Source organism: Campylobacter sp. RM12640 (assembly GCF_020137595.1).
Taxonomy (GTDB): Bacteria; Campylobacterota; Campylobacteria; order Campylobacterales; family Campylobacteraceae; genus Campylobacter_E.
On the sequence record NZ_JACGAU010000007.1, the window covers coordinates 57672 to 100623 of the forward strand.

General features: G+C 28.7%; 30 protein-coding genes and 1 pseudogene (1 of these 31 running past the window's edge). 7 read left to right on the forward strand and 24 right to left on the reverse strand.

Annotation, left to right across the window (positions count from 1 at the left end; all coding sequences use genetic code 11):
- Positions 1–2283, reverse strand: the 5' portion of a protein-coding gene (locus tag AVBRAN12640_RS03935; RefSeq protein WP_336608434.1) for a molybdopterin-dependent oxidoreductase. It extends 111 nt beyond the left edge of the window; only the first 2283 of its 2394 coding nucleotides appear in the window; its start codon is at positions 2281–2283; its stop codon lies off the left edge, out of view.
- A 436-nt stretch (positions 2284–2719) separates the two neighbouring features.
- On the opposite strand from AVBRAN12640_RS03935, the gene AVBRAN12640_RS03940 reads away from it, so the two are divergent.
- Positions 2720–10798 (forward strand): hypothetical protein, encoded by an 8079-nt coding sequence (locus AVBRAN12640_RS03940; protein ID WP_336608435.1) that lies wholly within the window; start codon positions 2720–2722, stop codon positions 10796–10798.
- A 271-nt stretch (positions 10799–11069) separates the two neighbouring features.
- Here AVBRAN12640_RS03940 and ychF read toward each other — a convergent pair whose 3' ends face one another.
- Genes ychF through AVBRAN12640_RS03980 form a run of 8 tightly spaced genes read right to left on the reverse strand, consistent with a single transcriptional unit; the run spans position 11070 to position 16918 of the window.
- Entirely contained in the window at positions 11070–12173 is a 1104-nt protein-coding gene (gene ychF, locus AVBRAN12640_RS03945) for a redox-regulated ATPase YchF (RefSeq protein ID WP_214119875.1), read from the reverse strand.
- Entirely contained in the window at positions 12170–13582 is a 1413-nt protein-coding gene (locus AVBRAN12640_RS03950) for a leucyl aminopeptidase (protein ID WP_214115784.1), read from the reverse strand. The genes ychF and AVBRAN12640_RS03950 overlap by 4 nt, the downstream gene beginning before the upstream one ends.
- Complete coding sequence (locus tag AVBRAN12640_RS03955; protein ID WP_250325095.1) at positions 13566–14216, reverse strand: DedA family protein; 651 nt, start codon at positions 14214–14216, stop codon at positions 13566–13568. The genes AVBRAN12640_RS03950 and AVBRAN12640_RS03955 overlap by 17 nt, the downstream gene beginning before the upstream one ends.
- A gap of 2 nt (positions 14217–14218) precedes the next feature.
- A complete protein-coding gene (gene apt, locus AVBRAN12640_RS03960) occupies positions 14219–14752 on the reverse strand; it encodes an adenine phosphoribosyltransferase (protein WP_336608436.1) in 534 nt (177 codons plus the stop codon).
- Between the two features lie 8 nt (positions 14753–14760).
- Positions 14761–15093: a hypothetical protein gene (locus AVBRAN12640_RS03965; protein WP_214115786.1), complete on the reverse strand. Its 333-nt coding sequence runs from the start codon at positions 15091–15093 to the stop codon at positions 14761–14763.
- Positions 15094–15534 (reverse strand): RpiB/LacA/LacB family sugar-phosphate isomerase, encoded by a 441-nt coding sequence (locus tag AVBRAN12640_RS03970; protein WP_214119885.1) that lies wholly within the window; start codon positions 15532–15534, stop codon positions 15094–15096.
- 32 nt (positions 15535–15566) lie between these two features.
- Positions 15567–16004, reverse strand: coding sequence for an SsrA-binding protein SmpB (gene smpB, locus AVBRAN12640_RS03975; RefSeq protein WP_214115787.1), 438 nt, complete (start codon positions 16002–16004; stop codon positions 15567–15569).
- 8 nt (positions 16005–16012) lie between these two features.
- Positions 16013–16918, reverse strand: coding sequence for a lipoprotein N-acyltransferase Lnb domain-containing protein (locus AVBRAN12640_RS03980; protein WP_214149759.1), 906 nt, complete (start codon positions 16916–16918; stop codon positions 16013–16015).
- A gap of 50 nt (positions 16919–16968) precedes the next feature.
- Here AVBRAN12640_RS03980 and AVBRAN12640_RS03985 point away from each other — a divergent pair, with 50 nt between their 5' ends.
- Entirely contained in the window at positions 16969–18048 is a 1080-nt protein-coding gene (locus AVBRAN12640_RS03985) for an Mrp/NBP35 family ATP-binding protein (protein ID WP_214149760.1), read from the forward strand.
- 32 nt (positions 18049–18080) lie between these two features.
- Here the strand turns inward: AVBRAN12640_RS03985 and AVBRAN12640_RS03990 are convergent, their stop codons facing one another.
- Positions 18081–22226, reverse strand: coding sequence for a hypothetical protein (locus AVBRAN12640_RS03990; protein WP_336608437.1), 4146 nt, complete (start codon positions 22224–22226; stop codon positions 18081–18083).
- A 95-nt stretch (positions 22227–22321) separates the two neighbouring features.
- Between AVBRAN12640_RS03990 and AVBRAN12640_RS03995 the strand changes: the two genes are divergently transcribed.
- A complete protein-coding gene (locus tag AVBRAN12640_RS03995) occupies positions 22322–23092 on the forward strand; it encodes a DUF5718 family protein (RefSeq protein ID WP_214115791.1) in 771 nt (256 codons plus the stop codon).
- A gap of 4 nt (positions 23093–23096) precedes the next feature.
- Here AVBRAN12640_RS03995 and AVBRAN12640_RS04000 read toward each other — a convergent pair whose 3' ends face one another.
- The 14 genes and pseudogenes from AVBRAN12640_RS04000 to aspA form a co-directional block, all read right to left on the reverse strand.
- Positions 23097–23471 carry a hypothetical protein gene (locus AVBRAN12640_RS04000; protein ID WP_239803468.1) on the reverse strand — a complete coding sequence of 125 codons (375 nt, stop codon included), beginning with the start codon at positions 23469–23471 and terminating at the stop codon, positions 23097–23099.
- Positions 23471–24328: a helix-turn-helix transcriptional regulator gene (locus tag AVBRAN12640_RS04005; protein WP_214115793.1), complete on the reverse strand. Its 858-nt coding sequence runs from the start codon at positions 24326–24328 to the stop codon at positions 23471–23473. The genes AVBRAN12640_RS04000 and AVBRAN12640_RS04005 overlap by 1 nt, the downstream gene beginning before the upstream one ends.
- Positions 24309–25373, reverse strand: a complete 1065-nt coding sequence (rlmN, locus tag AVBRAN12640_RS04010; protein WP_214115794.1) for a 23S rRNA (adenine(2503)-C(2))-methyltransferase RlmN — start codon at positions 25371–25373, stop codon at positions 24309–24311. Before rlmN ends, AVBRAN12640_RS04005 begins: the two co-directional genes overlap by 20 nt.
- On the reverse strand, positions 25370–25879 hold the full coding sequence (locus tag AVBRAN12640_RS04015; protein ID WP_214115795.1) for a phosphorylase family protein: 510 nt from the start codon (positions 25877–25879) through the stop codon (positions 25370–25372). The genes rlmN and AVBRAN12640_RS04015 overlap by 4 nt, the downstream gene beginning before the upstream one ends.
- Positions 25876–27681: a 1-deoxy-D-xylulose-5-phosphate synthase gene (gene dxs / locus AVBRAN12640_RS04020; RefSeq protein ID WP_214119881.1), complete on the reverse strand. Its 1806-nt coding sequence runs from the start codon at positions 27679–27681 to the stop codon at positions 25876–25878. Before dxs ends, AVBRAN12640_RS04015 begins: the two co-directional genes overlap by 4 nt.
- Positions 27671–28456: a FliH/SctL family protein gene (locus AVBRAN12640_RS04025; RefSeq protein WP_214115797.1), complete on the reverse strand. Its 786-nt coding sequence runs from the start codon at positions 28454–28456 to the stop codon at positions 27671–27673. The genes dxs and AVBRAN12640_RS04025 overlap by 11 nt, the downstream gene beginning before the upstream one ends.
- Positions 28453–29481, reverse strand: coding sequence for a flagellar motor switch protein FliG (gene fliG, locus AVBRAN12640_RS04030; RefSeq protein ID WP_214115798.1), 1029 nt, complete (start codon positions 29479–29481; stop codon positions 28453–28455). The genes AVBRAN12640_RS04025 and fliG overlap by 4 nt, the downstream gene beginning before the upstream one ends.
- The gene (gene fliF, locus AVBRAN12640_RS04035) at positions 29481–31169 is read right to left on the reverse strand and encodes a flagellar basal-body MS-ring/collar protein FliF (protein WP_214115799.1); all 1689 of its coding nucleotides are present in this window, start codon (positions 31167–31169) and stop codon (positions 29481–29483) included. Before fliF ends, fliG begins: the two co-directional genes overlap by 1 nt.
- Complete coding sequence (gene pheA / locus AVBRAN12640_RS04040; RefSeq protein ID WP_214116008.1) at positions 31166–32230, reverse strand: prephenate dehydratase; 1065 nt, start codon at positions 32228–32230, stop codon at positions 31166–31168. Before pheA ends, fliF begins: the two co-directional genes overlap by 4 nt.
- 4 nt (positions 32231–32234) lie before the next feature.
- Positions 32235–33446, reverse strand: coding sequence for a diaminopimelate decarboxylase (lysA, locus tag AVBRAN12640_RS04045; protein WP_214115800.1), 1212 nt, complete (start codon positions 33444–33446; stop codon positions 32235–32237).
- Positions 33447–33464: 18 nt separating this feature from the next.
- On the reverse strand, positions 33465–34508 hold the full coding sequence (locus tag AVBRAN12640_RS04050; RefSeq protein WP_336608438.1) for an LptF/LptG family permease: 1044 nt from the start codon (positions 34506–34508) through the stop codon (positions 33465–33467).
- A complete protein-coding gene (locus AVBRAN12640_RS04055) occupies positions 34509–34949 on the reverse strand; it encodes a hypothetical protein (RefSeq protein WP_214115802.1) in 441 nt (146 codons plus the stop codon). It abuts the gene before it with no gap.
- Positions 34946–36994, reverse strand: a pseudogene (gene ccsA / locus AVBRAN12640_RS04060) (cytochrome c biogenesis protein CcsA); the annotation flags it as partial. The gene AVBRAN12640_RS04055 and the pseudogene ccsA, both read right to left, overlap by 4 nt.
- A 1087-nt stretch (positions 36995–38081) precedes the next feature.
- Positions 38082–39482: an aspartate ammonia-lyase gene (gene aspA, locus AVBRAN12640_RS04065; RefSeq protein WP_214115804.1), complete on the reverse strand. Its 1401-nt coding sequence runs from the start codon at positions 39480–39482 to the stop codon at positions 38082–38084.
- Between the two features lie 61 nt (positions 39483–39543).
- On the opposite strand from aspA, the gene AVBRAN12640_RS04070 reads away from it, so the two are divergent.
- The 4 genes from AVBRAN12640_RS04070 (at position 39544) to trxB (ending at position 42908) form a co-directional block, all read left to right on the forward strand.
- Positions 39544–40263 carry a TerC family protein gene (locus tag AVBRAN12640_RS04070; RefSeq protein ID WP_214120322.1) on the forward strand — a complete coding sequence of 240 codons (720 nt, stop codon included), beginning with the start codon at positions 39544–39546 and terminating at the stop codon, positions 40261–40263.
- A complete protein-coding gene (locus tag AVBRAN12640_RS04075) occupies positions 40253–40489 on the forward strand; it encodes a hypothetical protein (protein WP_336612951.1) in 237 nt (78 codons plus the stop codon). Before AVBRAN12640_RS04070 ends, AVBRAN12640_RS04075 begins: the two co-directional genes overlap by 11 nt.
- Before the next feature lie 110 nt (positions 40490–40599).
- Positions 40600–41925 carry a phosphoethanolamine transferase gene (locus AVBRAN12640_RS04080; protein ID WP_336612952.1) on the forward strand — a complete coding sequence of 442 codons (1326 nt, stop codon included), beginning with the start codon at positions 40600–40602 and terminating at the stop codon, positions 41923–41925.
- 50 nt (positions 41926–41975) lie between these two features.
- Positions 41976–42908 (forward strand): thioredoxin-disulfide reductase, encoded by a 933-nt coding sequence (trxB, locus tag AVBRAN12640_RS04085; RefSeq protein ID WP_336608440.1) that lies wholly within the window; start codon positions 41976–41978, stop codon positions 42906–42908.
- The last annotated feature ends 44 nt before the right edge of the window (positions 42909–42952 follow it).

Sequence of the window (42952 nt, forward strand, 5' to 3'; positions counted from 1 at the left end):
CATTTGAGAAGTTGGGCGAGATGAAGTAAGCACATTTACATGACCTTGATTGCATCTTGAATTATCTTTATCATCTTCAGGGTCATACCAAGCACCCTCTTGAATAGCTACAACGCCACTTCTAATATCATCACTTACAAATGCACCAGCTAATAATCTACCACGATTATTATATACTTCTACCACTTCGCCGTGTTTAATACCAAGCTTTTTAGCATCTTCTGTATTAATTACTACAGGCTCACGACCTTGGATTTTGTAAAGCTCTCTTACCCAAGTATTATCAAGTTGAGAATGAATTCTATATCTTGGGTGTGGGCTTAATAAATGGAATGGATATTTTTTGCTTAATTCTTGATTTCCTAAATATTCAGCCGGTTCAAACCAAGTTATATGACCTTTAAAATCAGGTAAATCATAATCAGCAAATTTTTGTGAATAGATTTGGAATTTTCCACTTTCTGTTGCTAATTTATTATTCACTGGGTCTTTTCTAAAATCAGCGTGGCGAACGAATTCATAAGCTTCTTTTGGAATTTCAAAATGAAGTGAGCCTTTCTCCCAAAACTCATCAAATTCCATTTCATTTATACAATCACTCTTCTCATAAAAACTTCTTATCCATTCTAAATGGTCTTTCTTGCCACCACTAAACTTAGCCAATTCTCTTTCGCCAAATCTCTTTGCTAATTCATAGAATACATCGTAATCATTGCGGCTTTCATACACAGGCTCGATTACTTTTTTCATAGCATACACCCAATCTTGCGAATATGAACCACCAAAGCTTATATCATCACGCTCAAGTGTTGTTGTAGCTGGGATTACTATATCAGCCATTTTTGCCATCGGCGTCCACCAAGGCTCATGAACAACTATTGTTTCAAGTTGTCTTAAAGCATGAATTAATTCATTAGTATTTGGATGATGACCTAAAACACTAGCACCTGCTACATAAAACATTTTAATCTCTGGATATGTAAAGGTTTTGCCTTTAAAATTGATAGTTTTATTTGGATTTAGGATAGCTTCGCTAACACGACTTGCAGGGATATTTATATTTACGCTATTTTTTCCTTGTGGCAATCCAACAGGAAGTAATGCTCCACTAAACGCTCCACCAGCCGAGCAATAATGCATAGAAAAGCCAAATCCACCACCAGGCAGTCCTACTTGACCAATCATACAAGCTAAAGTTATGATAGCCCAGTCAGCTTGTTCGCCGTGATGCGCTCTTTGATTTGCCCAGTTACCTGCTAAAAATGTTCTTTTACTAACGAATAAATCGCATAATTCTTTAATCTTAGTCGCATCAATTCCACAAATCTTAGCCGCCCATTCAGGAGTTTTTTCTACTCCATCAGTTTTACCTAGTAAATATGGTAAAAATTTATCAAATCCATCTGTGTATTTAGCTATAAATTCTTTATCGTATTTTCCACTTGTATATAAATAATGGCACATTCCAAGTATCATTGCAACATCGGTATTTGGGACGATTTTTATCCATTCAGCCTTTGTAATTTGCGCTGCTTTTGTGTATTGTGGGTCAATGTTAATAAACTTTATATTACTAGCTGCGTATTTTTTAAGCCAACTATCATTCTCACGATTAGCTACCTTAAAATCTATTTGATTATCCTTGTAAATATCACAACCCCACATTACATAAACTTCGCAGTTTTTAATCATTTGCTCGTAATTTGTTTGCAAACTATAAACTTCTAAATCCCCTGCTATAGCAGTATTTACTTTACCCGCTGCTCCGTTACTATACTCTCCATCAGTGCCTATTGCTCCACATAAAACGGTGTTAAAAAATCTACCTGCAACTGCGTTACAATTATGAAGTAAGCCAACATGACCCCATCCACCATAACTTGCGTTAAAGATATTTTCAGGTTTTGTAGCTTTAAGCTTTTTGTATAATAAATCAAGCACTACATCCCAACTAACACGAACGAAAGGCTCACGACCCCTTAAATCAGGGCGATTTTTACCTTCTAAAAAACTTTTTCTAACACTTGGATATTTTACCCTTGTATCTGAATATGTTCTATCTATGATAGCTTTAGTGATTACGCTTGGGTTTTTATCGCTTTCGTGTGGGATAAGATTGATTATTTTTCCTTCGCTATTTACTTCGGCTGTAAATGCACCAAAATGTGTAGCATGTGGGATTTGCTTGATATCATAAAAATTTGTATCAGCACTCAAAGGACAAGTAATCGCACTAGCTGTAATTGCTGAACCTTTAAGGAATGTTCTTCTTGAAATTGCCATAATTTCTCCTTTTTAAAATATAAAAGAACATTTTATATAGTAAGTATTATCATAAAGTTATAAGGTATTTTTAGTCTTCTTTGAATAATTAGAATTTGAAAATGAAATTCTTAAGAAAAATTATAAAATATATATTTTTATATTTACTAATAAAAATTAATTTATATTTAAGATTTTAAATATTTAATAATAAATATTAAATTTTTATAAATTAATATTTTATCTACTACAACAATATATAAAGCATTATAAATACAACTAAATTACTATTAGAAAACTTGTAATATTTAAGTATTTTATTGCGAAAAATTTAGCAAAAATTGTTGCAAAATTATCATTTTTTAAGCTTTGTTTTTTCAATTTATAAATATAATACCTTGATTTATATCAATTTTTTAGCATTAATAAAAATCAAGCAACTTTTTAAGGATTTCATATGAATAAGACCATAAGAATGTCATTACTAGCATTTACGATAATTAGTTCAGTTCAAGCAGCGACTGTTGATGGTAGTAAAGTTTTAACTATTGTCAATACTAATGATACATATACAAATTTAGGTCAAACAGATGTTTCAAGTATCAAATTTACTAACGGAGCAAGTGCTGAAAATACTAGTTTTACTATGAGTGGTGGTGGAGATTTTCACCCTTTAGATAGTTTTAATGGGACTTTTTTAAATTTCATAATTAATAGCCAAGGTGGTCAATATGCTAGTGGTAGAGAGCAAAGAAGCACCTTATGGATGGATAAAAAAAGCTCTATGACAATTAAGAATGATTTAACTGTTAATGGAGATTTAAATGACTCAGCAAATATGACAGATGATGAGCTTAAAAGCAAAGATGGAATTTATATAGAAAATGCTAATGCTTCATTGTTAGTAGAAGGTGATTTGATAGGCAATAAAACCTACTTAGTAAATGATAAAAATTCTAAATTTACTGTAAAAGGTAATACAAAACTAGAAAACACATTTTTACAAAATAAATCAGGTACAATGACATTAAATACCTTAGAAGGTAATGGCTCTTCTACTTCTAAGTTAGAAAATAAAGCCGGTAATCTAAACGCTGAAACTATTTCATCTACAACTATTAATAGCAAAGGCGGAACTCTAACTTCTAAAAATATCAATAATAATTCCATCATCAATAGCGAAACTGGTGGAACTATTAATGTTACAAATGAAATTAATGGCTCAACAATCAATGGTAATGGTGGGAATTTAACTGCGGGAAATATCACAAATAAATCTACTATCAATAGTAAAGGTGCGACTATTAAAGTAAATAGCAATATTGACAATTCAACAATTGAAGGCGATAGTGGAACTTTAACTGCGGGAAATATCACAAATAAATCTACAATTAATAGTAAAGGTGCAAATATAACTGCTGATAATATTACTGCTAATTCAATTATAAATAGTGAAAGTGGTGGGAATTTAAGTGTTACAAATAATATTGACAATTCAACTATTAAAAATAATGGTGGGACTATTAATGTTACAAATAATATAGTAGGTTCTACAATTGATGGAACTAGCGGGACTTTAAAGGTAACAAACAATATAGATAGCTCAACTATCAATAGCAATGGTGCTAAAATTGAAGTTACTAAAAATGTTACAAATAACTCAATTATTAATAGTAATACAGATGGTAATTTAACTATATCAGGCGATGTTCTAGGCTCAACTATTAATAGTAATGCTAATGGAAAATTAAGCGTTAATAATGTTAAAGATAAATCAACCATAAATAGCAAAGGTGGGACTTTAACTGCAAATGAAGTTAGTAATTCAACTATTACAAGTGATAGTGGGACTTTAAATATTAATGGCAATACAAGTGGCAATACTATTACTCATAATGGTGGGAGTGTAATATTAGGCGACGCAACTAATGCAACTACCGGCACTAATAATACGATTAATATCAATTCAGCTGGCTTTAATATAAATTCTAATTTACTAAATGGCACGATAAATACAAAAGATAATAATGCTGCTACTTTTACTAAAGATAATACAACCATAACAGGCACTACAATCGTTGGAACTAGCAAAAACGCTGTTAATATAATAGGCGGTCAAAATAAAACTCTAAACCTTGTAAATGTTACTGCGAGTAATTCTGATATAGGACAAGAAAAAGGTAGCACAACAGGTGGGATTAATATCAAAGGTGGTAAATATACTGATGTTAATATAGGAACAACTGGTGGCACTTCAACACACGCTATACAAAAACTAACTATCACAGATAATGCAAATATAAATGGGGATAGAATAAACGCTGATAATCTTACAATAAATAATAGTTCTGTAAGCACTACCGGAAATATTAGCACAAATAAAGATATTAAAATTGATGGTTCAAATGTTGATTTTAAACACATAGTTGTGGGTAAGCCAAATTCAACTATTGATATTACTAATTCAAATATTACTTCAAACAACACTACAGATGGTGGTATTTGGTCTACTCAAAGTGGAAATAAAATAAATATAACCAATTCTAAGCTAGATTTAGTAACCTTAAAAAGTGGTAGCGATATAACAATTAAGGATAATAAAACCGATAAAGCCTTAATGTCAAAAACAGAAGTAACATCAACTCAAGGCGGTGTAACTTTAGATAATACAGATAGTAATGCAAAGAACATAAATGGTAAAAATATCAATATTACTAACAATTCAAATATACTTTCTGGAACACTTAAAGCTAATGAAAATGTAAATATTAACAATAACTCAAATATCCAATCGGGTAAAATAACAGCTGAAGGTGGAGATATTACGCTAGATAATTCAAACACAAGCGAAAACGCTAATTTAGAAAGTAAGTTTAATAATGTTACTTATAAAGGCAAGTCTAATATACAAGGCAATACCATAGCAGGAGCTGATATTATCATTGAAGATGGTGCAAATGTAAGCAAAGGAACTCACACAGCTACTAATATTAAATTAAATAAAGATGGAAATATAAGTGGCTCATCAGAGCTAAATGCTACAAATCAAGCCGACATTGGTGGCAATGTAAGTGGTGGTAAAATCACTGCAAATAACACTATAAACATTAATTCTGGTGGTAATGTAAGTAGCGGAGAATTAAATGCAAATGATATATATGTTAAATCAGGTAGCAATGTAAATGGTGGAGTATTTACTGGCACAAATTCTATTAATATTGGAGAATTAGGTAAAGACAAAACTAATGTTAGTGGTGGAGAATTTACAAGTAATTATTTTAAATCTACTAATGCAAGTGTTAGTGGTGCAAATATCAATACAGACGGAGCTTATTTTCAAAACTCAACTTATAATGGAAATAGTTTCAAATCAACTGGCAATGTAATTATAGATAACAATAGCGAAATTAATTCAGCTCTTGATATAGGTGGCAATGCAACAATATCTTATGGAAGTAAGCTTAATGCAGATATTACAAATGTTAAAGACATTACTATTAGCGACAAAGATACAACAATCAATGCCAATATAAATGCAAGTGGATTTGTAGATATATCAAATTATGCTACCTTGAATGCAGATAAAACAATCAAAGCAAATGGTGCAAGAATAGCAACTGCAAATATAAAAGGTATTTTAGATATAGATGATAGCGTGGATTTATTAAATGCAAATGTAGAAAAAACTGCAAAAATTAAGGCAAATAATAAAATCCAAGCATATTGGGGGACTATAAACGGAGAATTAGAATCTAAAAATAGTGATATTGTATTAGGATACGGAGCTAAATCAGATGAAAATGCTAAGTTTATAACAAATAGTGGAAGTGTTATTTTAAGTAATAAAATACTAGATAGCAAATACCCTGCACCTGGCACTCAAGAAACCGATATAAAAGGGACAATTAATGCTAATAAATTGCTTGTAAAAGATGGTGCTACATTAAATGCTAATTCTACAATAACTACTACAGCAGAATTTGAAAGCAAAGCTATTTTAGGAGAAAGTGGTGTTGTAAATGCTAATAGCGTCACTTTAAATGATAGTAGCACTAAAACAAACTCACAAATTAATGCTACTGATATAAAAGTAAATAATGGCTCAACTATACAAGGTGGCTTACAAGCTAAAGATATAACGATTGATAATTCAACAACAGAAAATGCTACCATAAATGCTAATACAATAACCTTACAAAACAAAAGCGTAATCAACGAAGGCACAAAGCTTAGCACAAATACTAATGGTGGTAAAATCATAATAGATGGAAAAGATACAAAAGTATTAGCGTCAATTGAAAATACTGATAATTTAGAAGTAAGAAATCAAGCTACACTTAGTGGTAATGTAAATATCAAAAGCACTACTACTATAAAAGACGCTAATTTATCGGGAAATCTAACTTCTAATGAAGTTAATTTCATTAATTCTAAATTAGACAATTCAAAAGAAACTACAATCAAAGCTAATAAAACATTATTACAATTAGCTCAAGATATGCTTTTAGAAAAATTAAACATTCAAAATAAAGATGCTAATAAAAATAATGATGTTAGAATTGATGGGAATTTAAAAATTGCTAATTCTACGATTAGTAATTCTAATATAAATGCAGCAAGTATAGATGATACATTAAATCTTAAAAATGTAGATTTAACTAATGCAAATATAGGTAATGATACTAGCAAACGCTTAAATGATTTAACTTTAGATGATGTTAAATTTACTGGAGATACTATCAGTGCTAAAAATACTAATATCTTAAATACACAAGAAGCTAAAGGAATTAAAGCTGATTTAATTAAAGCTGATGAGAAATTAAGCATTACAAATTCTAAAAATATAAAAACAAATACTCTAAATGCAAAAAATACTGATATAAGTTCATCTAGCGTAACTTTAAATAATGGTAATTCTAGTGATTTTTCAGCTACTAAACAATCAGTTGTAAATGTTTTAGGAGAATTATTTACAAATAAAGCCTTAATAGATTGCTCTACTACTAATAATGGTTTAATTAAAGGAACTAATTTAGTTACCGTGCAAAATGGTTCTATTGTTAATTCAAATATTAATAGTAGCGGTAGAGTAGATATAATAGGTGGTGGCTCTTGTGCTAATAACACAACTACTACAATTAATAAAGCAATAGAAACTAATGAATTAGTAGCTAGAAGAGGTGCAGTGATTAATGCAGATAGTAATTTTAACAATGCTACAATTGATAATGCTACTATAAAAGGAGATTTAACTAGCAAAAATCCTAGTGGAACGCTACTAATTGCAAATGGGGCTGAAGTTGCTGGCGGAAATATTAATGTAGCAGGTAATATAATCTTAAGTAATGACGCTCAAAATCTAGGGGTGCATGATGGAATTAGTCCAGAACCACCTGCAGCTAATAAAAAAACTACCATTAACTCTACTATAAAAAATGCTAATGATATTACTTTAGGAAAAGATACAACGATAAATGCAGATATTAATAAAGCTAATAATATTACAGCTACAAATGCTACATTGAACTCAAGCAATGTAAATGCTAATAATCTTAATGCTAATAATTCTCAAATAGGTAAAGATGATAAGAGTTCTAATATTATCTTGCAAGGAATGGCAAATATAGCAAATAGCGTAATTGATGCGACAATTAATGCTATAAAAGATATTATTGTAACTTCAGATGATAAGAATAATCCAAGCAAGATTAATTCTAAACTAACTTCAAAAGAAAATATCACAATCAAAGGAAGCGAGCCTACGCAAGTTAATGCTGATTTAAAAGCAGATAAAAATATCAATGTAACTAATGCAACTATAAAAGATAATACGAATTTAAATGCAAATAATGATATTAATTTAAACAACACTAAATCAAATAATATTAAAGCTACTTCAAATTCTGGGAATATTACTATTAGTGGTGGGGAGTTTAAAGGAAAAGACGCAATAATCACTGCAAATAATGGAAAAACCACATTAACTAATAATGCTAAAGTTTGCTCTAGCATTGATACTAAGGATTTGGATTTAAATAACAAAGCTAGTATTTGTAGCGATGATACAACTCCTGTTACAATCACTAGCACAGGTTTAAGCAATATTGATGGTAAAAATGGTGTTAATATAGGCGAAAATGTTACATTTAATGCGAATAATTTGGATATTAAAAATATTGATGATAAGTCTAAATTAGACGCTAAATTAAATGCTAGTGGGGAATTTAAAGTAAGTAATTCAACTTTAAAAAATGATATAAGCGTTAAAGGAAATAAAGCTTGTTTTAAACCAGATAGCACGACAACTCTTAAAGGAAAAGTAGAAGTAGATTGCCTAGATTCTAATCAAACTACATTTGATGGCAAAGTTATAGCTAAGAATGTAAAAGATAATGGCTCACAATTTAACAATAAAACTACAATAGATGGTGGGACAAATAATTTAAATAATTCAACATTTAATGATGATTTAACACTAAAAGGCGAAGGCAATACTAAATTAAGCAATGCTTCTATGAAAGATTTAGTAAATGAAGCTATTAAAGTGGTATTAGATAATATTAAATCATTTAATAATATTACAAATCAAAATGGCGGAGATTTAAGCATTAATAATACTGATAAAATCGCTGGAACAAGTATTAAAAATAATGGGGATAAATCTAAATTAGACTTTAATAATATAGGCGAATTAGCAACCAAAATTACAAATGATGATGGCGGTATTTTAAGTCTTACAAATGTTAAAAATGTAAGCGAAGATATTACAAATAATTCAGAATTGAATGTAAATAATTCTATTATTAATGCTGCTATTAAATATGACAATAATAAGTGTGGGACATTAAACACTAGCAATGGAATTTACAATAACAATGTAGAACAATGCAATATAAATGCGAACTTAAATAATACCTTTAATAAAGATATTTTAGTGCATAATAATTCAGATATTTCAGGTAATTTCACTGCAAACACATTTAAAACAAATACGCTAAATGCTGATAATGCCTTCATAGAAATTACAGGAACTAAACCTATATCAAGCATTGATGATTTGGCTACAAATACTTATGATAAGACAAGCGATTTAAAAAATAGCACTTATACAATCAAAAATTCAACAATAAGAGCTACTAATACAAATAGCAATGGCATAGGTGGAATTAGAGCTGATAATTTAATAGTGGATAATTCACACATTCAAGCACAAGTTGTAACTAATACTCTAAATGCTAATAATTCTAAGTTTTATATTTATGGTGGTGGAATTGATACTAGTTTAGAAGATAAATTCAGTGGTCCTATCATAGTAAATAAAGAAGCTTTAGGAGAAAATAACGAAATCGTTTTATACAATACGAACTTAAGTAAGCTAGTAAATACAAGAGTTCCTATTGCTATTGTAAATGGTAAAAAAGAAGATAATGAAAAAGATAAAGCTTACTTTAAAGTAACTTATAAAACCGTTTTAGCTACTTATAATACTAAGGTTTTAAGCTTTGATGAAATAGGTAAAGATGGAGTATGGAGTTTAGGTTTAACAGATAAAGAACCAATAATTAATAAAGATAGCATTAGGTCTAATTTAGAAATAGATAAAGAAGCTTTAAAAGGTTTTGGTAAGGTTAGTGCTGATGATAAGGATTTATTGACTTTAGAATATCTTGACCCAGCTGTTACAAGTGCGATTAAAAACATAATGTATACACCATATTATGTTGCTAGATATTATATTGATGATAATGACTTAAGATTTAATTACTTAAGAAATGATGATAAAAATAAAGGTTTTTGGATAAATTCTGATTATGGTTATTTTGAAACAGATTCAAATAATTTAAAAGGTAGCAGAGTTAATGTCGGAGTAGACAATAAAGTATCTTTAAAAAATCTTGATGTAGCTTATGGTATAAAAGCTTCTAAAGCAAAACTAAAAGCTAATAAAGCATTAAGCACTGATGTTGGAATAACTGGCATTGGACTTTATGCTAGCACGAATTTTAATTCGGGATTTTTCGTTGATTATGACTTAAATTTACTAACTTTAAAGGGTAATTATAAGAGCGATTTAGCGATGATAAATACTACAAGATATGATAATTTATGGCAAGCAAAAGTTAAGGTAGGACAAAGATTTGGCTCTGATTATTATGTAGAACCTAATGTTAAATTAATAGCTACTCGCTATCCAAAAGTAAATATTGATGGAGCAGTATTAGGAATTCAAACAGAACAAGCAGCTCAATATACTGCAAAAGCAGGTATTAAAGCTGGTGCTAAAATCAATGATAAAGTAGGTTTAAATACTGAATTTGCTTATATTAAAGACTTAAACGAAAGTCCAAGTAATAGTGCTAATGATGGTATGACTTATTATTTTGAAAGGGTTCAAGATAGAGGATTTGAAATCAAATTCGGAGCTAATTATAAACCTAGTGCTAATACTAACATTAATTTAGATTTTGCTAAGAGCATTACAAATCACTTTAATAATAACTACAATATAAACTTAGGATTTTCTTATAATTTCTAATCTAAAATCAAGCAAGGCTTTTTAAGTCTTGTTTGATTTATCTTCAATCAATAATATTTTTAATATTTTGAACTTATAAAGATTTTTAGCTTTTCTAAATTCTATAAATAAAAAAGGATTTTTAAAAGATTAGCAAGACTTTTAATTTTATTTGATTTGTCTTCAATCAATAATATTTTTAACTTATAAAGATTTTTAGTTTGTCTAAATTCTATAAATAAAAAAGGATTTGTAAAAGATTAGCAAGACTTTTAAGCCTTGCTAATAAGGTTTATACATTAAATCTAAAGTGCATTATATCGCCGTCAATTACTTCGTAATCTTTACCTTCTAAGCGTAATTTACCTGCTTCTTTAGCTTTTGCTTCGCCACCACAATTTACGAAATCATCATAGCTAATTACTTCAGCCTTGATAAAGCCTTTTTCAAAATCATTATGAATTACACTTGCAGCCTTAGGAGCTTTATAACCTTTATGAATAGTCCAAGACCTAACTTCTTTAACCCCACAAGTAAAATAAGAAATCAAATTAAGCTTAGCAAAACTTGTCCTAATAATAGCTGCTAAACCACTTTCATTTACGCCTAATTCTTTTAAAAACTCATTAGCTTCAGCTTCGTCCATTCCAACCAAATCTTCTTCAAGCTTAGCACATAATTTTAAAACACTATGATTTGATTTGGCTGCATATTCACGCACCTTTTTTACATAATCATTATCATCTAATAATTCATCTTCGCTTACATTAACGCCATAAATTACTTCTTTAGCACTAAGTAATCTTAATTCTTTATTTAAAGTTATAAAAGCTTCGCTATCACGATTTGCATATTCACTAGCTAATTTGCCATCTTCTAGGTGTTTTAATAAATCCTGTGCTAATTCAAGGCATTCTTTAGCACCTTTAAGATTTGCTCTTGCTTCTTTGCTAAGTCTATCAAGCTTTTTATTAAGTTGTTCAATATCAGCTAAGATTAATTCAAGATTTATGATTTCTATATCTCTTAATGGGTCAACCCCACCTTCAACATGAGTGATATTTTCATCATCAAAACATCTTACTATATGTAAAATCAAATCAGTTTCACGAATATTTGCTAAGAATTTATTCCCTAAACCTTCGCCTTTGCTAGCACCCTTTACAAGACCTGCAATATCTACAAATTCTATCATTGAGTGCATTATTCTTTCAGGATTTACTATATTTGCTAAGACTTTTAATCTCTCATCAGGCACTTCAACAATAGCTTTATTTGGCTCAATGGTGCAAAATGGATAATTTGCTGCTTGAGCGTTTGCTGCCTTTGTTAAAGCATTAAAAGTCGTACTTTTACCAACATTAGGAAGTCCAACAATACCTACGCTAAGGCTCATTTTGCACTCCTTGCCATTCTAAGTAAGTTTATAATATTCATTCTAACTCCAGCTGCACTTGCTCCATAAGCATTCTCGCCCCACACTTTTTCTACATAGGCAGGTCCAGCAATGTCTAAATGCAACCATTTGTCTTTATATTCTTTTCTAATAAACTCGCCTAAGAACATTCCTGCACTAATTGCTCCACCATATCTTGAGCTACCTGTATTGCTAACATCAGCTATTTTACTTTTGATAAGCTCTTTAATGTGTGGATTAAAGTGTAAAACGCAAGTATATTCGCCACTTCTTTTTGAATTATTATAAAACTCGTTTTGCAAGTCTTCATTATATCCCATAATACCACTTGTATATTCGCTAAGCCCAACCACACAAGCACCCGTTAAAGTAGCTAAATCTATTAATAAATCAGGCTTTAAATCTTGAGCAAAACTCAAGCAATCTGCTAAAACCAATCTTCCTTCAGCATCAGTATTTCTTACTTCTATACTTACACCTTCTCTTGAAATTAATACATCATCAGGCATATATGATTTTTCGCTTATGCAGTTTTGTGCTGCACCTATAATTCCGTGTATTTCATAAGGTAGTTTTAACATACTAGCTGCTTTTAAAATACCTAAAACAGCAGCTGCACCACTCTTATCAGCTTTCATAGTTAGCATATAATCAGCTGGTTTAAGACTTAGCCCACCTGTATCATATACAAGTCCTTTTCCTACATAAACTATTTTTTTAATAGCGTTTTGTGGTTTATAAGCTAAGTGGATTAATTTTGCAGGATAACTACTTGCACGATTTACTGCTAAAAATGCGTTCATTCCTTCTTTTTGTAAATAATCATCGCTATAAACATTGCATTCTAAATCAAATTCTTTAGCTAATTTTAAAGCGTCTTTTTCAAAACTAAGTTGATTATAAGTGCTTGGAATTTCATTTACTATATTTTTTACATCTTCACAAGCATTTGCTAATACTTTACCTAGCTCAACGCCTTGTTGAATATCATCGTTTTGTTGTGTTTCAAGGCTTATTAATTCTATTTTAGAATTCTTAGGCTCTTTATGATATTTGTTAAACTCATATAAAGATGAAATAACAGCATAAATATGAGCATAAGCACTATAAAACTCACAACCAAGATTAATAAATTCAAGGCTAATGCTTTTTATATTTAAGTTCTTAATGCTCTTAATAGCACTACCTAAACTAGCTATAAAACTAGCATAAGTTAATTCATCGTTTAAGCCAACATAAAGCGTTCTTTTAGCTAGGTTGCAAATCGCTCCAACTCCTTTATAATCATTTATTTCAAAAAATTCTTTATCATCAAATCTACTTAAATCTTTGTTTTGTATCAAACAAACTTTAAAATCAGTATTTTTTTCATTAAATACTACTTTCATTTTTTTTACCTTTCTTACTTAATAATTTATTTTCTAAACTTTTAAAAGCATATAAAATTAAGCATAAAAATCCTACAACTAAAATTCCTGCCAAATACCAATGGTCTTTCGCCCAATTAATAATCTCCCATATATGCTCGCCAAAAATATACACTATAAAAATAGTAATAGCAGCCCATACTTGAGCTGAAATAAAATTAATTATTGCAAATTTCTTTGCACTATAATTAGTAAGCCCTATACTCATAGGAATAACGGTTCTAAAACCATACATATAGCGTTGAATAAATATTATAGGCCAGCCGTATTTTTGAAGTAAAATCTGTGCTACTGCAAATTTTCGCCTTTGTGTTTTTAGCTTTTTTCTAATATAGCTTTTTGAGTATCTTCCTATATAAAAATATATCTGATCGCCCAAAAATCCCCCACAACCTGCTATAAATGTGATAAGTCCTATATGAATATGTTCTCCGTGAGCTGCAAGTCCTGCTAGTATTAATGCAGTTTCGCCTTCTAGCGTGCACCATAAAAATATAATAATACTAGCAATTACGATTTTATCTCTAAATAAGGAAGTTAAAACCCCCTCAGGGTCAGCAAAAAAGGAATTTATAAAATTAATTATCATATCCATTGCTAATCCTTTAAAATGCAATAAATATCATCACAATGCTCTTTTAAAGCTTTATATCCACCGATATTTATATCTATTAAAAAACAACTCTTAATCTCTTTAGCACCTACTAATTTTAATAATTTCATACAAGCAATGCTAGTGCCACCCGTTGCTAATAAATCATCCATAAAAAGAACTTTTACATCTTTTTTGCCTAAAAATGCGTCCTTTTTCATCTCTATTTTATCTTTGCCGTATTCTAAATCATATTCAATACTTAATAGCTCTCCTGGGAGTTTATTTTTCTTTCTAATTGGAACAAAAGGGATATTTAAAATAGCTCCTAATGCAGCTGCAAAAATAAAGCCACGACTTTCAGCTCCTACTAAAAAATCAAATTCTTCATCTTTATATTTATCTTTTAAGTGATTTATTAAAACTTGCCAACCTTCTTTATCTGCTAAAAGCGTGGTAATATCTGCAAATACAATTCCTTCTTTTGGGTAGTTTGGATATCTTTTTATCTTCTCATTTAATAATTTTTCTATATTCATATTAATCCTTATAATAAGCTTTCAATTTTTGCTTCTAATTCTTTGATTTTTGTATTTAATTTATTATTTTCTAAGCGATATTGAGAATTTCTTGTCCTAAGGCTTGTTAATTCACTTTTTACCTTATCTAATTCTTCATTTAATACATCTATATTTCCTAAAGAGCGTTGAAGTTGTGTTTGTAGCTTTCTCATAACCACTTCTGTATCATCAAAATTAGTTTTTAAAAACTCTTTTGAGGCTCTTTCTTTATTAAGTAATGATTTATAATAATAAGTCATCACTAAAAAATAAATACATATACAAACTAAAGCAGTAATAACCATCCAAATAAATAACATTTATTGCCCTAATTTTTTTACTCTATTTTCGTGTCTTCCACCAAGAAATGGGGTATTTATAAAGGTTATGATTAATTTTTTTGCAAGTTCAAAATCAACAAATCTAGCGCCTAAAGATATAACATTAGCGTCATTATGTTCTCTTGCTAATCTTGCATAATCTTCGCAATGACAAAGTGCTGCACGAATATGCTTATGACGATTTGCCGCTATGCTAATTCCTATACCACTTCCGCAAATAATAACACCTATTGCATTTGTATCGTTTTTAAGCTCATTTGCTAATTTATTAGCATAATCAGGATAATCCACACTATCATCACTATCACAACCAAGATTTATACATTCGTATTCTTTACTAAAGTATTCAATCAAACTAAACTTTAACTTAGTTGCTGCGTGGTCGTTTGCAAAATAAATTCTCATATTTTTCCTTAATATAAAATAATTTTAGTTTAATATTTAAGAGTTAATTAATAATACGCTCTTGCTTCTCGTTTTAAATCTCTTTCTTTGATTGCTTGACGCTTATCGTGAAGATTTTTTCCTTTTGCTAAAGCTAGAGTTCCTTTCAAAATCCCACGCTTAAAATAACAATTTAGTATTACTAAAGTAAATCCATCTGTGCTGATTTTACCTATTAATTTATCAATTTCTGCACGATGAAGCAATAATTTCCTAGCTCTTCTATCTTCGTGAGTGAAGTATTTATTCGCCGTATTCATATGACCTATGTGGCTATCAAGTAGCCAAGCTTCACCTTTGATTATCCTTACAAAAGAATCTTTTAAATTGATTTTGCCGTGTCTTACAGCTACAACTTCGCTACCTAATAAGGCAAAACCACATTCATAAGTATCAATTATGCTATATTCAAATCTTGCTTTTTTATTCTCTGCAACGCTTTTCATTATTATCCTTAAAATGAGTATATAAGACCGATTTTAGCGTAATTTTGATTAGCAATTAAACTTAAACGATAATTTTTATAATCAAAATAAGTATTAAGATTTATATGTTTTTTATCAGCACTAATTTTTATACCAAAATTATCAAAATCCTTTAAATAACCTATGTTTAAGCCGTAATTATTAGCCCCTATAAAAAAACCTTCATAATAATACCCTAAGAAAAAATTAGCAAATACCCTAGCCTTTTTATATCTAATTCCTAATTCAAATTCATAGCTAATCTTTTCGTATTCGCTAATTTTTATAGGGCTTATATAATTTTTATTAAAGTTTAATATATTTAAACTATGAGATAATTTATCATTTAGACTAAGAATACTTATCTCAAAATCAAGGCTATTTTTTTTATCATATTCATAAAACAATCCTACTTTATGAAAGTTCTTTTTATAATCAGTATTAAGCGATACAAAACGAATTGGAATTAGGCTTGATTTAAGATTAACACCATAGTTTTTGGCATACATACTTAAAGCTGATGAGCAATTTTTATGCAAAAATGTATAAGTATCATAAATCTCATCTTCGTAAAATAAAGCTGATAGATTGGCTTCTTGGCTATCATCTAAATTAAGCGGATAGCATTTTACTTGTCTTTCATCATCTTCATAAAACTTAATTAATTTATCCTTAGGCAAAATTTGCATAATGCCTTCTACTCCAAAAAGTGCTGATAAATTATCTTTAATATTTAAATTACTATTTAGATTAAAACTAGCCGCTTTATTGTTATAAGCTAAAAATATATGCCCAAACATAGTATCAAGTCGCTTGTAGCTATCACTTACATAACAAACACTAATATCACTTGCTCTTAAAAAAATACTAATAATTAATAAAAACACAAATTTCATCTTATTATTTTACTTTTTTTGTTAGCATAAAAGTTAAAAAAGGAGAAAAAATGGAAATAATTGAACTATTCAAAAATGTCAAATATCCTAATTTTCAAAAGGATATTGTAAGTTTTGGTTTTGTAAAAAGGTGCGAATTAGCAGGAGATATTATCCTAATGGATATTGAAATTCCAGCTGCAAGTGAGCAAATAGCAAATGCTATTAGAAATGAATGTGAAGCAATAGCTAGAAATAATCATTATAAACTTGAGCTTAAAATCATTCAACCAAAATTAGAAGAGCCAGAAGTAAAAAGACCAAAAATCAAAAATCTAGCTCCACAAATTAAGCATTTTGTAATGATTAGTAGTGGAAAAGGCGGAGTTGGCAAAAGCACAACTACTCTAAATCTAGCATTATCACTTGCAAAACTTGGTAAAAAAGTAGGAGTGCTAGATGCTGATATATATGGTCCTAATATGCCAAGAATGCTTGGTGCTGAAAACGAAAAACCTGTAGTAGTAGGCAATAAAATCCGTCCTGTTAAAGCTTATGGAATTGAGTTTATGAGTATGGGAATTTTAATTGAAGAAGGACAAGGATTAATGTGGAGAGGCTCTATGGTTATGAAAGCGATTGAGCAACTTTTATGCGATGTGTTATGGAGCGAGCTTGATGTATTATTACTTGATATGCCTCCAGGAACAGGTGATGCACAAATTACTCTAGCTCAAAGCGTGCCTGTTAGTGCGGGAGTTTGCGTTAGCACCCCACAAGCAGTAAGCCTTGATGATAGTAAAAGAGCTTTAGATATGTTTAATAAATTAAATATACCTGTAGCTGGTGTAATTGAGAATATGAGTGGTTTTATTTGTCCTAATTGCGATGTTGAGCATGAGATTTTTGGTAAAGGTGGAGCGCTTAATTTAGCTCATGAATATGATTGCTCTGTTTTAGCTTGTATTCCTATTGATTTATCAATTAGAACGGGTGGAGATAGTGGTAAGCCTATTTCTATGTGTGAGCCAAATTCAATAGTAGCAAAAAGATATGAAGAAGCTGCATTTAAATTAATTGAGTTTTTAAACACTACTAAAGCTGATAATTCTAGTATTCAACCAACGACAAACACTCCGGCTTGTCATTAATAAAAAGAAGGGTTTTTAAACCCTTCTTAAAATTACTTAGTATTTGTAAATTCTAAACTGAACTTACCACCATGTAAATCACTTGTATTATTAAGATTAATTACTTCTTTAATGTATTGCTTTTTAGCATTATCAGGTGTTAGCGTGATAGTTACTTCGCCTGTTTTTGGATTTTTAAAAAAGCTTGAACCATATTCAGCATTAAATGATAATTCATTAATAATAGCACTAGCGTCTTTATCATATAAAGAACTCTTTAAAGGTATTTTTGTTCTTTCGTTTTTCTTATTTAAATAATAAAGCTCTAAATCTGTTGTAGGATTTAAAGTAATTTTGTCAGTATTTGTTACTTTATTATCTTTATAAGTAACATTAGTAAAGATAAATGAGTATTCATTAGCTAAATTAGTGCTAGCTCCATCTAAAGAAACTTTTGATGATTTTAATAATGAAAACTCAGCAACACTTGGCTTAGCTAAACTTGCATTAGTATCTATTGTTTTATTATCTGGAGTTTTTTTGTATTTAGTGTAAGCTAATTCTAAATCTACAGATATTTTATCTTTTGGTGCAGCAAATCCAGCTATAACAGCATTAATGTTATTTGTCTTTGTATCATTATATAAATCTTCTAATTTTTTATCAAAATCTTTATTTAACTTATCTTTTGTAATGATAACTCTATCTACTAGAATTTGATTTGCACCATTAATTGTGGTATTAAAGCTTTTATCCGTATAATTTTCATCAATATTTACTAAATATCTATCTTTAGCTTGTTTATCAGTATTATCAAAATTTAATTCATACTCAAGATTATGGTCTTTGCTAAATTTATGATATACATAATTTAAGCTATTTGTATCCTTAGCACCTAAATTATTAAATACATAATAAATCTTTAAGCTATTATTATCACCTACTTCACTCTTAAAGAATGTTTTTTCATCTGTAAAGGCATTGTTTATTATAGGAGTTCTTAAAACATAATCTTTAATGCTATTAAAGTTAATATTTATAGCACTTTTACTATCAATTAAACAACCTACTTTTCCATATTCATCTACTTTATTATTGATAGCATTTACATTACATAAACCTTTAATACTATCTGGTTTTGTGAATTTACCTTCGTATAATTTAAGTTTTGCATCAGTTGATAATGGGAAATTTACAACTGCGTCATTGATTTTATAGGTATTATTATTGTCTTTTACAAACGCAACTTCATTGCTATCAGATATAGTATTTTTATTAGTTGCATTTAAACTAAAATCATAATTTTTACCTTGACTATCTTCTACACTTAAAGTAGTTTTTGTTAAAGCAAATTCTTCATTTGTTACTATTAGCTTATCTTTAGCATCTTTTAATCCCGCATTAAATACTGCTACTTTTCCACCCGCAAGAGCATTTTCTCCAGCTGTAAATGTAGTGCTTGTAGTGTATTCAACTAAAGCAGGTCTTAAACTAAAATCATTAGTGCAATTTCTAGCTTTTACAGGCACTTCAATTAGGCTTTTAGCGTCTTTATTGTTATTGTTTTTATTGATTTCTTCTTGAACTTGAGATTTAGAATATATTGTATAGCATACTTTATATCTACCTACTTTTAAATCATCAATCTTTACAACGCCATTATAAAACGGATAAGCACCACTAAATCCTGTTTGAGTAAATATTGCATTGCCTACTAAATAATCATTTTCATGACTAATATTAACTTTACTTGTTCCATTGTCATAATAAGTAAGGTCAGCTGATTTAATTATTTTATTAGTATTTGCGTCTATTACATCAAAAGTTACAAAATTATCAATATTATTTAATTTATTTGATGATTTTGCACTTTTTATACCTAAATAAACAGGTTCTCCAGCTATTCTAGTATTTGCAGTTGTAGGATTAAAACCTGTGCTAGTGCTGTTTAATACAGGCATTTTATCAGGGTCTTGTTTATTCCAAATAGAACCAAAATCTACATTACTAGCATTAAAATTAATATCACTAATAATTACATAGAACTTACCTGATGATTTAGCATTAATAATAGTATTTGAATCGGTTTCAAAAAATGGTCTATTATCAGCATAAAAACCTTTATCAAGTGTAAGTTCTAATAGTATTGATTCACCAGATTTATATTTAATTGCATCTAGCAATCCTTCATCAACTCTTAACGCCATCACATCAGTTGTATAATCACTTGCAAAATAGCCATTCTTTTCACTATCTTCACTAATTACTTTAAAGCCACCATCAGTTTTGCTTAATTTATAGGTTTTGTATTTGAAATCTTTAAATTTAAATTTCATATTAGAGCAATTTGCACCACTAATTACATCACATTCTTGTTTATTTTCAAAGCCTAATCTATTAGGGTTTAAATCAACTCCTTCGTATGTAAATGATAATTGAGCATTATTATTTACTCCGTATTTAAGCTCTGTTACAACATAAAATTCTTTTTCATTAAAGCTACTTGGTAAATTTTCAACTTTTGCTTTTCTAGGAACTTGGGTATTATCAATTTCAGTAATCTTAGTTCCATTTGCATCAGGATAAAAATATAAATTATATTGAGCATTAATAGCAGTATTTACTGGAGAATTTCCATATTTTTTCGCATCAGCATATCTAAAACTTGTAGGTCTAGTATTTAAAGTAAATATATGCTTTTCACCAGGGATTGCTTTAGTATAAATATTGCTTCTATCTATTGAGTAATTAGCGATTGCATATTTACCATCTAAACTACTTATATAGTTTTGTAAAAACTCATTAGCTGGTTTATTCCATAATAATTTGCTAGATTGCATAGCTTCAAACTTTGCATAACCATTTTGATTTTTACTTCCATAATATTGTAAATTAATAAAATAGCATTTTCCTATCTTATTATTATTACCAAAAGCATTAGAATTATTGCTACCTTGGTCTAAATTCTTATTAAAAAAAGAAAATACATTATCTTTATTATTAAACTCATTAGTTCCGTATAAACTTATATTTTTTAAAGTAATTGCTTCGGTTATTTTTCTTAAATTATAAGTTTTATAATACAAATCTCTTTTATAGCCTTCCGGATAATGTCTAACATAAGTATCATCCCCTCTAAATTCTGCAGAACCATAAAGATCTCCACTAATTCCAAAAGGAACTACTTGACCATATTCATTTTTTATCCCACCATATTGAGCCATACCTGTTTTATGGTCTAAAACATGATCACTAGCAGTAGAAGCTCTAAATTGATAGCCTAAACCCCATAAAGAATGGAAAAATCTAACATATTTTCCATGAGCGCTTAAACTATTCCAATCACTAGAACCACAGCCCCCCTTACCATCTTTAAACCTACGATCATCCCAGTGATAAATCTGATTACACCAAGGACCTCTATCATTACCACCTGATATTGTTCTTTGAGCTAAAAGAGCCCAACTTTGATACATATGAGAGCGTTTTGAGCCTGTTCCTGGTATCATTTGTCCATTTTGTATACCTAGATTTTGATTTACGAAGTTTTTAAAATCATTAGGAAAAGAACTCATATTAATATTATCACTTAGATAAAAACTAAATTGTTTACTCTCATCACTTTTAGCAATTACCAATAGCCTACCTGTAGTATTTACGCCAAAATCCTTATATGATTCTTGATAATTTCCTAAACTATAATTATATACACTAGTATTGTATGGAACATGTGGACTTACCTTATCTTTTGAAACATATAATACTTTAGGTTTATTAGGTTCATCTTTTTCATCAAGATTAACTTTATTAATATTTGCAATAAACTCACTAGCATTTGGAATTTTATTTGTTCCTAAATCACTACTACCTTGAGCCATACACCATACATTATCTCTATAATTTGCATTATCTGCTTCAGGATTTCCACTGCCATCTTTATAACTATAAACTTGCATTAAAGAAGCGCAATCATAATAAGCCCAAGCATCACTACCAGGTCTTCCGTGAAGACAACCAATGATTGCATTATCACGACCATAGTTATAAAAGTCTTGTATTAATTCAAGTTTAGTATGTGCAGCACCATACGCATTATCAACATTTCCAATAAAAATACCTTTAATTTTATTTTCTGTTGTTACCATACTTCCGTGCAATACACTTATCGCACATAGGGATAGAAATATCGTTTTTTTCATATTTTCTCCTAAAATAAAAAAAGTATATTTATTTTACATAAAACTTATCAATTAATGCTATAAATTATAAAAATATTTCAATTTAAGGAAAAATAATGTTTAAAGACTATTTATGCTTAGGTGTAATAGGAAATGTGCCTAATCATTTAAATCAAGCTAACGAAGCTAAAGATTTTACTGAATTACACACAAGTGATTTTGCACCTAAAGGTGTGTTTCCATTCTACTCTAAAGATAGTGATAAAGAATATTTAAAGAGATTTTGTATTAGTGAAAATGAGCTTATTTTAGATGGAGATTTTGTTCAAATTGAGCCTGAATTATGTGTAATTTTTAAAGCTTTTTATGAAAATGATAAACTAAGTGATTTAAAACCACAATTTTATGCAGCGTTTAATGACGCTAGTAAAAGAGTAAATGAAAATAAAATATCTTCTAAAAAGAACTTCTCAACTGCTAGTAAAGGTATTGGGAATTTAGTTCCTTTAAATAATCTTGATGAATTAAATGATTATAAAATCCACTGCTATTTAAAAAGAGATAATGAGATAATAAAATACGCAAACGAAGATTATATAAAAAATTATTTTTATTATTCAAATACATTAATCACTTGGCTAATTGATACTATAAATAATCAAATAGACATAGCAACCCTTGAAGATATAAGACCTTTAATAGCTAGTAAGCCTGCAAATTTATTGATATGTTTAGGTGCTTTATCTTATACTCCTTTTGGAGAAAAACACTATTTAAAAAATAATGATGAAATCTTTGTAGCTATTTCTAAAAATGATGAATTTATAAATGTTAAAGATGGCTCTTGCCTTCATCAAATAGTAAAAAGCAATAATTCTAGTAAATAATTTACTAGAATTTATCTTCTAACTTATCGTAACTTTCTTTTAATTGCAACATTATTAAGCATTTTTCAAGGTCTTTAAAATGCGTTGTATCATCTAAGAGCAAAAAGCATTTTTTTAATAATTCTTTATGTTCTTCATAATCATCGCTTACTAATTTTGCAGCTATACTAAAAGCATTTATTAAACTATTTTTCGTGTTAATTTCTAATAAAATATAAGCAAAATCAATATATCTTAAATCATTATAAGAAATCTTATTTGAGCTTTTTAGACAAAAAATCTCTTCGTTTATTATGCTAAATCCTTCAATATTTACTATACTAATTTGCTTTTCTTTACACTCACTACAAATTATTTCAAATATCTTTTGCTTTTGCATTAAATGTTCTTTAAATATTCTTTAATTCTAGCCTTGCACTCATTTGCTAAGCTTTTTGGCTCAAGAATTTTAATATGTGGAATCCACTTAAAAACCAGCCTAATAATCTCATCTTCATAGCTTGTTTCTGTTTCTATTATGATTTTGTCTAAATGGCTTGAAATTATTCTTTGATTTTTTAATATTGCTCTTTTTAAAAAATATTCTTTAGCAACACAATCTAATTCTAAAATAACATTTGTAATATTATTTGATATAAAACTACTTGAATTATTGTTAATTAGCTCTTGTGTGCTTTCATTTGGGATAAATTCTTCTTGTGTGATTAATAAATTTTTGATTTTATATAAAGTAAAGCTTTTAAGTTCAGCTTCTTCACAAGCTAATAAATACCAAATATCTTGATGATTTACTAATTTATAAGGCATTAGAATTCTTTCTTTTGCATTATAAGTTATTTTAATTTTTACCTTATTTAAAATCGCATTAGTTAAGCTCTCATAAACACTACTAATATCATCAATTTCGTTATTTTTAATATTAGTAATTGGTAGTTCTTTTTGAGTAAAAAGATTGTTTAAAAACTCATCGCTAAGCCTTGTTGGAAGCATAGTAATATCAAATATTTTTATAAGTTTTCTAATCTCTTCGTGATTGCTTTTGATATAAGCTTTATCTAAACTATAATCCCCATTTCTTCTAGCAATTATTGGTAATTTTGATAATCTTTCATTAATATCACGCTGAATAGTCTTAGCATTTACTCCAAATTCTTCAGCTAAATCGTGCTTATTTAATATCTCTTCATTATAAAGTCTTACTAATATTTGAGCTATTCTATATGATGGTTTTTGCATTTTCATCCTCGTTGTTTCTTAATTGCCCGCACGCTGCACTAATATCAAGCCCTTTGCTTTGTCTAATGGTAGCGTTTTGTCCGTGTGCTTGTAAATAATCTCTAAAAGCAATTACTTTTTCTTCACTTGGGCGTTTATAGATACTGCCTTCGTGTGGGTTAAAATAAATTAAATTTATCTTAGCTTTTATTCCATGTAGTAATTTTACTAAAGCCTTTGCGTGGCTTAAATCATCATTAATCCCACCTAAACATAAATATTCAAATAACACTCTTTTTCTAGCATCTATTGGGAAATTCCTTACCGCATTTAAAACGCTTTCAATATTATAAGCCTTATTAATAGGCATTAATTCATCTCTTAAAGTATCATTTACAGCGTGAAGCGAAATTGCAAGTAATACACCTAAATTCATCTTGCCTAATTCTTCAATTTGCTTTGCAAGACCACTTGTTGAGATTGTTTGACGGCGTGGTGATATTGCTAGAGTATCATTATGAGAAAAGATTTTAATAGCCTTGCTAACTGCTTTTAAATTATCAAGTGGCTCTCCCATACCCATAAAAACTATATTAATACCTTGCTCATAAGGGATTTTTGCGTATTTTTTGATAAATAATACTTGAGCTACTATTTCAGCTGTGCTAAGATTTCTAATAAGCCCACTTTTACCCGTTAAACAAAAGGCACAACCACTTTTGCAACCTACTTGGCTACTTATACAAATAGTGTATTTTGCACTTTTTTTCACACCATTTTCTATTCTTTCTTTTTTCATAGGTAGCAAAACGCTTTCTATTGTGTGATTATCGTGCAAGGAAAATAAGAATTTAATACTCCCATCAATGCTTGTTTGAGCTATTTTTAAGCTAAGTGGCATAATGTTAAATTCATTTTTTAATTGTTCTCTTAGAGCTTTTGATAAACTTGTAGCTTCGCTAAAATCATTTATATATTTTTGATATACAAATTTTGCTAATTCATTATTTAGATATTTTGGACTAAGGTTATATTCTTCTGGTAAAAAATCTAATAATTCTTTCATAAAAGTCCTTTGTTTTCTAAGTAATTTTCTAGTATTTCATTAGCTTTTGCTATGTTTTTTATATATTCTTCGTGTGCGAATTCATCACAATAATTAGTCGCTACTAAAATTGCACTAGCTGGGATTTTATAATAATTAGCAGTCGCAAAAAAACTAAAACACTCCATATTTTCGCCTAATATCCCGTATTTTTCATTCATTTTCTTAGCGTATTCGTAATTTTTACAAATATAATTAGAAGAATTTAAATTAGAAACTTCATTAGTTTTCATAGGGGTATAAACTAAATCATCTAACATAGCTAATTCAATATTTACAGCACTTTTAAACTCATTTACGCTAAAAAGCTCAATTTCTTTAGTATAAAGCCCCATTGAACCTATAAAAATCAATCTTTTTGGCTGCTTTTTAAGTATTAATTCGCTAAGTTTTATAGCGCAATTACTACCTAATCCAATAGGCTCTGCGTAATCATAAATCTCACTTATTCCTGCACTAACTATCATTTATTGCCTTTAATTTTATTTATAATACTTTTTGCATCAAGCCCTAAGCTTTGCATAACTTCATTTGTATTTCCGTGAGTTATAAACTCATCTTCATATTCATAAGATATTAATTTAATGTCTAAATCATATTCTTTTAAAAAGCTAGAAATTATAGAATTTAATCCGCCTATTTTTGCACTTTCGCTAAAAATATGCCATTCTTTTGAACTCTTAGCAAGATTTAATAAAAACTCTTTATCAAGTGGTTTAGCAAATACTAAATCAATTACATTTGCATTGATTTCTTCACTAACTGCTAAAGCTTTTGCAACGCCTTCTCCAAAACCTAAAAAGCTTATATTAGAATTTACATTTTTAATAAAATGAGTTTTTAAGCTTGGCTCATAGCTCTCATCTAAAGCAAAACTTCCCCTTGGATAGCGAATAGCAATTAACCCAACTTTACTTGTAGCGTATTCAAGCAATAATTTAAAACTTTTAGCATTCGTTGGGGCACAAATTTTAAAATTAGGTATGCAAGATATATATGAAATATCAAAAGCTCCTTGATGAGTTTTGCCATCATTTCCTACAATCCCTGCACGATCAAGTGCAAAAACCATATTAAGATTAAGTATTGCACAATCGTGAATTAAACTATCATAAGCTCTTTGCAAAAAAGTTGAATAAATAGCTACAACAGGCATAAAACCACATTTACTCATAGCTGCCATTGAAGTTACTGCGTGAGCTTCTGCTATTCCTACATCATAAAATCTATTAGGATATTTTGCTATTAATTTATCAATTCCTGTGCCACTTGGCATAGCTGCACTAAGACCTACTATTTTTTCATTTTTACTTGCTAGTTCATCTAAAATATCACTAAAAATTGCCGTTACACTAGGTTTTTTTGAACTACTTAAACTCTTACCTGTTTTTATATCAAAAGCTCCAACTCCGTGCCAACTACCCTCATCATTTAAAGAATACTCATAACCATAGCCTTTGATTGTTTGAATATGCAATAATACAGGCTTTTTAAGACTTTTTGCTAGATTTAATGCAGTTATTAAATCAGCAATATTATGCCCATCAATTGGGCCAATATATTCAAGCCCTAATTCTTCAAAAAACATTCCAGCAGGAGTGATTAATTTAAATCCATCTTCAAATCTTTTTGCAGTATATCTAGCACCTTCAGGCAAGTATTCAAGCATTGCTTCAACGCCTTTTTTAAATTTTTGATAAATTGGACTTGATAAACTTTTTGATAAAAATCTTGAAACCGCACCAATAGGCTTACTAATACTCATTTTATTATCATTTAAGATAATAATGCTTGGATATTTTCTATCTCCTAATTCATTTAAAGCCTCATAAGCTAATCCACAGCCCATAGCCCCATCACCAATAATAGCAATTGGAATTGCATCTTTTTTATTAAGACTAAAAGCCTTTGCAACCCCCGTTGCAAGAGATATTGAAGTAGATGAATGCCCTGCTATAAAAAAATCATACTCGCTCTCATTTGGCTCGGTATAACCACTAATTCCATTAAATTGTCTTAAATTTTCTAAATTCCTATTTGTTAATATTTTATGTGCGTAGCATTGATGAGATACATCAAAAATTAAAGGATTTTCCTTTATATCAAATAAATGATGAAGAACAACGCTTAGTTCAACCACGCCTAAATTAGACGATAAATGACCGCCGTTTTTGCTAACTTGCTCAATGATTGTAGCTCTTATATCACTACATAATTCTTTTAATTCGTTTTCATTAAGGCTTTTGATATTTTCAATTTTACGCTTCATCTAATATCATACTCCTTGCTTGTGCTAATCTTTCTTTTAAGTTAATTTGAGTATTTAATGTATCTGAATTAATAATCAAACAACCCTTATTAATAGCATCATCAGCTAAGATTTCAATCCTATTTGAACTTAATTCTTTATTTAAATAATCAAAATCCTTAGGATTTACGCTGATTTTAATCTTAATACTTTTATCAATTCCTTGCATTATCGTATTTGCATAAGCTAGAGCAATTTTTGCTGAACTTGTTTCTAGCTCTTTATTTACTACTTCTTTAGCTATTAAATAAGCAGCTTCGTTTAAATCGCTTTTTGTTTTTTCACAAAAATCACTTAATTCTTGGCATTTATTTTCAAGCTTTTTAATACTATTTGATACATTTATACTAAGCTCGTTTATTTTATCTTCATTTTGAGATTTACCTGCGTTTAAACCTTCTTCATAAGCGTTTTTTTTAGCTATTTCAATCTCATTTAAAAGTCTTTTTTCAAATTCTTCTTCTTGTTTTTCAAGTTTCATTTGAAGTTTTACTACATTATCGCTTAAAGTTTCCATTTTTTTAAGCATTTCTTCATTGATTGGATTTGGTGGCGGTGGTGGTGGCGGAGTAATTTCTTTAATTATTACAGGCTCTTCTTTTATTTCTTGTGGAGTTTCAATAACTTCACTAAGCTGCTCTTCACTTGTATCAGTATCAAATGAGCTTAGAATTTTAAATTTATAATTTTGAATATGATGCTCTTTGGCTTTATTATCAATAATAGTTTTCATCATTCTATCATCTCATCACTTTCGCCTAATTGTATTACTCCACTTTCATTAAGCTTTTGAACAACTTCAACGATTTTTCTTTGTGCTTCTTCTACATCTTTTACCCTAACAGCACCTAAAAATCCCATTTCTTCATTAAAACTCTCTGCTGCTCTTTGGCTCATATTAGATAAAAACATACCTTTTAAATCTTCCGTGCTTCCTTTTAAAGCTATCATTAAATCTTTTTTATCAGCTACTTTTAATATCTCTCTAATTGCTGTTGTGCCTAATTTAGTAATATCATCAAAAGTAAACATCATATCTTTAATAGTAGTTGCAAGTTTTTCATCAGTTTGCTCTAAATATGCAATAGTTGATTTGCTTGATTTTTGACCTAGACGATTAAGCACTTCAGCAACTGCTCTAGTCCCTCCAACTTCAACTTTATAAGATGTAAGAGATTGTAATTTACTCTCTAAAACGGTTGAAACTCTTTTAATAATACTTGGGCTAATATCACCTAAAGTAGCAATTCTATGGATTACTTCACTTCTTAAATTATCTTCAAAAAACTCTAAAGTCTCAGCTGCTCTAGTAGGCTCCATATGTGCAATAATTAAAGCTATTGTTTGTGGATATTCATTTACGATAAAGTCAGCTAATTGTTGAGGTTTAATATTACTAAGATAAGAAAATGCTTGATTTCCATCTAAAGTTTTTGCTAATTTTGATAAGATTTTTTCAGCTTCTTCAATCCCATAAGTATTGTATAAAATCTCTTTAGCAAATTCCAAACCACCATTTTTAATATACTGATTTGACTTAAGTAAAGCGTGAAATTCTTCTAATACAGCAGTAGCTACTGCTCTATCGACTTGCTTTGCACTTGCAATATATTTTGTGATTTCAATTACCATATCTGTATCAAGATTTGAAAATATTAATGTGCTTGGCTCTTCTCCCATTAGAACCAAAAATATTGCAATTTTTTCTAAAATACTTAAATCATTATATAAGCTTTTTTGTTCGTTGCTTAAATTTGCCATTACATTTCCTTTTGAGATTGATTAAATTCAGCATCGTTTTTTAATAAACTTTTAAATAGCATAGCAACCTCATCACTTTTTTCTGTGCTAATAGTTTTTAATTTTTCAAGTAAAATATCATATTGTAATTCATCTTCACTAAATCCAGCGTCAATTCCAAGTTGTTCTTCAACTCTTTTCTTAGCTTGTTGATATTTTTCTATCGCATCTTCTTCATCATCAGCACCTTCTTCACGCCTAATTTCTTCTAATTCTTCAGGTGTAAATACCTTATCCTCAAGCATTTTCTTAATAAACGGAGATATAACCTTTTTATAAAATATAAACATTAACACCATAGCAAAAATATATTTTGCAGGTGGGATAAACGGCATTATATAGCTTTCTAAGAAATTAGTAATTTTAATTGATGGTGGAACTGGAGCTTTAATATTATTAAATCTAATATTATCAACACTAACACTATCTCCTCTAGTATCATTAAATCCTATTGCGTTTTTTACCAAACCTTGTAATTTTTTAAGCTCATCATCGCTAATTGCTACATATTTTACTTCGCCATTTTCATCAATTTCGTATTTTCCATCTACTACTACTGCTGCACTAATTCTATTTAAGGTTGCAAATTGACCTTTGATGGTTGTAATTTTTTTAGATATTTCATAATTAATTGTGCTTTGATTTTTGCTATAACTTTCTTTATTTTCTCCATCTTCAATGCCTTGAACAGGTCCAATATTTGATATTGCTCCTGGCACTCCGCCTACTTCTTTACCTTTTTTGCCTTCTTTTTTCTCTTCTAAACTTTGCTCACTTCTAGCGACTGAATTTGGGTCAAACACTTCACTTTGACTATTTGCCTTATCAAAATTAAAATCAGCATTAACTCTAGCAACAACTCTATCCCAACCACCAAGAACAGGTGCTAAAACATTTATAATCTTTTGCTCTAATGAATTTTCATATTCTTTTTTATAATTTATTTGTGCGTTTAATTCATCTACATCAAGCCCTACTTCATCAGCACCTAAATTAACTCCATTTTGGTCAATTATCTTAACATTCTCAACACTTAAACCAGCTACTGATGATGCTATTAAATTTTTAATCCCTAAAACTTGTTTTTGACCTAATTTCATACCCATTTTAATATTTAAAACTACTGAAGCTGTTGGTGGCTCTTTTTCTTTTACAAATAAAGATTCTTTACCAAAAGCAATATGAACTGCAGCTTTATTAATAGGATTTAAGCTCTCAATTGTTCTTGCTAATTCGCCTTCTAAAGCTCTTTTAAACTTGATTTTTTGTTCTTCATCAGTAGCTCCAAATTCTTGTTTATCAAAAATCTCAAAACCTACTTTATTATCCTTTAAAATTCCAGCACTTGCCACTTCTAAACGCTGCTTATAAACATCAGCACTTGGAACTAAAATGGTGCTTTCATCTTTTAAAATATAATTTATCTGATTTTTTTCTAATATTGACACAACTGCAGCTGAATTTTTAGTATCTAATTCATCAAATAAAACAGAATATCCAGAGTAGTTTTTATTATTACCAGAATTATATACGAGTAAAAAAACTATAAAAGCAACGGTTGCAATAATGGCTGCTAATATAGTTAGTTTTTGTTTTTTTTCTAAACCCGAATAGAACTTGCCTATTCCTTGTAAAAATTGCTTAATCATTTATCATTCTTTAAATATGAGCCAAGCCATTTTATATTTGTTTTATTTTTTAAGATTTTTTGCACATTCAAATCATCAATATGTCCGTCAAAATCAATAAAAAAACTATATTCAAATTCTTTTTTCTTTAAAGGTCTTGATTCAATTTTAGTTAAGTTGATATTTGCTTCTTTAAACTCATTAAGCAAATCAACTAAAGCACCTGCTTTATGTGCTGTATTTGCTAGAATTGATGTTTTAGAATTGCTTGATTTTTCGCAAGAATGTTTGCTAAGCACTAAAAATCTAGTTTTATTTGCCTTATTATCTTCAATACATTCAAACATTAAAGGCAAATCGCTTAGTTTTGCTGCAATTTTTGAACAAATTGCAGCTGAGTTTGGCGTATCTTTTGCTAATTTTGCAGCAGCGGCTGTGCTTTTTGTAGGGACAAACTCAATGTCTAAAATATTATGAGCTTCTAAGAATTTTTTGCACTGATTATAGCCTTGTGGATGAGAAAAAATCACTTTAATATCTCTTATATCATCAGTTGTGCTTGCGAATGAATGATGAATATCTAAATAATTTTCAGCAAAAATCAAAATATCATCGTATTTTGCAAGACAATCAAGAGTAGCTCCAACTCCACCTTCTGTATTGTTTTCTATAGGAACTACTGCATAAGATACTTCATCGTTATTTAAACTAACAAAAACATCTTCAATAGTAGCAATCTCAATATATTCACTAAGCGCTCCAAACCATAATCTTGCTGCTTGATGAGTATAAGTGCCAATTGGACCTAAAAACGCAACTCTTTGTGGTAATTCAAGATTTCTTGAAATTGCAAAAATCTCTTGATAAATTGCTTTAATTGCGTCTTTTTCTAATAAGCCTTTGCTATTTTCACTTAGTCTATTTATTATCTCGTTTTCTCTTACAGGACGATAAATTGGACTACCTTCATTATGCTTTAAAATACCAACTTGCTTTACAAATTCCATTCTTTGATTTAATAATTTAATTATTTCATCATCAATTTTATTTATATTTTGTCTAATTTCTTCTAAATTCATAATATACTCACAAACAAGATAATTCATTAGCTATTAATTCATCAAAACTTTGAGCTTTATTTATTAATTTTAACTCATTGTTGTATAAAGAATATTCAGCAACCTTTGTTCTTGAATTATAATTTGAGCTCATTACAAATCCGTAAGCTCCTGAACTTTTAATAACTACTAAATCATTTGCCATTAAAGGTGGTAAAACTATATCTTTTGCTAAGAAATCTCCACTTTCACAAACTCCACCAACTAAATCAGCCTTACTACTTTCGTTTAGCTTATTTACACTAGGAAAGCTTAAAATCTCGTGATATGCTTCGTATAAACTTGGGCGAATTAGTTCACACATAGAAGCATCGCATATTACAAATCTTTTTCCTTCGTTAATTTTTTCATATAAAACCTTGCTTACTAAATAACCTGCATTTCCTACAATATAGCGACCTGGCTCACAGCAAATTGTCAAATCTTGTGCTTTTGCAATATTTTTAATCATATGTGCAAACTCATCTAAATTAGGCTCGATTTCATCATTTTTGTATTTGATACCAACTCCGCCACCAATATCAAAAAACTTAATATTTAGCCCTGCGGTATTTAGCTCTTTTATAAATTTTTCTACCAAAATAGCAGCTTGGATAATACTACTTAATTCTAAGATATTTGAACCTATATGAAAATGAACTCCTACTGGATTTAAATAATCTGATTTATGTGCTTTTAAAAACATAGCCCTAGCATTATCTAGGCTAACTCCGAATTTGTTTTCTTTAAGACCTGTTGAAATATAAGGATGAGTTTTTGCATCTATATTAGGATTTACACGAATACTTATATTTACTACTTGGTTTTTACTCTTTGCAATACTTTCTAAAAGCTCTAATTCAGCACTACTTTCTACATTTATATAAAGTATTTTTTGCTCTATTGCAAATTCTAATTCACTTGCACTTTTACCAACCCCACTAAAAATTATTTTATAAGGTTTAGCACCTACTTTTAAAGCTCTTCTAATCTCATTAGCACTAACACAATCAAAACCGCTATCTAAATTCGCTAAAAACTTTAATAAAGATAAATTTGAATTAGCCTTAACCGCGTAAAAAATATTATTTTTAGCTCCACTAAATGCTTTTTTAATACTATTAAATCTATTTTCAATCTCGTTAAAATCATACAAATAAAAAGGTGTATTAATACCATTTGCAAGTTTTAAAAAGTCCATTTTTTGCTCCTTTTATAATCACTTATTTTTATTAAACTTCATTAATGAATATACAATAATTATACTTATTGGCAAAAGAATAGCTAGTTCAGGATTTATACTACCATTACTAGCAAATCTTAATAGTAAAAATAAAATTCCATAAACTAATAAAGATAAACTTGTATATGTTAAAGCATAGATATTTAAATCATTATATCTTGGCATAATAGGAATATTGTAAAAAATTATAAGCATAAAAAATGGAGCATATAATAAAAATATACTTTGCTTATAAATACTAGCTCTTGCTATGTTTTTATTAGCTTCAAAATTATTAAGATAAAAAAATGCGTCTTTTAAAGAACTATCATCAGTGCCTAAATTATCAAGCAAACTTGGGTTAAAATCTTTTAAAATCATTTCTTTTTCTAAATTTTGATTAATTATAAAGGTATCATCAAAATTATTTCCTAATTTAAATTCCATAACTTTTGCGTCTTCTAAAACCCAATTATTATCAATAAAATTTGCTCTTTTTGCTAAAATGATTTTAGATATTTCATTATTTGTTTTTTTGATAATTTTAATATCATTCATTGTAGATTTATCATAACTTTTTATATAAATATAATCATCTTGATATTTAAAAAACAAATCCATTTGTTCTTTGCTTAAATATCCGTATTTTAAAATATTACTTTTATAGTTTTCTGCATAAGCAATATTTGTATAGTTTAAAAAAATTGCGATAAAACTTATTATTAAACTTATAAACATTATAGGTTTAACACTTGCGTTTTTGCTAAGCCCTAAAGAATAAAACGCTATAAATTCATTTTTTTTAATAAGAGATATTTTTGTAAAAATCATAGCAAGTATTAAAGCTATTGGCAATATATAATAAAAAGCTGTAAGCATTGTATATACAATATATAATAAGAATATATTGGTATTTAAATGCAGCTTTTTATAATTAATTAAAATATCTATAAATAAATAAAATCCTACAAAAGCAATAATAAAAATTAAACAATTTTTAAGATAAAGGCTAGCAAGATACCTAAAATAAAGTTTATTCAATTACTTCATCCTTCTTCTTGCAAGTCCTAAATTCTCATATAAATCTATTTCTCTTTTGTAACTTGGATATTTTTTACCCAATTCGTGATTTAAAAAAGCAATTAATTTTGCTTCAGCACATTTGTTAGCACAAACAACACTAATAAATCCTAATTTTTTTTTAGCATCTTCACTTAAAGTTGTAAGACTTGCTCTATTTTCAAGACTTTGACTTTGTAAAAACGCTAAAACTACTTTATTTAAAGCAGCTGGAGTTTTTGCACTCTTTGCTGCTTTTATCAAATCATCTAAAGCATTTACTTTCTTGACTACTTCTTGCTTTTCTTGTGTAAGAATTTGATTTTCTTTATTTTTTGAGCTCTTAATTATAAAATAAAAAACTAGAGCAATAATTACTAAAAAAGCTACTACGCCGACAATTATAAATACATTATCTCTCATAAAAGTTCTGCTTCCTTTTTATTTTTACTTGCAACAATCGCTAATAACGCCATAACTCCTACGCTAATGTAAGCATAAATAGGCACGCTAGCAGCTTCTCCTGCAGCATATGAGTGCATACCTGTTAAAAAGTAATTCACTCCAAAATAAGTCATAATAATACTCAAATATGCAAACATAGAGCATACTGCAAATGTAAATTGATTATTTATTCCTTTAATCATTCTAATGTGTAAAACTGCAGCATAAACTAAAATAGATACTAAAGCCCAAGTTTCTTTACTATCCCAGCCCCAATATCTTCCCCAAGATTCATTAGCCCAAACACCACCTAAGAAATTGCCTAAAGTAAGCAATGATAAGCCTAAAATCATAGCCATTTCGTTAATCATTGTAGCTTCTTTTATATTTGATTTTATTCTTTCATTTAGCTTTTTATTTTTTCCTAACATAATAAATAAAACTAATACAAAAATTCCAAGTAAAGCACATAGACCTAAAAATCCATAACTAGCAGTTATGATACTAACATGAATTGTTAGCCAATAACTTTGTAAAACAGGTGCGAGATTGCCTATTTGTGGGTCAATTGAACTAAGATGAGCTACCATTAAAACAATAGCTGCAAGAATTGATGTAAGTGATAATGAAATAGGGCTTTTTTTAGAAAATACAATACCACTTAAGCTTAATGCCCAAGAAATATACAATAAACTTTCATAAGAATTTGACCAAGGTGCATGACCACTTAAATATCCCCTAATAGCAAGTGCAATTGTATGAACTATGAAAACTAAAATATTTAGATAATAAACTATTTTAAAGGCAGTTTTTAGACTTGTTTTACCACTAATCATTCTTGAAAATACTAAAATTAATAGCACCAAACCACCTAATAAATAAACAGGGCTTAATTTTGTAAAAATCCCTACCTTATCAAAAGCGATTTCTAATTTAAATTTTGCTTCATCAATATTAGTTCCTTGACTTGCCTTAATCTCATTTAAAATCTTTGAGCTTAAAGCATAATTATTGTCTTTATTTGCATTTATTAATGATAAAAAATAAGCTTTTAAATCAGGTTTGCTAGTTTCTAAAACATTTAAAGCTTTACCATCTTCAAAACTAGCTCTTACATAACCACCTAAAGAAGCGTAATATAAAAGATTTAAACGCTCATCAACTTTTAATAATTCTTTTTCATAAGTTCCACGCTTGTTTGGATTGGTTCTTAAAGCCTTATCAACTTCATCTTTTAAAGCATATACATTATTTGGAAAAAAATCGTAAAAACTAGCATATTTACCCTTGCCAAGATTTAAAAAATCTCTTATTTCTTGATTGCTTAGATAAATAAATTTTTCTTTAGAAAAGTCTTTAAAATCACTCATAATCCATATTAAAAGCTCTGTTGCATCTTTGCCTTGATAAGTGCTTGTTTTATGAATTTTATTTACTAAATCAAGTGCTAATGAGCCAAATGGAGCTATTCTTCCATTGTCTTTTTGAACTGGTAAAACGCTTAATTCTTTTACATGCTCTTCTAGGCTAACTGGGGCTAGATTTTTATTAGCATTATCTATAGCTTCATTAATGTCATCAGAATGTAAAAGTGGAGTTAAAGCACTAAGTAAAAGCACTAATGAACTCATTTTTGCTAAGCGTTTTGTTAAAATCATAAAGCGTGAGTTTTTGTAAATCAAGTTTAAAAATAATCCTATACCTAATAATAAGTATCCAATATAAGTTGGTATTTTGCCTGGGTCTTGATTTACACTTAAAATAGTTCCTAGCTCATCTTTATCGTATGAACTTTGATAAAATCTATAACCTTTATGGTCTAATACATTATTCATATAAATCTTATAATCCTTACTTTCATCATCATTTATTCTAATATAACTTGCATAAGATTTCGGAGAATTTGAAGCCATATAACGCTCTAATTCAAATTTGTTTAAAGTAAAGCTAAATGGTAATTCAAGTAATTTAGCAGTATAAGATATGCTAAAAGTTTGATTTGCTAGAGTGATTTTTTGCCCTTCTCCTTCAAATAAATATGCGTATAAACTATCATTATCATAAGTTACTTTTACTAAATAAGCATTTGGATACTCGCTATCTTTGCTATCTTCGTAGTATTTAACGCCATTTTTGTAAAATTTATCAAATCCAATTTTATAATTTTCAAATGAAATTACCATTCCATCATCAAGGCTAAATTCATTATCAGCTAATAATTTTATATTTTTCTTATTTTTAACATCAAATATTTCTAAATCAAAATTCGCTTTAATTTTGTTTTCGTTAAATTCTAAAAGCTTAGCATTCATTGAAATAGCTTTTTTATTTGCTATTACAACTTCTCCTAATACAACAAATCTACCTTCATCAAGAGCTAATGCACTTGAGCCTTGCTCTCCTGAAACATTTAATAATACGAAAGGTTTTCCGCCTATTTCTTCTTTATAAGCTGGTTTTGCGTGTAAAATAACTTTTTCTAATTTTAAATTAGCTATTTTGCCATCTAAATCTAAGTTAATATCTACATCATTATGACCTATTACGCTTATATATTTAAACTCATCGCTTGAATAGTATTTATTATCTTTCATAGCAGAAATACTAAAAAATGCTTCTCTTGAGCTTACTATATTTGAAGTTTCATTTTCTCTTATATGAATATATCCTTCAAATCCATAATACCTAGTAAGTGCCGAGCCAAGTAGCATAAATAAAAAACTAAGATGGAATATAAAAAGCGGTAATTTTTCATACATTTTATATCTAAATATTGCAAAAAATAAATTAATTCCTAGCAATACCTGAATAGCAGCAAACCACCAGCTAGCATATATTAAAGCCCAAGCTGTAGGAGTTCCATATTTGCTTTCTATAAAAGTTGCTAAACCACTAGCAAAAGCAAACAACAAAAACAAAATTATGCTTAATTTCATACTTGATATCATCTTATACATTGTTATTCCTTGTGATTGTTAAAGATAAATTTTAACTAAAAAAAATTAGCTAAATTTAAACAAAAGCAATAAATAATAATTTTTATTATTTAGATTAAATTATTATCTATTACTTTTTAAAGAAATAGGAATTTAAAATTCCTATTTCAAAATATTATTTAATTTCTCCCATATGTGGCTTTAACATAAACTCAGGACTTAAAATCTTATCAAGCTTTTCTTTATCCATTAATTTACGCTCTAAAACTAAATCATAAACTCTTGCACCCGTTTGCAATGCAACTTTTGCAATACTTGCACTATTTTCATAACCTATATAAGGATTTAGTGCGGTTACAATTCCTATACTATTCATCACAAAATCTTCGCATATTTGTTTATTTGCTGTGATACCATCTATACATTTATCAGCTAAAGTCTTCATAGAACGCTCAAGCATACAAATACTATTTAATAAACTATATGCTGCAAGTGGTTCAAATACATTTAATTGTAATTGTCCGCCCTCGCAAGCTAAAGTAACACTAACATCAGCACCAATTACATAATAACACACTTGATTTACCACTTCAGGGATAACTGGATTTACCTTACCTGGCATAATTGATGAGCCTGGTTGCATTTTTGGTAAGTTAATTTCATTTAAGCCACATTTTGGACCACTAGAAAGTAATCTTAAATCATTGCAAACTTTACTTAATTTTGTTGCAACTCTTTTTAAAACTCCACTAATTTGAACGAAAGCTCCTGTATCTTGAGTAGCTTCTATTAAATCATCTGCTATTACAAAATTTGCACCTGTTATATATTGAAGGTGTTTTGCAACGATTGGTGGATAATCAGGATGAGAATTAATTCCTGTTCCAATAGCAGTTGCACCCAAGTTAATTTCTAAAATTAAGCTTCTTGCTTCGCTAACTCTTTGTATATCTTCGCCAAGCATTACAGCAAAAGTTTTAAATTCTCTTCCTAAAGTCATCGGAACTGCGTCTTGAAGTTGGGTTCTTCCCATTTTTATAATATCTTTAAACTCAATTGCTTTTCTTTCATAAGCTGCTTTTAAATAATTCATAGCTTTCATTAAATCGCTTAAATAATCATATAAAGCAACTCTTAAAGATGTTGGATAAGCATCATTTGTGCTTTGAGATAAATTCACATGGTCATTTGGATGGCAATACTCATACTCACCTTTTTTATGCCCTAATTTTTCTAAAGCAATATTTGCTATAACTTCATTTGCATTCATATTTGTAGAAGTTCCTGCACCACCTTGTATCATATCTACAACGAATTGGTCTTTATATTTTCCAGCTATTAATTCATCACAAGCAAAACAAATAGCGTTTTTAATCTCTTCATTAATTAAGCCTAATTCATAATTAGCTAAAGCTGCTGCTTTTTTTACTTTCGCAAAAGATATAATTAGTCTTGGAAAGTCCTTTAAACGCTTTCCTGAAATATCAAAATTTTGCACTGCTCTTAAGGTCTGAACTCCATAATAAATATCATCAGCAATTTCAAGTTCACCTAAAAAATCGTGTTCTAATCTCATTTAATCTCCTTTAAAAAATTTCGGTTAGGATAGCATTTTTTAATCAATAAAAAGGACAATTATGTTTGAATGGATTTTCACTTCAGAAGGCATATTATCTTTCGTAACTTTAGTATTACTTGAGATAGTTTTAGGTATAGATAATATTATTTTTCTTACTATTTTAGTAAGTAAATTACCAAAACACCTTCAAAATAAAGGCCGTATTTTAGGACTTGGTTTTGCTATGCTAACTCGTATAGCACTTTTATTTAGTATCTTTTGGCTTGTTAAACTTACAAAACCTTTATTTAATATCTTAGGTCAAGATTTTAGCGGTAGAGATATTGTCTTAATTGGTGGGGGAATATTTTTAATAATTAAATCAATTAAAGAACTAATATCAATGCAAAAAAACGAGCATAGTGATAATAGTAATTTTAAGGCTAGTTCAAATTTCTTTGTTGTAATAATTGAAATTGCTTTAATTGATATAATTTTTTCTTTAGATAGTGTAATTACTGCGGTAGGAATTGCTGATGAGCTTAGTATTATGATATTAGCTGTAATAATTGCTATGATGTTTATGATGATTGCTAGTAAATGGATTGGAGATTTAGTAGAAAAATTCCAAGAATTAAAAACTCTAGCTTTAACATTTTTAGTCTTAGTTGGTGGCGTTTTAATAGTTGAAGGTTTAAATATTCATATAAATAAAGCATATATTTATACTGCTTTAGCATTTAGTATAGTAAATACAACCCTAAATATCTTGCAAAAAAAGGCTAAAGATGAAGAATAATTTTACTGAATTTGTTTTAAAGCATTTTGGAATATTTTTATATTTTACACTAAGCAATATTTTTTGCTTAGTATTGTTTTCTAATAAGATTATAAATCAAGGCATTATTCAAGATTTAAAATATATAAAATCTACTTCAGTTACGCTAATTTTTATAATCTTGTTTGTATATTTTCTAATCTATATTCTAAAATCTAAAATCCCTTATGGGGGGGGGGTATTTTAAGATTTTTAATAATTTATAATTTCTTTGTAATCTTTATTCAATCTTTTTTAGTAATTAATTTTAATAATTTTTTAAATCCAAGTTTCTTAGAAGCATTTTTAAATACAAATATGGCTGAAAGTATTGAGTTTATATCAATATATATTAATTTTAAATTCTTTGGAATTTTAATTTTTATGATTGTGGCTTTAATTTTATTAAAAATTAAAATAAATATAAAAATAAATAACAAATTAAACATAGCTTTTATTATTTTAATCTTTGTAGTGTGCTTTGGGAATGATTTAAGAAGAGCTATTAAATATGATTTTAGTAGATATATAAATATTCCTTTTATTAAATTTAATAAAGAATTAATTTATACAGATGATATTTTGATTAATTCTAAAATAATGCAAGAGAGTTATTTAAAAATTGCTAATAATCACGAAAAATTAAAAGCTAATGAAAACATAAAAAATATAGTTTTAATAATAGGAGAAAGCTCAAGAAGAAGTGCTTATCAAGACTACGGGCAAGGATTAAACACCACACCTAATCTAATAAATATAAAAAATAAAATAATTTATTCTGATGTTATTGCCCCTTATGCTTCTACAAATCCGGTAATGAGTGTATTGCTTAATTTTGCTAATTTAGATAATTTAAGTGAAAGAAAATTTTATGAGAATTTAGACATTATTAATTTATTCAAATTAGCAAATTACAAAACCTTTTGGATATCTAATCAAGACTATATTAGCGAATGGGGAAATAATGCTGCTAGTGTTGGTATTATGAGTGATTTTTCTTATTTTACAAATAAATATATGAGCTCTAGCGATACTTTAAGTTATGCAAAATATGATGGGGTTTTATTGCCTATTATTAAAAACCTAAAATTAAGTGATAATAATTTCATAGTAATTCATCTTTTAGGAAATCACGGAAATTACAAAAAACGCTATCCTAAAACATTTTCAAAATTTAGCGAAAGTGATATAAAAGAAAATATAAAAGATAAAAAAAGCATATCCGAATATTATAATTCTATACTTTATACCGATTATATTATTTATTCAATTTATGAAAGATTTAAAGACGATGATACTTTGATAATTTATTTAAGTGATCATGCAGAAAGTTTATATGATGATAAGACAAAATCATTATTAGGACATGGAGTAAGTGATAAAATAATTGCAGATATTCCTTTTATAATTCTTTATTCAAATTCTTTTAAAACAAATCATAAAGAACTTTTAGATAAATTAATATTATCTAAAGATTTAGCATTTATGAGTGATGATTTAATACACTTATTATGCGATATTGCAGGTATAAAAATAGCTGAGTTTGATGAAAGTAGAAGTCCTATAAATAAAAAATATAATAAATTTAGAATTAGGTTATTTGCTAACGAAATAAATTATGATAATTTTTTAAAACTTGATTAACTTAAGCTAGATAATATTAAATAATAAAAATTATTAATTAGGAGAATTTTATGTTAGATTTAGCTATTATTGGTGGTGGCCCTGCTGGTCTTAGTGCGGGATTATATGCAACTCGTGGTGGGCTTAAAAATGTTGTAATGTATGAAAAATTTATGCCAGGTGGACAAATTACAAGCTCAAGTGAGATGGAGAATTACCCAGGCGTTGCAACCGTAATGGATGGAATTAGCTTTATGGCACCTTGGAGTGAGCAAAGCACTAGATTTGGTCTAAAAATTGAGCAAAAAGAAGTAATTAGAGTTGAAAAAAATGGCGAGAATTTTAAAATAATTTTCTCTGATAATTCAAGCGAAGATGCTAAAGCTGTTATAGTTTGCACAGGAGCAGCTCCTAAAAAAGCTGGTTTTATAGGCGAAAATGAATTTTTTGGTCGTGGAGTAAGCACATGTGCAACTTGCGATGGTGCGTTTTATAGAAAAAAAGAAGTAGCAGTTTTAGGTGGTGGAGATACTGCACTTGAAGAAGCACTTTATCTAGCTAATCTATGCTCTAAAGTATATTTAATCCACAGAAGAGAAGGTTTTCGTGCAGCTCCATCAACCGTTGAAAGAGCTAAGAAAAATGAAAAAATTGAGTTTATTTTAAATGCTAAAGTAGAAGAAGTTGTAGGAGATAATGCTGGAGTTACAGGCGTTAAAATAGCATTTAATGATGGTAGCAAAAAAGATTTAGCAGTTCCAGGGATATTTACTTTCGTAGGACTTGATGTGAGAAATGAAGTATTAAAACAAACTGATGGCTCATTTTTATGCGAAATGGTAGGAGATGCTGTTAAGGTTGATTTAAAAATGAGAACGAGTGTTGAAGGCTTGTTTGCTGCGGGAGATTTAAGAGTAGATGCCCCAAGACAAGTTGTTTGTGCTGCGGCTGATGGTGCTAACGCTGCTTTAGGCGTAATTTCATATTTAGAGAGCAAACATTGATAACTAAAATCAAATTAGCATTAGTTAATGAAGACTTTTACGAA

Excerpts from the sequence above, each read along its gene's own strand:
- AVBRAN12640_RS03940 (WP_336608435.1), top strand. The coding sequence starts at position 2,720 with ATGAATAAGACCATAAGAATGTCATTACTAGCATTTACGATAATTAGT.
- ychF (WP_214119875.1), bottom strand. The coding sequence starts at position 12,173 with ATGAGCCTTAGCGTAGGTATTGTTGGACTTCCTAATGTTGGTAAAAGT.
- AVBRAN12640_RS03950 (WP_214115784.1), bottom strand. The coding sequence starts at position 13,582 with ATGAAAGTAGTATTTAATGAAAAAAATACTGATTTTAAAGTTTGTTTG.
- AVBRAN12640_RS03955 (WP_250325095.1), bottom strand. The coding sequence starts at position 14,216 with ATGGATATGATAATTAATTTTATAAATTCCTTTTTTGCTGACCCTGAG.
- apt (WP_336608436.1), bottom strand. The coding sequence starts at position 14,752 with ATGAATATAGAAAAATTATTAAATGAGAAGATAAAAAGATATCCAAAC.
- AVBRAN12640_RS03965 (WP_214115786.1), bottom strand. The coding sequence starts at position 15,093 with ATGTTATTTATTTGGATGGTTATTACTGCTTTAGTTTGTATATGTATT.
- smpB (WP_214115787.1), bottom strand. The coding sequence starts at position 16,004 with ATGAAAAGCGTTGCAGAGAATAAAAAAGCAAGATTTGAATATAGCATA.
- AVBRAN12640_RS03980 (WP_214149759.1), bottom strand. The coding sequence starts at position 16,918 with ATGAAATTTGTGTTTTTATTAATTATTAGTATTTTTTTAAGAGCAAGT.
- AVBRAN12640_RS03985 (WP_214149760.1), top strand. The coding sequence starts at position 16,969 with ATGGAAATAATTGAACTATTCAAAAATGTCAAATATCCTAATTTTCAA.
- AVBRAN12640_RS03990 (WP_336608437.1), bottom strand. The coding sequence starts at position 22,226 with ATGAAAAAAACGATATTTCTATCCCTATGTGCGATAAGTGTATTGCAC.
- AVBRAN12640_RS03995 (WP_214115791.1), top strand. The coding sequence starts at position 22,322 with ATGTTTAAAGACTATTTATGCTTAGGTGTAATAGGAAATGTGCCTAAT.
- AVBRAN12640_RS04000 (WP_239803468.1), bottom strand. The coding sequence starts at position 23,471 with ATGCAAAAGCAAAAGATATTTGAAATAATTTGTAGTGAGTGTAAAGAA.
- AVBRAN12640_RS04005 (WP_214115793.1), bottom strand. The coding sequence starts at position 24,328 with ATGCAAAAACCATCATATAGAATAGCTCAAATATTAGTAAGACTTTAT.
- rlmN (WP_214115794.1), bottom strand. The coding sequence starts at position 25,373 with ATGAAAGAATTATTAGATTTTTTACCAGAAGAATATAACCTTAGTCCA.
- AVBRAN12640_RS04015 (WP_214115795.1), bottom strand. The coding sequence starts at position 25,879 with ATGATAGTTAGTGCAGGAATAAGTGAGATTTATGATTACGCAGAGCCT.
- dxs (WP_214119881.1), bottom strand. The coding sequence starts at position 27,681 with ATGAAGCGTAAAATTGAAAATATCAAAAGCCTTAATGAAAACGAATTA.
- AVBRAN12640_RS04025 (WP_214115797.1), bottom strand. The coding sequence starts at position 28,456 with ATGATGAAAACTATTATTGATAATAAAGCCAAAGAGCATCATATTCAA.
- fliG (WP_214115798.1), bottom strand. The coding sequence starts at position 29,481 with ATGGCAAATTTAAGCAACGAACAAAAAAGCTTATATAATGATTTAAGT.
- fliF (WP_214115799.1), bottom strand. The coding sequence starts at position 31,169 with ATGATTAAGCAATTTTTACAAGGAATAGGCAAGTTCTATTCGGGTTTA.
- lysA (WP_214115800.1), bottom strand. The coding sequence starts at position 33,446 with ATGGACTTTTTAAAACTTGCAAATGGTATTAATACACCTTTTTATTTG.
- AVBRAN12640_RS04055 (WP_214115802.1), bottom strand. The coding sequence starts at position 34,949 with ATGAGAGATAATGTATTTATAATTGTCGGCGTAGTAGCTTTTTTAGTA.
- aspA (WP_214115804.1), bottom strand. The coding sequence starts at position 39,482 with ATGAGATTAGAACACGATTTTTTAGGTGAACTTGAAATTGCTGATGAT.
- AVBRAN12640_RS04070 (WP_214120322.1), top strand. The coding sequence starts at position 39,544 with ATGTTTGAATGGATTTTCACTTCAGAAGGCATATTATCTTTCGTAACT.
- AVBRAN12640_RS04075 (WP_336612951.1), top strand. The coding sequence starts at position 40,253 with ATGAAGAATAATTTTACTGAATTTGTTTTAAAGCATTTTGGAATATTT.
- AVBRAN12640_RS04080 (WP_336612952.1), top strand. The coding sequence starts at position 40,600 with ATGGCTGAAAGTATTGAGTTTATATCAATATATATTAATTTTAAATTC.
- trxB (WP_336608440.1), top strand. The coding sequence starts at position 41,976 with ATGTTAGATTTAGCTATTATTGGTGGTGGCCCTGCTGGTCTTAGTGCG.